We start from the raw sequence: 56,437 nt of genomic DNA on the forward strand, positions 1-56,437 counted from the left end.
GCAGGTGGTGTGAACAGGAACGCGACGCCCTGCTCCTGGAGTGAGCGCAGCTTGTCGAAGAGCTTGTCGATGCCGCGGGCGTCGAGCTTGGCGGTGGGCTCGTCGAGGATGATGAAGCGGGCGCCGAAGGAGAGCGCGCGGGCGATCTCGACGAACTGGCGCTGTTCGACCGTCAGGTCCTCGGCGCGTGCGGTCGGGTCGACGTCCACGCCGTACTCGGCGAGCAGGCCGGTGGCGCGGGCGCGCAGTTGCTTCCAGCGGATGGGGCGCAGGACGGCGGTGCTCTGGCGGTCGAGGAAGAGGTTCTCGGTGACGGTCAGCGCGGGGATGATGGTGGAGCGCTGGTAGACGCAGGCGGCCCGGGAGCGCCAGGCGTCGGTGTCGCCGGGGGCGGGGGCGGGTTCGCCGTTGAAGCGCAGGGTGCCGGTGTCGGGGTTCTGCAGGCCGGTGAGGATCGAGACGAGGGTGGACTTGCCCGCGCCGTTGCGGCCGACCAGGGCGTGTGATTCGCCCGGTGCGACCGAGATGCGGGCGTCGCGGAGGGCGACGGTGGCGCCGAAGCGCTTGCTGATCCCGTCGGCCTCGACGACGGGGCCCCGGACGGGGCTGGGGTCCGCCATGGCGGGGGTGTCCTTTCCGCAGGATCCGTGGGCGGCGGCCCCGGAAGGGGGGGAGTCCGTGCCGCCGTTGACGATCGGTCGGTGGGGTTACTTGCCGACGTTGTTGCCCCAGAGGGACTTGTCGTCGACGTTGTCCTTGGTGACCAGGGGTGCGGGGAGCTGGTCCTCCAGGCCGTTGGGCAGGGAGATGATGGTCGACTGGTGGTCGGTCGGGCCGGGCTGGAAGGTCTTGCCCTCGGCGCCGGCCTTGGCGTAGTAGAGCGCGTACTTGGCGTAGAGGTCGGCGGGCTGGGAGACGGTGGCGTCGATGTCGCCCCTGCGGATCGCGTCGAACTCCTGCGGGATGCCGTCGTTGGAGACGATGGCGATGTGGCCGCTCTGGCCGGCGGGCTTGAGCAGGCCCTTCTGCTGGAGCAGGGCGAGGGTGGGCTGCAGGAAGACGCCGCCGGCCTGCAGGTAGACGCCGCCCAGGTCCGGGTTGGCGGCGAGGGTGGACTGGAGCTTGGCGGAGGCGACGTCGCCCTTCCAGTCGGTGGCCAGCTCGATCACCTCGATGCCGGGGAACTTCTCCTTCATGCAGGCGGCGAAGGCCTCGGAGCGGTCGCGTCCGTTGACGGAGCTCAGCGCGCCCTGGAGTTCGGCGACCTTGCCCTTGCCGCCGAGCTGCCGGCCGAGGAACTCGCAGGCCTTGGTGCCGTAGGCCTTGTTGTCGGCGCGCACGACCATGTAGACGTTGCCCTTGTCGGGGCGGGTGTCGACGCTGACGACCGGGATCTTCTTGGCGGACAGCTGGTCGAGGGTGGAGGCGATCGCGCCGGTGTCCTGCGGGGCCATGACGACGGCCTTGGCGCCGGTGTTCTGGAAGACCTGGACGTTGGCGACGAGCTTGGTGACGTCGTTCTGGGAGTTGCTCACCGGCAGGGTGTTCAGGCCCTGGGCGGAGGCGTCCTGCTTGACGTACTGCGCGTAGGAGTTCCAGAAGTCGGAGTCCGCACGCGGCAGGTCGACACCGATGGCCGGCCTGCCGCCGGCGGCGGCCGTGTTCGAGTCGCTGCCGCGGTTGCAGCCCGTGGCGAGCCCCGCCAGGACGACCACGGCGGCGGCGGTGGCCGCGATGCTGGAGGAGCGAGGGTTCATGGTGCTGATCTCCTGGGCTGGGATGACCGGCTCCCCTGCGGGGGCAGGGAGCCGGTGTGGTGGGGACCGAGAGGCCTGTCCCCGGAAGTGAGGCGGGGGTGGTTGAGCCGGACTGCCCTTCCCGGCCGTCATACAGGAGGGAGGCCGTTCCTGGATGTGGGGATTCGTGGCAGGCACGCCGGATCGGGCCCTCCGCAATCATCGGATGCCTTGCGATCACGAGGACCTTATGAGCTTGGCACCCGGCTGACAATAGGGAAACTTCGGACGAATCTCAACCGCAACGCCGGGGCCTCCGCTCCGGGCCGAACGAACTGCTATCACCCCTCAGGGATGGAGATTTGAGAAACAGTTAGAGTACTGTCGGAACCCTTGCCGAGGGGCGCCGACAGGCATCGGAGGACTTCTTGCAGTGGGCGGCCAACACTCGTGCGGTCATGGCGTCACAGATACATCCGATGTGTTGGCTCGGTGAAGAGTCCCGGCCCGCGGACCTGTGACGGGGGTCAGGGTGTGAAGCCACTGCGGATCGGACCGGCGGGGAAGAGGTTCCGGCAGTCCTCGGCGATGACGGCCGGGTCTTCGACCTCTCGGACCTGACCGGTGACATCGACGGGGCGTTCCTCGCTTCGGAGAAGGGAAGCCTCGTGGAAGGGGGCGGGTGCCGGTCGGCCCCGTGCCGGGGACACCGGCAGAAATAGAGCTCGCCCCGCCCGCAGCTGGTGCTGTGGCGCCCGGGGGCACCCGAAGGGCACGTCACACCCCGTCGACGTGACGATTCGGATCGTCAGGGCCTCCGACCCACTGGAAGGCGGCTTCATCTGCGGGGGATCGCCGGCCCCGTGGTCCGGCGATCCCCCGCATGGTGCCCGCGTTCCGACGCACGCCGGGCGCCTCTGTGCGATCGCTGGTCGAATCTATGGCGACAACGGGGTCGGCGGAGTGCGGAGTTGCACAGCAACCAGGGCCGAACGGTGCCGAAGTGCACCGTGATCCCGTGATCTGCGGCCGCGCGCAGGGATCCGGCAGGGGTGATCATGCCGAGCGACGGTGTTCCGGACCTCTCATGGCCGGCCGGACGAAGCCGGGCGGACGACATCCACCCGGCTTCGTCCGGCGGCCGGTCGGGAGTCCCTGCGGGGCGGGGGCCAAGCCTGGCCGCCGTGGAAGGCGGTGGTGAGGCGGCGGCGGTGGAGGGTTCCCACGCCGGTCACGGCCAGGGCGGCCCAGGTGGTGCGGCCCGTGGGAGTGGGGGCGTCCTCCGGGAGGTGCCAGCCCGGGGGGGAGCGGCTCGCCCGCCCGCAACGCGGCGAGAAGGGGAAGCACACGGGGGGAGCGGGCCGCTCGTACGGGTCGGGGTGCGACGCACGGCGGGTCAGGGCGACCGCGACCAGGAGGGCGACGAGGCTGCTCAGCACCATTGCGGCGCCCGGGTCCGCCCCGAGGACCGTCACGGCCGTCCGGGCGGTGACGACCGAGACCACGATCAACAGCGGGACGACCACGGCGGTCGGCAGCCTGAACGAACGCCCGCCGGTGACCGCAGTGCCGCCGCCGACCAGCAGACCACGGCTCCGTAGGCGCGCCTCCAGGTCCCGGGCGGGCGCGCTGGGGCCGAACGCGGCGCGCGGGGCGCCGAGCGGGCGTCAGGCGTCCGCGTCAGGCGTCCGGGTTCGTACCCTGCTGGACCCGCCTGATCCGTTCCGCCTGGAGCGCGGTGAACTGCTGCAGCGTCTTGTGGTCGCGCTCGTCCTCGTCGAGCTCGATCAGGACCACGACGGTTCCGACCCGCAGCGCCATGGCCGAGGCGACGACGTCACCCGCGGAGTCGGACGAGTCTGCGGGCTGCTCGAAGCCCTGCGACTGCTCGGCGGCCGCCTTCAGGGTGATCCGGTGCGCCTTGCTGTTGCCCTTCTCCAGCGACGTCACCATCGCCTCGAAGGCAGGGCCGGCGTTCTCCGCGGTGTCGAAGGTCAGCATGGTGAAGCGGATGTCGTTGTCGGTGTTGGAAGCCAGCTCGTACCGGACGGTGCCGCCCAGTCGGAGACCGGAGCAGCTGCTCGACAGCTTCTTCCGGCAGGTGCTGGACGCCTCGGCCTGCTCGATGGCCTTCGGCGGCTTCGCGCCCGAGGCGAGCCGCCACCCCGGGGGGAGCGAGGTCGGGCTCGGCAGCGCGTCCCGCACCTGGTCCGGCTCCGACAGCACCACGCCGGCGCTGAACGCCGCCCCGGCGCTGCCGGAACTGCACGCCCCCGTCCCCAGGGCGAGTGCGGCGGCCGTCCCCGCCAGTGCGAGATTGCGTCCGTACTGCTTCAGCTTGTCCATCACGGTGCCCCCGTTGCGCTCTTCACCTCGAAGATCATCAGCGGACATCAAACCACACGATCACCTGGCGACTCCGTCCTCCTGTCTGCCCAGGCCAGGACCTCTGACGGGGACTCAGTGACCCTCCGGCGACATGCGTCAGGGCCCCGACCGGCATGCCCGTCGGGGCCCAGCACGATCACGGCCCGGTCGGTCGGGGCCGAACCCGCCGGCCCGGACCTCGGTGGTGCACGACCGCCCGGTCCCGGGGATCAGGACGGAGGCTGTCGGCCCGCTCGGTTGATCACGAGTGGATGACGCCCTGGGTGGCGCGGCCGTCGCCGTCCCAGTCGCCGGTGACGGGGGTGTCGCCGGCGTTGCCGTAGCTGACGGAGGTGACCGTGCCGTCGTCGTGGCGGAAGTAGAAGGTGTGGTTGCCGGGCATGTAGACGCCGACGTCGGTGCGGCCGGAGTGGTCCCAGTCGCCGGCCAGGGGGATGCTGTTGGGGTTGCCGAAGGTGACGGTCTGGTCGGCGGGGCCCTCGGTGTTGCTGTTGCGCAGGTGGAAGGTGCTGGTGGCCGGGTCGTAGAGGCCGACCGTCACGGTTCCGTCGCCGTCCCAGTCGCCGGCGACGGGCTTCCAGTCGCCGCCGTTGCCGAAGGCGAAGGAGGTCACGTCGCCGTTGGCGTGGCGGAGGTAGAACTTGGCGGTGTCGGGCATGTAGACGCCGAGCTGCGAGGTGGTGCCGTCCCAGCGGCCCAGCACGGGGCGGTTGCCCGGGTTGCCGAACACCAGCGTCGACTGCGCCGCGCTGCCCGAGTTCGCCAGGAAGAACGTCGAGGTCGTCGGGTCGTAGGCCGCCTGCGTGTCCGTGCCGTCCCCGTCGAAGTCACCCGCCAGCGGGATCATCGGTGTGTTCCCGAAGCCGAAGGCCGGGCGGGTGGACACGGCGGAGGCCGCGTTGTCCGACAGGTACCAGGTCAGCGTCCTGGCCTCCGGCTTCGGCGGGGTCACCGGCCCCGGGTTGTCCGGGTACGGGTTCGCGTGGTCGGCCCCGAGGCCGGCCCTGGGGCCGCAGACCGGCCAGGCGTTCTGGCCCTGGGAGGCGAGGACCTTCTCGGCGATCAGGATCTGCTGCTGCTTGGTGGCCTGGTTGGCGTACGGCGCGTACTGGCCGCCGCCATTGGCGATCCAGGTGGACTGGAGGAACTGGAGGCCGCCGTAGTAACGGGGGCTCGTGGAGGAGACGATCGACCAGTCGCCGCCGCTCTCGCACTGCGCAACCTTGTCCCAGGTGGCCACGGAGGCCGCGGTCGCGGAGCCGGCGGTGGCGGCCAGGGTCGCCGAGGCCAGCGGGACGGCGGCGCCGAGGGCGAGCACGCGGCTCAGACGGGAGCGGGTGCGGGTGCGGGTGCGCTGCATGGACATGGATGTTCCTTGGGGTGGTCTCGGTTGACGGTCTGCCCGACGCGGGGCGGGTACGCCGGAACGCGCGGGCGAGTACGCCGGCAGCGCGGGCGAGTACGCCGGAAGGCGTTCGCGAGGTGCCCGGTACGCGCTTCGTACCGGGCACCCGGGACGGACCGCTCAGAGGGTGAGGTCGAAGGAGACCGCGCTGGCGCTGCCCCCGGTTCCGGGGACGGCGTTGTCCTGCCAGCCCGTGGAGTCGCTGTAGACCTCGTGCAGCGCACCGTCGTTGACGATCTCCACGACGCGGTCGCCGCTGGCCTTGACCTTGACCGAGACGGAGGTGATGTTGCCGCTCACTCCCGGAACGACGTTGTCGCGCCAGACCCCGCCGTCGGAGTAGATCTCGTGCAGCACACCGCCCTCGACCGCCTCGATCACCCGCTGCCCGGTCGCCTTGTTGATCGCGAACCCGAGCGCGCTGATGTTCCCGCCCACCCCCTGCACGGCGTTGTCGTGCCAGCCGTCGGCGTCGGCGTAGATCTCGTGCAGCACACCGTTCTCGACCGCCGCGATCACCCGCCGGCCCGACGGACTGTAGGCGATGTCCAGCGCGCTCACGTTCGCCACACCCGGGATCACGCTCTCGTGCCATCCGGTCGAGTCGGTGTAGATCTCGTGGATCGTCCCGCCCTCGACCGCCTCGATCACCCGGTGCCCGGTGTTCGGGTCGAAGGCGAAGGCGAGGGAGTCGATCGTCCCGGAAACCGGAACGGCCTCGTCGTGCCAGCCGTCGGCGGCCGTGTAGATCTCGTGCAGCGCGCCGTTCTCCACGGCCTCGATCACCCGCTGACCCGACGGACTGTAGGCAAAGGCCAGCGCACTCAGGTTTCCCACACCCGGTACCGCGTTGTCCTGCCAGCCGGAACCGTTGGTGTAGACCTCGTGCAGCGCACCACCCTGGATCGTCTCCAGCGTCCGGTTGTTCGCCGCCGGCTTCGGCGGCGTCGGTGTGGCGTCGTCGACGATGCTGTTGTTGCGGACCGGCCTGTAGGGGTTGCCGCGAGTGCCAGGGAAGTAGGGGTACGGGATTTCGCGGTGATGGACGCCGCTTCCGCTGAACTCGTAGCCCATGTAGGAGTTGTGAGAGCTGTCGACCCAGCGCTCGAAGAGGACGATGTGTCCGTCGTTCCCGTAGGCGTCGTTCAGCAGCGCGTCGCCCGGCTTGAGGTCCTCCTTGCCGATCCGGGAGGTCACCCCGGTGGGGACGAATTCGGGAGTGGTGAGCGAGTAACTCAACTTCCAGGCCATCGAGACGTACCCGGAGCAGTCCGTGCGGTAGCCCTGGTAGCTGCTGCTGCCGTTGTACTTCAGACCGATGTCGACCCACGAGGCCGCCCGGTTGATGACCTGGCTACGCGTCAGGCTCGGCGCGCTCACGTTCGACGTGGCGGAAGCCCACGGGGCGGTGCCCGGTTCGCTCGGCGTGATCGGGCCCTGGCCGGCGCCGCCCACGTCCCCGTCGAGGGTCGCGTTCACGGAGGCGGCGCTCTGCGGCGTCGCTCCGGCCTGGGCCGGCACGGCGGTGAGAAGGGCGGAGGCAAGGCCTGCCGTGAGGAGCGCTGTGACAGCACGGGTGACGCGCTTGTCGGGCATGTGGGTACCCCTTTGTCCTTGGTGATGGGTTGGAACTCTTGTGAGAGGTGGTGCCGATGGGCCATGAGGGCCCCGAACCGGGACACCGGTCGGCAGGGAGCCCCGTCCGCGCGCAGTCGATCGAACCGTGGCGCTACGGGCGGGCGGGACAGCCCGAGGAGCACGTCGCTTTCCCCGGCGACGTGGCGATCGAGACCGTCACTCATGAAGGGCCGTCATTCGGGCGGAACCTGTCGCGCCCCGAATGTGAGGCCGGTCACGGCCATATGACGCAATGGGTTCCGGTTATTCCCGGCACGGGAATTCGTCCGTCGGTTGCCCGGTTCGCAGCCGTTCCCGTCAGCGGGTCACTGCGTGCGGCCGATTGACGGGATTGGAGCGGGGATCGACGTCGATCCGCCCCTGATGGTGCACCGTGGGGCGCCTACCGCGCCTGCCGGAGGTCTCCTGTGCCCACGCGCTGTCGGGGACCTTGAGGGTGCCGTGCCGCACAACTCTCCCGTCGCCCCGCACCGGGCGCCCGGGCCGGTGGGCGGCGGGCGCCGTGAATGACCTCTGGAATACCTTCATGTCTCCCTCGTGGAATGCCGATAACGGCGAACATCGCCTCCGTGCTCTACCGGTCCCCGTGCGGCGCCCTGCGTTCCGCCGCACACCGGACGCCACACGCGGACCTGTCGTCGAATTTATGGCAGCACCGGAACGGGCAAAGTGCGGAGCTGCACAGCAACCGGGTTCGAACGGTGCCGGAGTGCACAGTGATCCCATAGTCTGCGGCCGTCAGTACGGAATGCGCGGGGGGAAACTGTGCAGAGCGATCTCATGCCAGACATGTCATCACCGGTCGGGCGATCCGGCCGGGCGGCCGACATCCTGGCCATGCATCACGCCGGCCGCAAGGGCGGGACACCGCAGGTGCTGCGCTGGCTGGCCAACCGCACCGGGGCCGACGTCTTCCTGATGAACCCTTCGGGCACCGGGGCCAGGGCCGGAACGTTCCCGTCGGACGACACCGCGCGGGCCGCGTGCCTGCGCGGAGCCGGAGACATGGCCGAGCGAGGGCTGCAGTCGGCGGTCATCGACCAGGGCGAACTCACGTGCTTCATCCTCGTCCTCGACAACGACCGGACTCTCCGCGCGCCCCTCCTCACGGCGGTGGCGCGCCGGCCCGCGGCTCCCGACCTTCCGGTCCTGCTCGCGGATGCCGTCTCCATCCTCGGCCTCACCTGGCACGCCGAGGACGCACGGCGGAGCCGGCAACGGCTCCGCACCGCGGACACCAGGACGAGGGAAGCCGTCCTGCGCCTCCTGATGGACGGTCAGACGGCGATCGCCCAGGACGTCGCGGGAGCACTCCGGCCCACCCTGCCCGAGGTCATGCAGATGTACGTCGTCGAAGGGCCGCACGAGGCGCGCAGCGAACTCGCGCTCCGGATAGCCGAGACGAACAAGGACGCATGGGTCGTGCCGTGCCCCGTCTACAACGACCACATGCTCGTCCTCGCACCCCCGCCCCCCTGCCCGACCGCCGCCCTCCCGGTCTGGGCGACCCACGGTTCGACAGCCGAGCGCCTCCGGCTCGGGGTGAGCAATCCCCTGCACCTGCGGGAGACCGCCACCGGCTACGCCCAGGCGTTCCACGCCCTGGCCGCCGCACGCCACCGCACCAGCCGGCTGTCCACCTTCGCGGGGGAACCGGACCTCGCACTCACCATCGGGCCCGCCGTGGCGGCCTGGTCCGACTCCTTCCTCTCGCCGGTGCGATCTCACCTCCCCCGGCGCACGCAGGATCCGGACGGCCCACAGCTCCTGGCCACCGCCGGCGCGTGGCTCCGGTTCTCCTCCGGAGCCGCCACCGCTCTGAACATCCACCGCAACACTCTGGCCGCGCGCCTGGCCCACGTTCAGGAGCTGCTCCGCCTGGACCTGACCCGGCTCGCCGACCAGTCCGCCCTGGCCCTCGCCCTCCACGCGGCCGCCGGCCGCACCGCGTCCCACAGGAGTGACGGCGGCACGGGGGAAGGCCGACCGACACCGCCCCCGTCCCTGGACGAGCTCCTCGTTCTGCCGCGCGTCGCGTCATGGGCGCACCGGCAGTTCCGCCCCCTTCAGGACACCGGCACCCCGACCCCCGTCGCGGAGACGATCGGCACCTGGCTGCACCTGGACGCACACATCGGCCACACTGCCGGGGCGCTGTCCCTCTCGGAGTCCGCCGTCCGCAAGCGGCTGGCACGGGCGGAAGTGCTACTGCAACGCTCGCTGACACGCCCCCCGACCGTCGTCCACGACCTGTGGCTCGCTCAACGGGCCCTCGAACTGACCGGACGGTGATCAGGACCCCGAGGAGCCCAACTGCCCTGGAGGGTCGGTAGAGTGACCGCTCGCCGACCGGGGAGAGGGGTGCGCGTGACCGCGGGGGAACAGGTCGACCGGGCACGCGCCCAGCTGTTCGGCGAGGTGGCCGAGCTCTACGACACGGCCCGGCCGGGGTACTCGGACGCGCTGGTCACGGAGGTGCTGGCATACGCGGCCCTGGGTGACCGTACGGCGGTGGAGGTCGGCGCGGGTACCGGCAAGGCCACCGTGCCGTTCGCCGAACCGGGCACTCCGCTCGTGTGCATCGAGCCCGACCCGCGCATGGCCGAGGTCCTGCGCCGGAACACCGCGCGGTTTCCCGCCGTCCGGGTCCGGTCCGGCCGCTTCGAGGACTGGCAGCCGGGCGGGCGGCGCTTCGGCCTGCTCCTCGCCGCCTCGTCCTGGCACTGGCTGGACCCGCAGCGGCGCTGGGACCTCGCCCACGGCGCCCTCGCACCCGGTGGCGCGCTTGCGCTGTTCTGGAACCCGCACCGGGTCCGCGATGCGCGGTTGCAGGCCGCACTCGCCGAGGTCGACCGCCGGCACGGGATGGCCAACACGCCGCACGGCGAGCCGGCGTCCTCCTTCGGCGAGGTGCCCGGTGGCTCGCTCGGGCCGGACGGCTGGCCGGAGGCGGAGTGCCGCCGGGACGGCCGGTTCACCGACCTGCGTGCCGTCCGGTACCGGCAGGACCGGTCCTACGACACCGACGGCTACCTGGGCCTGCTGGCCTCGCTCTCGGCCTACCGCGCCCTGCCCTCCGGCCGGCGCGAGCAGGTCCTCGCGGAGACGGCCCGCGTCCTGGACGCACACGGCGGCCGGATCGACATGGACCACCTCAGCGACCTCTTCCTCGCCCGGGCGCGGTGAGCCGGCCGCCCTTGGACGCGGTGGCTCCCCTGGGCCGACGGCGCGGGCGGCCACGGTGTGGGCCGCAGACCGGCCGGGCCGGGCCGGGCCGGCAAGCGACCGCCGGCCCTCGACTCCGGACCTCGGACCCCCGACCCCCCGACAGGACGTCAGGACGGTCGCGCGTCAGGCTTCAGGCCTGCTGTGGCCGGGCGCGAACATCAGGTCGGTGGCGCGGGCGAGGACCTCGGCGCGGGTACGGCCCTCGTGGTCGGCGACGACGTTGTGGTGCGCGATCGCCACGCAGAAGGCGATCAGGCTGCGGGCCTCGACCTCGTCGGGGTCGGGGCAGAGGGTGCCGATCATCTCGCGCAGCAGGGCCATCCGCCGGTTGTCCACCCGCCGCAGGCGCTCGGCGACGGCCGCGTCGCGCCGGGCCCAGTCGCGGACCGCCAGGTCGATCGGGCGCAGGCGGTCGTCGGAGAAGGTGAGTATGCCCGCGCGCCGGGCCTTGGTCCTCGCGTCGCCCCCCTCGCGTTCGACCCGGTCGATCACCTCGTCGGTGCTCTCCCGTTCCCAGGTGTCCAGCATCGTCTCCAACAGCGTGTCACGGTCGGCGAAGTACCCGTAGAACCCGCCCTTGGTGACGCCGAGCCGCTTCGCCAGCACCTCGATCCGGACGGCGTCCGGGCCGCCCTCGGCCAGGGCGGCCAGGCCTTCCTCCACCCATCGGTCGCGCGGTGTGCGAGCAGCGCCCACGGTGTGTCCCACCTCACTCGTCGCCGGATATACGCAACCGTATATCCGGGTCTAGCCTCGTCTTGTACGCAAGCGTATAAAACGGGGGCGGCAGACGGCGCCCCGAGCGGGAAAGGCGCACCGGCCATGAAACTTCCTGTCGAAGCCCACACCGATCGGTCCTGGCGGATCCACGAGTTCGCCCGGGACTTCCGGATCGAGGACGTGTGGTCGTACCGCACCCCCGGGGCCGGGCCGGACGACTTCCCCGTGATGCTCGCCGCGATGCGGGCGGGCGGCGGGTTCGACCGGCAGAGCCCTCCGGCCCGGTTCCTCTTCGCCGTGCGCTGGAAGCTCGGCGCCCTGCTCGGGTGGGACAGGCCCGACACGGGTCTCGGAACGCGGGTCCCGTCGCTCTGCGACCGCCTGCCGCAGGACCTCCGCGAGACCGTGGACGGCTCCGACTCCGGCGGCATGCCGCTCACCCCCGTCTACCAGCTCCCCGACGAAGCCGTCCGCGAACTGGCGAACAAGACCGTCCACACGCTGATGCACCTGGGGTGGGTACCGACCGGCGACGGCGGCCACGAACTGCGGATGGCGGTCCTGGTCAAGCCGAACGGCCGGTTCGGGCGGCTGTACATGGCGCTCATCGCGCCGTTCCGTTACCTGATCGTCTACCCGGCGCTCACCCGCCAGTGGGAGCGCGCCTGGCAGGACCGGGCGCTCCTCCTCCCCGGGAGCGCCGACCCCCGCCCGTGAGCGCCGCGGCCGGACGGGCACCGCTCCCGGCGCCCTCGGCAGGGGCGCGCCCCGTCACCGCCCTCCGGCCGTCTCCTCGACCACCACACCCCCCGGGGAGTGGGGCTCCAGGTCGCGGAAGAACCGGGCCGCGTCGATGACGGCCTCCGGCGGGTGGACGCCCGGGTGGCGGGCCGTCCCGTCCAGCAGCTGCGCGAGGCCGAGGGCGAGCGGGACGCCCGTGGCCAGGGCCATGTCGGCGAGCAGGCGCGGCGGGTCCTCGGCGGGGCGGGCGAGGACGCCGAGCGGCCGGCCGTGTCGCGCAGGCCGGTGGCGGCGGCGAAGAACGGCGGCAGGCCGCCCGGGCCGCGGAGCCCGGCGGCCCGGACGCCCGCGGTCAGGGCGCGCCCGAGCGGGGGGTCGGCCAGCAGGGTCGCCGCGGACTCGTTGTCCAGCCGCCCCCGGTCGAGGTCGCGCCGCAGCCCGTCCAGGAAGGCGACGGTACCCCGGGTGACCACCATCAGGCAGGCCGCGCTCCCGGTGGGCGCGAGGCTGCGGTGCAGCGTCACCGGTTCGGGGTGGCCGACGGTGTAGGCCGTCCCGGCCCGGCCGCCCGGCAGCGCGAGCGTGACCGGCCGCAGCGGGGGCCGCTGCACCAGCCGCCCCCGCTCGACCACGGCGACGGTGCCGCTGATCTGCTCCATCCAGTGGACGGCGGCGGCGCCCGCCCTCCCGTCCGGCCCGGTCAGCTCCTCGCCGGTGTCGGGGACGTCCACCGGCCAGGCCGTGTACAGGTCGTGGACGGTGTCGAGCCGCTCCGCCGCCAGCGCGGCGAGCAGGTTGGAGGCGCCGGGGCTGGCGCCCATGCCGAGCACGGCCGTGACACCCGACCTCCGGGCCTCGCCGTCCAGTTCGAGCATCCGGACGGTCGGCTCCCAGTCGTCGCAGAGGTCCCGGTAGTGGGTGCGGGCGCGGATCGCCGCGGCGAGCACGGCCGGGCCGAACCGGTAGTAGGGCCCACCGTGTTGAGCACGACGTCGGCGGCGGCGAGAGCCCGGTCGAGCTGCCCGGCGTCCGTGACGTCGACCTGCTGCGCCGACAACGCCGTTCCACTGAAGCGGAGTTCGCCGGCGAGCCGGCCGGCCGCCGGCAGGTCACGGTCGGCCACGACGACTTCGCGGACGCCGGGCAGCTCGACGGCCGCGCGGACGGCGGCCACGCCCATGGCGCCGGCGCCGCCGAGGGCGAGGATCCTCATCGGTGCGCTCCCATCGGTGCGGTGGACTCCAGGTAGCGGCGCAGGTCGTCCAGGTAGCCGTCGACGTAGACCGACCGCGGCGCGGCCACTGCGGTGAGCAGACCGCGGACCGAGCCGTCCTCGGCGGTCACCGGGTCGGCGATGCGGCCGGGCACGCGAAGTCGATGTTGTCAGCCCAGTAACCGTCCCCGAAGATGTCCACCTTGGTGCCCGCACCGCCCGGCCCGGTGTGCGGGTTGGCGGCGTTCGCGCAGTACGCGGCCTGGGCGTCCTGGAGCGTCGGGAACGGGCCCAGCTGCGGCGTGTACTGGACCGGGACGTCCTGGCCGCCCGCGTCGGCGCAGAGCCCGCCGTCGGTGAAGTCGCAGGTCCGCTTGCCGACGACGTCCTGGAGGGTACCGACGAGGATGTTCCCGGGCGTGGCGACGTTGGTGAGGACGAAGACGTAGTAGGCCGCGACGGCGGTCGCGGACTCGGTCGGGGACTCCGTGGGCGTCGCGGTGGGGCTCTCGGCGGTCGGACTCTCCGCGGTCGGGCTCTCGGTGGCCGGGCTCTCGGTGGCCGGGGTGGACGGGGACTCGGTGGGCGTGGGGGTCTCGCTCCCCGCCGGGGGCGCCGGGCACGTCGGCGCCTGCGCCGGCAGGCCGTCGCCGCGCGGCGACGCCCAGGGGGAGGCCGGCAGTTCGGGGCGCGCCCCGCCCCGGGACGCCGGGACGGAGTTGACCCAGGCGACCACCTCGCGCGCGCGGTCACCGATCTGCTTCTCCGAGGCCGAGCCGCAGTACAGGTAGTTGTTCAGGTAGTGGATGGTGAAGGTCGAGTACGTGGAGCCGTCGTAGACCGTCTGCGGCTCCGCCGCCACGACCGTGGGGTCCACGTGCGAGACGCCCTCCTCCAGGAGCCAGTCGTGCTCGAACATGACGTAGCGCGTCGGGTCCGCCGCCAGCTCCTGCCCCGTCCCGTACGGCGGGGCGATGAGCAGCGCACCGACCGGTTGCCCGGCCCCGATCCTGGGCAGCACGTTGCGCAGGAAGAGCCCGCCCTGGCTGTGCGAGATGAGCACGACGCGCTTGCCCTGCTGGAGATCGTTCTGCACGTCGCCCAGGAGTTTGACGTTGACCGGGTCGGAGGCGAAGTTCGGGTCGGCCACCTTCTGCGTGATGCTCTGGATGAAGTCCGTCGTCACCGCCACCGGCAGCACCCCCGCACCGAACCCCGTCAGCACGCAGACGCTCTGCACCAGGCCCTCGGCCTCCTTGATCGGGTGGTCCTTGGTGACCCTCGTCGCCTCCCTGCAGGTACTGGCGACGTAGTCCGCGATCTTCAGGCTGGAGGGGTTGAATGCGAGGTTGATGTGGACGGGAAAGCCGAGACTCCGGGTCAGCGACTCCTCCAGGAGCTGCTTCAGCCGGGTCGACGAGTCGAAGTTGTTGAGGACGCCGTTGACGAAGTAGAAGGACAGTCCGGCACCGCCGTTGGGCGTGTCCCGGTACGCCGCCGCCCCCGCGCCCAGGGTCGGCGCGGCGGACGGCGAGGGCTCGGCGGCGCGCAGGACGTGGCCGGCCAGGGCGGCCCCGTTGGCCAGGTAGGTCTGCCCGCCCTCGGGGGTGCTCAGCTGGCGCAGCTCCCAGATGACCAGCTCGGCGTCGATGGTGCCCTGGTCGACCCCCTGGGCGACCGCGCCGTCCAGGGCCGCGGAGAGGCCTTCGAGAGCACGCTGGGCGTCGTCGCCGCTCAGCGGCCTCTCGAAGGCGGCGAGGCTCTGCCGGAGCGTCGCCACGGCGGCGGACGACGGCCCGCCGCTGCCGCCGGCCGACGGGGCGCCGCTCGGTGAGGCACCCCCGCTCGGCAAGCTGCCGCCGGGCGAGGAGGAGCAACCCGCGACCAGGGTCAGCGCCGCGGCGAGCACCACGCCGGCGCGGACGCGGACTCTTCTGCTGGACGTCATGGCTGCCCCTCGGGTGAGCCCTCCTGCTGAGCGCCGTGCAGCGGGACGAAGGTCGGGCACGACGATCGTGGAGCGCGGCGGACCGGAACGCTCTCACCGTCCGTCCCCTCGCCGGGAACCTCAACCGGGGTGCGCCGCCCAGGTGAGCAGGCCCCGGCGAGCAGGCCCCGGCGAGCAGGCCCCGGCGAGCAGGCCCTGGTGGCCGAGGCCGCCGAAGGCCGGTCGATCAGCCGCGGGCGGCCTCCCGCAGGGAGCCGATCCGGTCCATCAGCCACTGCGGCGGATCGATCAGCCGGACGCCCTCCTGCTCGTCCGGGTCGGTCCGGGCGACCACGGCGACCATGTCCACCGCGCCGGTGTTGACCGGGACGTGCGGGGTGTCGGGCGGAATGTAGAGGTAGTCGCCGGACTTCAGGACGGTGTGCTCGTCGAGCTTCTCGCCGTGCCACACCTCGACGGAACCCCGGACGACGAGGATCGCCGACTCGTGGCCGGCGTGGAGGTGCGGGCGGCCACGACTGCCCGGGGGCAGGGTGACCTGGTGGAGGCAGAGGCTCCGGGCCCCCGCCGACTGTGCCGAGACGCCCGCCGCGAAGCTCCCGCCCTGCTTGCCGTCGTACTGGCCGCCTCGCACCACCACGCAGCCGACCACCTCGGTGTCCGCACCGGGTGCCATGTGAAACTCCCTCCCCTTCCGCCGGCGCCGCTGGCCGCCGCGAACTCGCGGCCGGAGCTGAGCGCCTGGCGGTGATTCCGAGTGTTGCCGGATGTTCGGGATCCGAGGGCTCCGGCGCCCGGCCCCTCGGGCGGCGCCAGGGGCCCCTGCCCTCGGTTCGTCGAACGGCCGCGCACCTCCCGCGCGCGGCCGGACCCACCCTCGGTGATCACGGGAAGCCGGGCGGGGCCAACGATCGATCTTCACTCGAAAGGGTGAAACCGGCCGCCTCGACGCCGATCCGCGGGGAGGAGGGTGGCGGGGAGGCAGCAAGGTCCGCAGGCGGGGAGCGCCGCGGCGGCCGGTGGAACCGTCCGTCCGGTGCGAACCGGTCAGGCCGTGATCCAGTCCTCGACCGGGATGACCGGCGTGACCCCCGGGCGGTGGACGGTGCCCTCGATCAGGCCGTACATCCGGTCGGCGGCGTAGTAGACCTCGTTCTCGTTCTTCAGGCCGAACGGCTCCAGGTCCACCAGGAAGTGGTGCTTGTTGGGCAGGTTGAGCCGGACCTCGTTCACCTCCGGCCGGTGCGCCAGCACCCGGTTGGCCATCGCGTACAGGGTCTGCTGCAACGAGTACGAGTACGTCTCGGCGAAGGCCTCCAGCAGGTGGCGGCGCGACTCGCGGTAGGAGCGGTCCCAGTCCGCGTCCTTGCCGTCCGTGCCGGTGAGGGCGTGCGCCCAGCGGGCCGTCACCTTGGTGGCCAGGATCCGGTCGTAGGCCTCCTGAAGGGTGGTGTACCGGTCCTTGATGTAGCCGTGGAACTCCGAGGCGGTGGAGTTGAGGACGGTCAGGTCCTTCAGGCCGGAGACCACCTGGAAGCGCCCGGTGGCACCGGAGTAGGTGACCTCCGCGGTGCGCACCTCCTGGCCCTTGCGGGCGAAGGAGTGGCGCTGCTTGTCGGTGGTGACGATCCGCTCCCAGGCGTACTCCTCCAGCCGGATCCGCGCCTCGTGGACGACGCCCTGGGACTCCACGAAGTGCTTGGCCAGCAGCAGCCCGAACGCCTCCGGCGACTCGACGCCGTGCTCCTTGGCGAAGGCGTACACCGTGTTCTTGGTGGTGTCGGTGGGCAGGCAGTGGCCGTTGTCGCCGGTGAAGTGGACCGCGTCGAACTCGCCGCGCAGCGCGACGGAGACGTTGAGGTCCCTGATCTCGTGCCAGGTACCGTCGCCACCCTTGCGGGTGATCTTGACGATGCGGTTTCGGCCTTGCCGTACTGGTTCTGCGCGAGCACGTTCTCGTACATCGTGTCCAGCTCCTCGGTTCTGCGGATGCGTGCCCGGTCGCACGCCTCGTCCGCAGGCCCTGGGTGGCGGACCTCGGCGGGAACGGGCGGTGCGGCCCGGGGTGAATCCCGCACGCCCGGCGTCCGGCGCCCTCGGGGCGCCCCCCGCCGTCCGGCCCGGTCGGGGCCGCCCCGGGACTGATGTCCATCCCGGTCCGTTGGAGACCCGCACATACAAACACAGCCCCCGGCCGACCCGCCAGGGTGTGGTTTCACCTGAGTACGGGTACGCGGCGTGGCGGTGGTTCGTCTGTTCCGCCGATTCCGGCGCCGGGGACACCGCGAACTCGCCGCCGCGAACTCGCCGCACCTCGCCGCCAACGACCGCCCTCACGCCAACGGCCGGCCGAGGACGTAGACCGTGCGGACCACCACCGCGGCGGAGAACACCAGCAGGTGGTAACCGATCAGCGCGTACAGGCTCAGGTCGCCCGTCACCATGGGCCCTCCCCGCAGGCCGAGCAGTTGGACCCCGGTGACGCCGAAGAAGATCCCCAGGAAGGTGAACAGCACCCGGCTCAGCAGTTCGCCGGCCACCCGGCGGTCGCGCGGGTCGGACAGCAGGCGGACGTTCACCGCGAGCCGGCCCTCCTCCAGCGCGCTGCCGATCCGGTCCAGCCGGCGCGGCAGCCTCCGCAGCACCGGCAGCAGGGTGAGGAGTTCGTCCTGGGCGGCCTCCCGGGCGCTGCCCGGCGCCAGCCGGTCGCCGAGCCGGGCGGCCGCGTAGGAGCGGGAGGCCGCCAGCATGTCGAAGCCGGGGCTGAGCCGCAGCAGCGTGCCCTCCAGCGTGCCGAGGGCGCGGAACACCGCGGCGATCTCCGGCGGGACGGCCAGCCTGAAGTCGGTGACCAGCCGGAACAGGTCGGTGAACATCTGCACGTCCGGCGCCGAGCCGTGGCCGAGGTGGCGGGCGCTGAACTGGCCGAGCGCTCGCTGCAACCGCTGCTCGTCGACGTCCTCGGGGCGGTCGGTCACGTCCAGCAGGGCGTCCCGCAGGGCGGCCGGATCGGCGCGGTCCACGGCCAGGAAGAGCCCGGCCATGGCGTCGCGCAGCCCCGGGTCGATCCGGCCGACCGAGCCGAAGTCCAGCAGCGCCGGACGGCCGTCCGGCTGGAGCAGGATGTTGCCGGGGTGCGGGTCGGCGTGGAAGACGCCGTCGCGGACGACCTGGTTGAGCAGCGCGGTGAACAGGGTGTCGGCGAGCTCGCGGCCGTGCTCCTCGTCCGTGGGCCGCGCCTGGCCGAGCGGGGTGCCGTCGATCCTGGTCATCACCAGGACGCGTTCGGTACTCAGCGCCTCGTGCACCTCCGGCATCGTGACGCTGTCATCGCGGCGGGCCTCGGCGGCGCGCCGGACGGCCGTCATGTTCCGTGCCTCGACCCGGAAGTCGAGTTCCTCGCGCAGGGCGACCGCGAAGCCCTGCGCCAGTTCCACCAGGCCCAGGCTGCGCCCCCAGTCGGTGCGGGACTGGAGGGTGGCCGCCAGTCGGCCGACGATGTCCAGGTCGCGCTCGACGAGTTCGCGGACGCCGGGCCGCTGCACCTTGACGATGACCCGGGTGCCGTCCGCCAGCACCGCCGCGTGCACCTGGGCGATCGAGGCGGCGGCGAGCGGACGGTGGTCGAACTCGGCGAACACCTCCGTCGGGGCGGCGCCGAGCGCGGCGACGAGCTCCCGCTCCACCTCCGGCCACGGCGCGGGCGGGACCTGGTCCTGGAGCCGGCTCAGCTCCTCGACGTACGGCGCGGGCAGCAGGTCCCGGCGGGTGGACATCACCTGGCCGAGCTTCACGAACGTCGTGCCGCCCGCCTGGAGCGCCTGGCGCAGCTCCTGCGCCAGCAGTTCGTGCCGCGTCCCGCCGTCCTGGCCCCGGCCGCGCAGGTAGGGGCCGAGGCCGTGCCGCCCGGCGATGCCGACGATCTTGGAGTAACGGCGCATCCGCGCCAGCCGCCCGCGCAGCGACTGCGGCCAGGAGAGCGGGCGGACGCTGCCCGCCGGCACCACCAGGTCCAGGACGACCAGTGTCACCATGGCCACCAGCAACGCGATGGCGATGAGCAGCGGGCTCAGCACGAGCCGCTGCTCGTCCCGCTGGAGCTGGTTGCCGAGCAGGCCGCCCGCGGTCGAGATCCCGATCACACCCGCCGCCACCGCCCGGGACAGGCCGGCCTCGATGCCGAGCAGCCGGCGCCCGAGCAGGGCGGGAGGCACGACCAGCACGAAGCCGCCGACCAGCATGCCGATGATCCACATGTTCCCGGTCCCCCGTTGGTTGCACCGGCGGCCGCGCACACCGGTGCCCGGCGCCGACGGCCCACCGGCGGACTCCCCCTCCGCCTCGGCCGTGCGGCCGGGACCGCGCCATCATGCCACCCGCAGGGCGGGTGCCCGGCCCCGGGGTGCGGGCATCCGTCAGGGACATGACGCATCGTCACGGCCGGGACGCCGCAGGGCACCGGGAACCGGCCGGGCCGCCCCGGAGAAGCAGCCGACCTGGCGTCGGGTAAGTCGAACGCCGCGCTCCCCCGGTAAGGGTTCGAGCTCCACCGCCGCCCGGCTCCGGACCGGCAGGCAAATTGGATTCCTGGAGTCGTATTAGATAGCCTTCGAACGTGAGGCTGACCAAGAGCACCGACATCGCCCTCCGCATCGCCATGCGGCTGGCCGTCCTCGACGAGGGCGCCAACCCGACCACCCGCGAGGTGGCCGAGGCCGTCGGCGTGCCGTACACGCACGCGGCCAAGGTGGTCAGCCGGCTCCAGCACCTCGGCGTGGTGGAGGCCCGGCGCGGGCGCGGCGGGGGCCTGGTCCTCACCTTCGCCGGCCGGACCGGCTCGCTCGGGCTGCTGCTGCGCGAGCTGGAGGGCGTCGGTGACGTGGTCGGATGCGAGGACGAGCCGCCGTGCCCGCTGCGGTCCGCCTGCCGGCTGCGCGGGGCGCTGCGCACCGCGCAGGAGGCGTTCTTCGCGACGCTCGACCCGCTCTGCATCGGCGACCTGGTCGCCTCCCCCACCGGACCGGTCCTGCTGAGCCTCACCGGCAGGCCCGCCGACTGACACACCCGTTCCGACCGGCACACCCACCCCACCCGAACCGCCAAAGCCCGGAGCCGGGGCCTCGCACGCCCAAAAATACGACTCTCAGATACCAATTTGGAGCGAACCCGATGCTGTCCGCCAAGTCCGCCGAGGTCGTCGAAGCCACCCTGCCCGTCGTGGGCGGTGCCATCGGCGAGATCACGCCGCTGTTCTACAAGAAGCTCTTCGCCGCCCACCCGGCGCTGCTGCGTGACCAGTTCAACCGGGGCAACCAGGCCAACCAGAGCCAGCAGCAGGCACTGGCCGGCTCGATCGCCGCGTTCGCCTCGGCCCTGATCGCCCACCCCGACCAGCGGCCGGACGCCATGCTCGCCCGGATCGCCCACAAGCACGTCTCGGTCGGCATCAGCAACGAGCAGTACCGGGTCGTCCACGAGCACCTGTTCGCCGCCATCGTCGAGGTGCTGGGCGAGGCCGTGACGCCCGAGGTGGCCGCCGCCTGGGACGAGGTCTACTGGCTGATGGCCAACGCGCTGATCGCCGTCGAGGACCGCCTGCGCGCCGGGTCCGCCGCCGCACAGGGCGGTGCCCCGGCCGCGCTGTGGCGCCCGTACACCGTGGTCGCCCGCTACCAGGAGACCGACGACGTGACCACGTTCCTGGTCCGTCCGGCCGACGGCGGCCCGGTGCCGCCCTCCCGCCCCGGCCAGTACGTCTCGGTGCGCGCCACCATGGCGGACGGCGCCCGGCAGATCCGCCAGTACAGCCTCTCCGGGAACCCGGACGGCGCGCTCCAGTTCACCGTCAAGCGGGCGACCGCCGCAGCCGCCGGCGGGCCGGTCGGCGAGGTCTCCACCCACCTGCACGACCACGTGCACGCCGGGGACGTCCTCGACATCGCCCCGCCGCTCGGCGACGTCGCGCTCGCGGACGCCGACGGGCCGGTGCTGCTCGCCTCGGCCGGCATCGGCAACACCCCGATGACGGCCATGCTCTCCCACCTCGCCGCCACCGGTTCCACCCGGACGGTGATCTCCGTCCACGGCGACCGCGACCAGCTCTCGCACGCCTTCCGCTCCGACCTCGGCCAGCTCACCGCCAAGCTGGCGAACGCCACCGCCCACGTCTTCTACGAGCAGCCGCTCGGCGACTGGCCGCAGGAGCGCACCGGCCTCGTCGACCTCTCGACGGTGCCGGTCCCGGCCGGGACCACCGCGTACCTGTGCGGCCCGCTGCCCTTCCTGCGCTCGGTGCGGGAGCAGCTGCTCACCGCGGGCGTCCCGGCGGCGTCGATCCACTACGAGGTCTTCGGTCCCGACCTCTGGCTCGGCCAGGACGCCTGACCGGCCGGGTCGCTTGACCGGCCCGGGCGCCTGAACGGCCGGGAAGGTCCGAACGGCCGCGGGTGTGCGCGTGCAGGCGGGTGGCGGCCCGCCTGCACACGCACGCGCACCCGCCCGTCCGCGCGCACACCCGCGCACCCGGCGCGGCACCCTCCCGCCCGCCCGGCCCGCTCGGTAGCATCGCTGCCGCACGATCACCGGCGGGCCGGCCGACGGCTCCCCGACCACCGGCGCAGGGAGGGGCGATGCGGGTCGCGCTCTTCGCCACCTGCGTGAACGACGCGCTGTACCCGTCCACGGCGATCGCCACCGTCCGGCTGCTGGAGCGGCTCGGGGTGGACGTCGACTTCCCGGCCGCGCAGAGCTGTTGCGGGCAGCCGCAGTTCAACACCGGCTACCGGCGGGCCTGCGAGCCGCTGGTCCGGCGGACGGCGCGCGCGTTCGCCGGCTACGACCACGTGGTGACGCCGTCCGGCTCCTGCGTGGCGATGGTCCGTGACAACTACCCGCGGATCGGGGCCAGGGCCGCCGCCGAGGGCCGTGGCGCCGGCCTCGCCGACCTGGTCGGGCAACTCGTGCCACGTGTGTACGAGTTGACCGAGTTCCTGACCGATGTGCTGGGCGTCGAGGATGTCGGCGCCTCCTTCCCGCACACGGTGACCTACCACCCCTCCTGTCACGGGCTGCGGGTGCTCGGCCTCGGCGAGCGGCCCCGCCGGCTGCTCCGGGCGGTCCGCGGGCTGGAGCTGGTGGAGCTCCCGGGAGCCGAGGAGTGCTGCGGCTTCGGGGGCACCTTCGCGGTGAAGAACCCGGCCGTCTCGGCGGCGATGGGCGAGGACAAGGTGCGCAGCGCCCTCTCCACCGGCGCCCGGGTGCTCTGCGGCGCCGACAACTCCTGTCTTCTGCACCTCGGCGGGATGCTGCGCCGCCGGGGCGACGCGTTGCGCCCGTTGCACCTCGCCGAGATCCTGGCGAGCACCGAGGCCGAACCCTGGAGGCCGAGTTGAGCCGCCCCGCCTTCCTCGGCCTGCCCTCGTTCCCGGGCAGGCACGCCCGCAACGCACCCGCCCCGGGCGGCGTCGTGACGGGCGGCACCGGAACGGTCGGCGCCGCACCGGGCGGCGCCGTCACGGGCGAGCCGTTCCCGGAGGCCGCCGCCCGCGCCACCCGGGACACGACGCTGCGCGCCAACCTGCGGCACGCCACCCACACCATCCGCGACAAGCGGGCCCGCGCGGTGGCCGAGCTCCCGGACTGGGCCGGGCTGCGTGCGGCCGGCAAGGCGATCAAGGACCACACGCTGCGCCATCTCGACCGCTACCTCGTCCAGTTGGAGGAGGCCGTGACGGCGGCCGGCGGCACCGTGCACTGGGCCGCCGACGCGGACGAGGCCAACGCGATCGTCACCCGGCTGGTCCGCGCGGTCGTCGGTCCCGACGCCGGCGAGGCCGAGGTGGTCAAGGTCAAGTCGATGGCCACCCAGGAGATCGGGCTGAACGAGGCGCTCGCCGCCGCGGGCATCACCGCGTACGAGACCGACCTCGCCGAGCTGATCGTGCAGCTGGGCGACGACCGGCCCTCGCACATCCTCGTCCCGGCGATCCACCGCAACCGCGCCGAGATCCGGGAGATCTTCGCCGGGCGGATGGCCTCGTGGGGGCGGCCGGCGCCCGAGGGACTGATCGACGAGCCCGCCGAACTCGCCGAGGCGGCCCGGCTGCACCTGCGCGAGAAGTTCCTCCGCGCCCGGGTCGCCGTCTCCGGCGCCAACTTCATGGTCGCCGAGACCGGCACGCTGGTGATCGTGGAGTCCGAGGGCAACGGCCGGATGTGCCTCACCCTGCCGCGCACCCTGATCTCCGTCGTCGGCATCGAGAAGGTGGTGCCGACCTGGCGGGACCTGGAGGTCTTCCTGCAGCTCCTGCCGCGCTCCTCCACCGCCGAGCGGATGAACCCGTACACCTCGTTCTGGACCGGGGTCACCCCGGGCGACGGCCCGTCGGAGTTCCACCTCGTGCTGCTCGACAACGGGCGGACGGCCACCCTCGCCGACGAGGTCGGCCGCCAGGCGCTGCGCTGCATCCGCTGCTCGGCCTGCCTCAACGTCTGCCCGGTCTACGAGCGGGCCGGCGGGCACGCGTACGGCTCGGTGTACCCGGGGCCGATCGGCGCCATCCTGACGCCCCAACTACGCGGCGTCACCGGCCCGGTGGAGGCCTCGCTGCCGTTCGCCTCCTCGCTCTGCGGGGCCTGCTACGAGGTCTGCCCGGTGGCGATCGACATCCCCGAGGTCCTGGTCCACCTGCGCGAGCGCGTCGCGGCGCAACGCGGGCACCGGCTGGAGCGGGCGGCCGTCGCGGCGGCCGGCTACGTGCTCGACCACCCGGAACTGCTCCGCGCGGCCGAGCGCGCGGCGGCCCGGACCAGGCGCTTCCACCCGCGCCGCCTGCCCGGACCGGGCCGGGCCTGGACGGACACCCGGGACCTCCCGGAGCCGCCGCCCGAACCCTTCCGCGACTGGTGGCGGAGGAACCGCCGATGACGACGCACCGCCCTCCGGGCTCCCGCGAGCTCGTCCTCGGCCGGATCCGCGCCGCGCTCGGCACCGGCCGTCCGGCGACGGGCGACCGGTACGCCGCGCCGGCCCCGGACGAACAGCCGCTACCCCGCGACTACTTGGCGAGCCACGCGCCGGCGGACGACCCGGCGGCCCTGCTCGACCTGCTGCACCACAACCTCGCCGACTACCGCGCCGAGGTCCACCGCTGCCCGTCCGCCGGGCTGCCCGCCCTCGTCGCCGCGCTCCTCGCCGCGCGCGGCTCGCGCAGCGTCGCCGTCCCGGCCGACCTGCCGCCGGCCTGGCTCTCCGCGGCGACGGCGGTCGAGGCGCGACCGGACGACGGCACCCTCACCGCGGCCCGGCTGGACCGGACGGACAGCGTGCTGACCGGCTGCGCCCTGGCCATTGCCGAGACCGGGACCCTGGTCCTGGACGCGGGCCCGGCCCAGGGCCGCCGCCTGCTGACCCTCGTCCCCGACCACCACATCTGCGTCGTCCTGGCACCCGGGCAGGTGGTCGCCTCCGTCCCGCTCGCCCTCCCCCGGCTCGACCCCGCCCGCCCGCAGACCTGGATCTCCGGCCCGTCCGCCACCAGCGACATCGAACTCGACCGGGTCGAGGGCGTGCACGGCCCGCGCACCCTGGAGGTCGTGCTGGTCACTCCGGACTGACGCCACCGCGCCGCCCGCTCAGGCCGGGCGCAGCTCCAGCGTGCAGCACTTCGCCCCGCCGCCGCCCTTGAGCAGCTCGGAGACGTCCACCGGAACCGGCTCGTAGCCCTGCTCGGCCAGCCGGCCGGCCAGCGCCTTGGCGGTCTCCGGCAGCAGGACGTGCCTGCCGTCCGAGACGGCGTTGAGGCCGAACACCTCGGCGTCGGCGCGGTCGGCGAGGATCGCGTCCGGGTAGAGGCTGCGCAGCAGCGCCTGGCTGTCCGGCGAGAAGGCCGCGGGGTAGTACATGACGTGGTCGTCGTCGAGGACGGCGAGCGCGGTGTCCAGGTGGTAGTACCGCGGGTCGACCAGGGTCAGGCCGAGCACCTGCACGCCGAACAGCGCCCGTGCCTCGGCGTGCGCGGCCGGGTCGGTGCGGAACCCCGTCCCGGCGAGCACCCGGCGGCCGGCCACCAGGTGGTCGCCCTCGCCCTCGTTGACGTGGCCGGCCCGGCGGACCTCCCGGTACCCGCGGGCCCGGAACCACTCCTGGTAGGCGTCCGACTCGGCCGCCCGTTCGGGGTGACGGAAGGTGGCGACCAGCGCCCGGCCGTTCAGCACGGTGGCGCCGTTGGCGGTGTAGACCATGTCGGGCAGGCCGGGCAGCGGGTCGATCAGCTCGACGGTGTGGCCGAGGCGCAGGTACAGCGCGCGCAGGCGCTCCCACTGGCGGAGGGCGAGCGCGGTGTCGGTCGGGCGCGCCGGGTCCATCCACGGGTTGATGGCGTAGTCGACGGTGAAGTGCGTCGGCCGGCACATCAGGTAGCGCCGCGGCCTGGCGGTGCGCTCCGGGGTTCGGTTCGGCATGCGGCAACCTCCGCCGTCCGGGGTTCGGGGCCGGCAGCGGCACGGGTCGTGCGAGCGCTGCCCAGAGGGCGGCTGCCCGGCCCGCGCGGTTCGCACACGCGCGCGGGCGCCCCCGGCCGACGCAGGCCCCCGCGCACCCGGCGCGGCACCCGGCGCACGACGGCGCGCCGCGCGCCCCGCACACCGCCGGTCCGCCCGCCCCTACGTGGCCGATCTCACGTACCGGTAAGGGCCACCTACGGTGGCGTAGGTCACTTGAGACGGTGAACTATCTACTTCATGCCGAACCTCCAGGAGACCCTTGACCTCAGTTCGTACGCCGCCCTCGGGGACAGCTTCACCGAGGGCCTGAACGACCCGGGAGCGGACGGCGCCTTCGCCGGCTGGGCGGACCGGCTGGCCGGTCTCCTCGCCGACGGACGGCCGCCGGGCGCGTTCCGGTACGCCAACCTCGCGGTGCGCGGCCGGCTGCTCGACCAGATCGCCGCCGAACAGGTGCCGGAGGTCCGGCGCATCCAGCCCGACCTGGTCACCTTCTGCGCCGGCGGCAACGACATCCTGCGCCCGGGCAGCGACCCGGACGAGGTGGCCGAGCGCTTCGAGGCGGCCGTCGCCCAACTCACCGAGTTCGCCGGGACGGTGCTGATCTGCACCGGCTTCGACACCCGCGGCGTGCCGCTGCTGAAGCACCTGCGCGGCAAGATCGCCACGTACAACGGCCACATGCGGGCCGTCGCCGACCGCAACGGCTGCAAGGTCGCCGACCTCTGGTCGCTGCGCGCGGTGCAGGACCGCCGGGCGTGGAGCGACGACCGGCTCCACCTCTCCCCCGAGGGGCACCAGCGGGTCGCCCTGCTGGCCGCCCGTTCGCTGGGCCTGCGCACCGAGCAGGACCCGGAGGCGCCGTGGCCGGCCCTCCCCGTCCAGTCGGCCGCCGACCACCGCCGGGAGAACCTCCAGTGGGCGCGCGAGTTCCTGGTGCCGTGGGTCGGCCGGCGGCTGCGCGGCGAGTCCTCCGGCGACAACGTCGAGGCCAAGCGGCCCGAGCTGACGCCGCTCTGACGAAGCCTCAGTGCCGTGACGGCGCGGGCCCCTTGCGAGAACCGCAGGGGCCCGCGCCGGGCTGACGGACCAGTCCGACCAGCCGGACCGCACCCGCGTGCACCACGGCGGCCAGCGCGGCGCCGACGACGTACCAGAGCAGGTCCGGCGCGTTGAACGTGGAGCCGAGGACCAGCCTGGCGAGCGTGCTGCGGCGGCCCAGTTCGTCGGGCACGCCGGTCAGCTGGAACAGTTCGACCGCCCAGCTCAGCCCGGCGGCCAGCCCCGCCGCGGGCAGCGGCCGCAGCCGCGGCGCCACGAGCAGCACCAGCGCGTACACCAGCACGGTGTACAGCGCGTCCCCCGCGCACTTGGCGAACTCCCCGCCGGCCACCGCCCGTACGCCGAGCCCGGCCGCCACCGTCAGGACCGCCGCCACCGCGGCCGCGATGCGCACGGTCCGCCTCCCCCGAAGATCATTCACACCGGCCACCCTAAGCGCCCGGCGTCGAGGCGCGTGTCCCGGAACCGCCGCCGCCCGCCCGGCGTCCCTCCCTCCCGACGGGTCGGTCCGGACGCCGGACCGGTGGCCCGGTACCCTGCTGGCCGGCCCGCCGAAGGGCCGGGTCCGCGCAGGTCGCGGACGGGAACGACAGAAGGACGGGGCGGGCGCAGTGACGCAGCTGACCGAAACGGTGGAGGGGTCCGGCCTGCGGGCGGACGCAGGAGAGGACGGCCGGGGGCCGGGGCGCCGGTTCGCCGTGGACGGGTTCGCGCCGCGCCACGACGGCCGCTCCCGCGAGCGCGGCAAGGCGCTGCGCGGGCGCACCCCGCGCGAGCGGCACGCCGAGCTGGCCCTCGCCGGCGACCGGCCGACCGCCGTCGAGGCGATCGAGGCCTCCAACGCCGGCCGCCTCACCGACCTGGTGCCGATCCGGCTCGGCCGGATGGCGGCCACCCCGTTCGCGTTCCTGCGCGGCTCGGCCGGCCTGATGGCCGCCGACCTCGCGACCACCCCGGCCACCGGGATCACCGCCCAGCTCTGCGGTGACGCGCACGCCGCCAACTTCGGCCTCTACGGCGACGCCCGCGGCCGGCTGGTCATGGACATCAACGACTTCGACGAGACCGTGCCCGGCCCGTGGGAGTGGGACCTCAAGCGGCTCGCCGCCAGCCTGGTGCTGGCCGGCCGGGAGATCGGCGCCGACGAGACGACCGCCCGCCGGGCCGCCTTCGACGCGGCCGGCTCGTACCGGCGGACCATGCGCACGCTGGCCAAGCTGCCCGTGCTGGACGCCTGGAACGCCGTCGCCGACGACCAGCTGGTCTCCTTCGCCCAGGCGCACGACCTGGCCGAGGCGCTCCAGAAGGTCGGTGCCAAGGCCCTCGGCAACACCGGCGCCAGGTTCGCCGCCAAGTCGACCGTCCGCACGGAGGACGGCGGGTGGCGGTTCACGGCCGCTCCCCCGGTGCTCAGCGAGGTGCCGGACGCGACGGCCGGCGCGGTGGCCGCGTCGCTCGGCCCGTACGTGCGGACGGTACCCGCCGAACTGCACCCGCTGCTCTCCCGCTACCAGGTGCAGGACGTGGCGTTCCGCGTCGTCGGCACCGGCAGCGTCGGCACCCGTTCGTACGTCGTCCTGCTCACCGACCACCGCGAGCAGGCGCTCGTGCTCCAGGTGAAGGAGGCGCGCCCGTCGGTGCTGCTGCCCCACCTGGCCCGCGCGGGCTTCCCGGTCACGGAGCCGGCCCAGGACGCCCACGAAGGCCGCCGGGTGGTGCTCGGCCAGAAGCGCATGCAGGTGGTCAGCGACACCCTGCTCGGCTGGACCACGGTGGACAAACTGCCCTACCAGGTCCGGCAGTTCCGCAACCGCAAGGGCAGCGTGGACCCGGCGGCACTGCTCCCCGGCCAGCTCGACGACTACGCGCGGATCACCGGCGCCCTGCTGGCCCGGGCCCACGCGCACACCGCCGACCCCGGCCTCATCACCGGCTACTGCGGCAAGAACGAGGCGCTGGACGAGGCGGTCGCCGCCTTCGCGGTGGCGTACGCGGACCGCACCGAGGCGGACCACGCCGACCTGCTCGCCGCCATACGGGCGGGCCGGCTCCCGGCCGAGCACGGCGTCTGACGGCCGGTCACCGCGGGCCGGCGGGGTCCAGGAACGGCGCGACCGCCGCGACGAACTCCGCCGGCCGGGCGCGGTGCACCAGGTGCCCGGCCCCGATGGTGACCACCTGGCAGTCCGGGATCCGCTCGGCCATCTCCGCGATCCGGTCCTGCGGCACGTGGCTGGCCGGGCCGCCCGCCACCACCAGGGTGGGCGCCGTGATGGCCGCCATCCGCTCCAGCCAGACCGGCTCCGGGGTGTCGATCTGCCGCTTGACCGCCTGAACCACCGCCCAGTCGAAGTCCACCGGCCCGTCGGGCGCCGCGGCCACCGGGGCCGCCGGCCGCGGGTGGGGGGCCGGGACGTCCTCCAGCACCAGCCGGCCGATCCGCCCGGGGTGCTCCTGCGCGAGCAGGTAGGCCACCACGCCGCCCATCGAGTGGCCGGCCAGGTCGACCCGGTCCAGCCCCAGCGCGTCCAGGAAGCCCAGGACGTCGTCCCGCATGAGCTCCAGGCCGTACCGGCCGGGCCGGCCGCTGTCGCCGTGGCCGCGCAGATCGAGCGCGTGGACGTGGTGGTGCGGCGCGAGGCCGGGCAGGACCACGTCCCAGTCGGCGGCCCGCTCGCCGAGCGCGTGCAGCAGCACCAGCGGCGGGCCGCCGGGCCTGCCGCTCTCCCGGCAGGCGAGGGCGACGTCCGGCAGCTCCACGATCCGATGCGCAGTCATAGCGGTCACCGTATGCCGCAGCCGCCACCCGCGGACGATCCGTTCGCCCAGCGCTCAACGACCCGCCGCCGCGCGCTACTGCTGCGCCCGCGCCCCGGTCGGCCCGGGCCCGACCGCGGCCTCACGGTCACCCCGCGCCCCCGGACCGGCCTCGGCACCGGCATCGGCCTCGGCCTCCCGGCCCGCCCCCGCCCGGCCCGCGCACACCGACGCCAGCACCGCCAGCCCGGCCACCGCCGCACAGACCGCACTCGCGTACGTGTACGCCGCCCGGTGCCCGCCGCCGCCCCCGGTGGCGCGCAGGTAGACGCCGGAGAGCGCCGAGATGGACACCGCCGCCGCGATCCGCTGCGCCATCTGCAGGATCGCCCCGCTCACCCCGGCCGCCTCGGCGGGCGCGTGGCGCAGCACGTACGCCTGGTTGGTCGCCCCCATCACGCCCACGGCGGCGCCCCCGGCCAGTTGCAGCGCGGCCAGCAGCCACGGCAGCGCACCGGCCGGCCCCCAGTGCACGACCAGCCCGCCGGCGAGCATCACCAGGGCCGAACCGGTCATGCCCGCGGTGACGGTCCGGCGGCCGAAGCGCTGCACCACCCGCCAGGCGAGCGCGGAGGCGACCCCCATCGACACCGCCGAGGGCAGCGAGACCAGCGCCGCGCCCATCGGGGAGAGCCCGAGGCCGTCCTGCAGGAACATCGCCAGCACCAGCCCGGCCGCGAGCGAGGAGCCGAACTGCGCCATCGCCACCGCCGTCCCCAGCGCGTAGGGCGCGGACCGGGTGAGCGCCGGGTGGATCAGCGGGTGGCCGCCGGCCCGGGCGTAGCGACGCTGCCACCCGACGAGCATGCCGAGCAGCAGGCAGTCACCGGCCGCGAAGGCCAGCCAGCCGGCCCAGCCGGGCGGCTGGACGAAGGGCAGCATCAGCGTCAGGGTCAGCGCGCCGACCAGCAGCAGCCCGACCAGGTCGAGGTCGGCGTGCCGGGCGCTCGGGCGCGGCCGTGGCAGGTGGCGGGCGGCCAGGACGACGGTCGCCAGCCCGAAGGGCACGTTGAGCAGGAACGTCAGCCGCCAGCCGTGCTCCGGCCCGAACGCGGCCAGCACCGCACCGCCGACCGGCGGCCCGAGTGCGAAGGCGAGCCCGCCGGTGACGGCGTACATGCCGAGCGCCCGCGCCCGCAGCTGGCCGCTGAAGACGTCCTGGATCGTGCCGATCATCTGCGAGTTGACCAGTCCGGCCCCCGCGCCCTGGAGCAGCCGCGCCGCGACCAGGACCCACGGTTCGGTGGCGGTCGCCGAGAGCAGGCTCACGGCGGTGAACAGCGCAAGACCGGTGACGAAGAACCACTTGCGGCCCCGGACGTCCCCGAGCCGCCCGCCGGGCACCAGCGCCAGCCCGAAGGCGAGCGAGTAGCCGGCCACGATCCACTGCAGGTGGGCCGGCTGGGCGTGCAGGCTCTCGCGCAGGGCGGGGATCGAGGTGTTGAGCACGGACTGGTCGAGCAGCGTGGTGAACCCGCCCGCGACGCAGACCAGCAGGACCCGGCGCCCCGCCGCGTCGAACCGCTCCCGGGGCGCCTCGGCTATCGGGCCGGCGGAGGACCGCTTCACGGTGCCACCACCACCAGCACGTACCTGGCCTCTTCGGGGCCCGGACACCGGAAGCGGGTGCTCTCGGCGACGAAGCGCAGGCAGTCACCGGCTGCGAGGAGTTGCGGCTCCCCGTCGACGGTCAGCTCCAGGCCGCCCGCCGTCAACCACAGGTGGTGCTCCAGCCCGGGCACGGACGGCCGGTCGTACGCGATGTCGGCCCCCGCCGGCAGTCGGCCCTCGATGACCTCGGCCCGCAGCGAGCCGTGCGGCGGCGACACCGCCCGTCGGACGAACCCGGTCTCCTCGTCGCGCCAGACCGCCTGGTCCGCGGCCCGCACCAACCGCGCCGGCGCCGGCTCGACCTCGGCCAGCAGCCGCGACATCGTCCGCCCGTACACCGCGCAGAGCCGCCCCAGCAGCGCCGCCGTCGGGCTCACCTCCGCCCGCTCCACCCGCGACAGCGTCGACCGGCTCACCTCCGCCCGCCGCGCCAACTCCTCCAACGTCCACCCGCGTTCGAGCCGCAGCTCGGCGAGGCGCGAAGCCAGTCGCTCGTCGGCGACCGTGTCGATTCCCATATTCGCGATGCTATCCCGGATGTGGGACCGGACGGCCGGACCCGACAGCCGGGGCGGGGCCGAACCGGTCCTGGCCGGGGCGGGGCGGGCCAGTCGTGGCCGGGGCGGGGCGGGCCAGTCGTGGCCGGGACGGGGGCGGGGGCAGCCGGCGTCGACCCCGCCGGCCGGGCGGTCGTGGGGGCACCCTCGGCCCGGTGCACCCGCGCGTCGACGATCGCCGGAAGAATTCCCGGACGAGGATGTCGAGAACCCGTGGGCGGCTCCGTCCCAGGGGTGGAAGCGGCCAGAACGGGCCGCACGACACCGAGGAGAAACACGATGGCCAAGTACCTGCTGCTGAAGCACTACCGCGGCGCCCCGGCCCCGGTCAACGACGTGCCCATGGACCGGTGGACGCCGGAGGAGATCTCGGCACACATGCAGTACATGAACGACTTCGCGGCCCGGCTGGAGGGGACCGGCGAGTTCGTCGACGGTCAGGCGCTCGCCCCCGAGGGCACCTGGGTCAGGTACGACGGCGAGGGCCGCCCGCCGGTCACCGACGGCCCCTTCGCCGAGACCAAGGACCTCATCGCCGGCTGGATGGTGATCGACGTCGACGGCTACGAGCGCGCCGTCGAGCTGGCCGGGGAACTGTCGGCCGCGCCCGGAGCGGGCGGGAAGCCGATCCACGAGTGGCTCGAACTGCGCCCGTTCCTGACCGCGCCGCCCACCATCACGGAGTGACCCCAGCCATGAACGAGGCCCTGCTCCGGAGCCTCACACCGAGCGTGCTCGGAATCCTCGTCCGCCGCGGAGCCGACTTCGCGGCGGCCGAGGACGCCGTGCAGGACGCGCTGGTGGAGGCGGTCCGCGTCTGGCCCGCCGACCCGCCGCGGGACCCGAAGGGCTGGCTGGTCACCGTGGCGTGGCGCAGGTTCCTCGACGCGACCCGCGCGGACGCCGCCCGCCGCCGACGGGAGGACCTCGTCGACGAGGAGCCGCCGCCCGGGCCCGCCCCCGCGGTGGACGACACGCTCCAGCTCTACTTCCTGTGCGCCCACCCGTCGCTGACGCCGTCGTCCGCGGTCGCGCTCACGCTGCGCGCCGTGGGCGGGCTGACCACCCGCCAGATCGCCCGGGCCTACCTGGTGCCCGAGGCCACCATGGCGCAGCGCATCAGCCGGGCCAAACGCACCGTCTCCGGCGTGCGCTTCGAACGGCCCGGCGACGTCGCCACCGTGCTGCGCGTCCTCTACCTGGTCTTCAACGAGGGCTACGGCGGCGACGTCGACCTCGCCGTCGAGGCCATCCGGCTCACCCGGCAGCTCGCGGCCGCGATCGACCACCCCGAGGTGGCGGGGCTGCTCGCCCTCATGCTGCTCCACCACGCCCGGCGCGCGGCCCGGACCGCACCCGACGGCAGCCTGGTGCCGCTCGCCGAGCAGGACCGCACCCGGTGGGACACCGCGTCGATCGCCGAGGGCGTCGGGATCCTCCAGGCGGCCCTCGCCCGCGACCGGCTGGGCGAGTTCCAGGCCCAGGCCGCCATCGCGGCCCTCCACGCGGATGCGCCGACCGCCGGGGAGACCGACTGGGTGCAGATCGTCGAGTGGTACGACGAGCTCGCCGGCCTGACCGACAGCCCGGTCGTCCGGCTCAATCGCGCGGTCGCCGTCGGTGAGGCCGACGGCCCGCGCGCCGGCCTGGCCGAACTCGCCGCACTGGACGACTCACTGCCCCGCCACACCGCGGTGGCGGCGTACCTCCACGAGCGCGACGGCGACCTGGCGACGGCGGCGCGGCTGTACGCCGAGGCGGCCCGCAAGGCACCCGACCTCGCCGAACGCGACCACCTGACGCGCCAGGCCGCCCGACTCAACACCCGCCTGCGCCGCTGACGGACCGCCCGCAGATCCTCCGTGGTGCGACGGTCCGGCAGCGCGGGCACCACCTTGCCCGGCTCGATCCGCTCCGGTGGCTCGGTCTCCCAGCACCCGTGCTGGAGGTAGTGGTCGGTCAGGATCAGCGGCAGGTCGCTGTTGTTGGTCAGGACCACCGAGGTGCTGCGGAAATCCGCCACGACAAGGGCGGAGGCCGGCGCCGGGGCCGGTGAGGACCGTGGAGTCCTGGTGAGCCCTGGCGGCAGCCGCCACCTCGCAGGCGACCAGCGGAAGTTCGGGCCCCGTCACGGGCGTGGGTTCGGCGACGGCGAGCAGCCGGCCGAGGCCGAGACGGCCGTCGCGGGCGAGGCTGTCGCGCAACTGCCGGGCGGCGAGCAGCGCCTGGGCACTCGGTGCGTAGGCGATCGTGGTCAGGTCCAGCAGGTGCCGTCGCGCGTCGTCCGGGCCGACGGGCTCCCAGGCCGCGTGCAGCGGGAGCAGACCGAGCCGGCCGCACGGGACGAGGACAGCCTGCCGGGGCCTGATGGCGGCGTACAACGGTGCAACGACGATCTCCCACAGACGGCGGCAGACCCGGTCGAGGGTCTCCCGCCACCGGCCGGGGTCGGCCGCCCGCTCGGCCTTTGCCGACAGGTACTCGGCGACCAGGCCGTCCACCGCCGCCTCGGTCAGCAACGGCAGGTCGACACCGGCCCGGTACGGGCCGTCCGCGATCAGCGCGGTACCGCCGACCAAGGCCGGCGCCAGGTAGACGATCGGAGCGTCCGAGGCGGCCGCGGACACGGTGGCTGGCCCGGACTGCCGCAGGAAGTCCTGGTGGCCGGGCAGGTCGCGGACGGCGTCGATCGCTTCGTCGAGTTCGCGCTTGGCGGCGCGGCGGTGCGCCGCGGCTTCTTCGTCCAGGCCCAGTTCCGTGCGGAAGTCGGTCCCCGGCAAACCAAGTTGGTCGTATGTCACGCCACTCCCCACCCGGTGACGACGGTGCGGGGAAACCCGCAACCTCCCGTGCGGACGAGAGTAGCAACGAACCCAGCGGCCCGAGCGGGATCAGTACGGAAGCTTCGTGCGGTGCGGGCGAACCGCGTTGCGGTGCACGGCATCAACGCCGGGCCCGACCGATCGCGAGGGCCTGGTCGTCTCCCTTCGAGATTCGCGACCTGCTTGACGCGGTGCATTCCGAAGCTCGTTGACGGGGCGTCTGATTCCTTCACGGAGCCACGTCCCGGCGTACCTTCATCGCCGCGCGGCCGGAAGCGCGTGAGTTCGCAGATTCCTGGACGCCCCTGATGGGGACCCCCACGGGGGTGGCTGCCTTCTTCGACGTCCAGCGGCGGGTTCCATACGGTGCCAGCATCATACGGCGAATCCCTGTTCTCCTTCATGCAGGAGGACAGGGCTTCGCGTCAGTTGAATCGATCGAGCTGCTGAAGGAGTCAGGCGCAGCTCATGTCGACCGGAGCGGCATCCGGACCGATCCGGGTGCAGGTGTGCTGCGGGGCTTTCAGGTCGGAGACAGAGCCTTGCCAGACGGTGGCCTGCCAGAGGGCCTCCAGCCCACCGGAATTCTCCTTGAGGCGCGGATAGCGCAGGACTTCCCAGGAAGGGAACCTGTCCTTTTGCGCCCTGCTGTCGAAGCCGGTGAATTTCCCCCGGAGAGCGAGGCGTTGACGCCGCATGCGACAGCAGGGATGAGCGCGATCAGCGGGCCGGACGCCGGCTGTGGATCAGTCACAACGAGACCCCGGGGGAACGCCGGCCTTGGAGTGAGGCATTTGGGGGTGTTCCGTGCAGGCTGGTGGAGGGACGCCGGGATGTGTCGGCAGCCGGGGGCGCGTCGACCGCCCGGCGGGCACAGTCGGACAGGACCTACGAACGGCGGGCCAGCAGGTGGGCGTCGAGGAAGCCCCGTTCGGAGGCCGGGTCGTGGAGCAGGCGGGCGAAGGGAACGAGCCCGGCGTCGGCCAGCAGTCTGGCGAGGCGGTCCACCGGCCAGCTGTAGGCAGGCGTCACTTTGTGGTCGAATCGGACCGGCTCCGGTCCGTCGGCCCCGAAGAATGAGACCAGGAGCAGGCCGCCCGGTGCCAGGACGCGCACCTGCTCGGTGAGCAGCTCCGGCAGTTCCCCCGGCGGGGTGTGGATCATCGAGTAGTGGGCCAGCACGCCACCGAGCGCGCCGTCCTCGACCGGCAGGGACTCCATCCGCGCCTCCTGGAAGCGCAGCGCCGGATGGGCCCGCCGGGCGTGGTCGACCATGCCCGGGGAGAGGTCGAGCCCGAAGGCGTCCAGGCCCAGTTCGTGCAGCATGGCTGTCAGATGTCCGGGCCCGCACCCGACGTCCGCCGCCCGCGGGTTGCCCGTCGCGCGCACCAGTTCGGCGAAGGTGCCGATCATGGCCCGGGCGAACGGCCGCCCCTCCAGCCGGTCTGCGAACAGCGACGCGTACAGCTCGACGACCCCGTCGTAGGCCGCCCTGGTCTCGTCCTGATGATCCGCCACAGGAAGGACTCTAGGCCGGTCCGACAATTGATCTCGTGGCAGGTCGAGGTGAGGTGACGGACGCGGCGCGGGAGCGGATTGAGCCCCTGTTGCCACAGGTGGATGGGTGTGGCCGTCCGTGGCGTGACCACCGGCAGGTGGTCAACGGGGTGCTGCGGCGGCTGCGGACGGGGGCTCCGTGGCGCGACCTCCCTGAGCGGTACGGGCCGTGGCAGACCGTCGACGAGCGGTTCGCCCGCCCGCTGGGAGGCGGACGGCACCTGGGTGAGGCTGCCGGAGCCCGCCCGGGTCCGCGACGACACCGTGGGCCGGGTGGACTGGACCGTCGCCGTCGACTCCACGATCGATCGCGCCCACTGGCACGCCGCCGGCGCCCGAAAAAGGTGCCCCTACTGCCGAGGAGCCGGCGTCCCGACCACGGCGCAGCGCCCGCGCTCCGCCCCCGCCCCCTCCCCCGGCGGCGGACGTGCCCCGTGACATCGCCCGCCCCAGGCCCCCGCTGACCAGTCATATGATGTCCGCGACCAGGGCCGATCACGGCCCGTGCAGGCTGGGGGGATCATGTTCGGCATCATCAGGCCGTGTCGGCACCGGCTGTCCGAGCGGTTGCAGGCGTCGTGGATGGCGCACCTGTGCGGGCTCTGCCTCGCTCTTCGGGACGACCACGGCCAGCTGGCCCGGACCGCGACCAACTACGACGGTCTGATCATCTCGGTGCTGGTCGAGGCACAGAGCGCGAAGGACGACACCTCCGGCCGCCGCACCGCCGGGCCCTGCCCGCTGCGGGGGATGCGGACCGCCTCGGTCGCCAAGGGCGAGGGGGCGCGGCTGGCGGCGGCCGTCTCACTGACGCTCGCCTCGGTGAAGATCCGCGACCACGTCGAGGACGGGGACGGCGTGTTCGCGCGCCGGCCGGTCGCGGCCGGGGCGCGCGCCGTGACCAGGCTCTGGGACCGCAGGAGCGCGGGCAGCGCCTCGGTGGTCGGCTTCGACACCGCCGTGCTGCTCGACGCCGCCGCCCGTCAGGGCGAGTTGGAGCGCGGGCTGGAACCGGGCGGCTCCGTGCTGCTGGTCACCGAGCCCACCGAGAGCGCCACGTCGGCCGCCTTCGCGCACACCGCCGCACTGTCCGGACGGCCCGGCAACGCGGCGCCACTGGCCGAGGCGGGGCGGCTGTTCGGCCGGCTCGCCCACCTGCTGGACGCCGCCGAGGACCAGGCCGAGGACGCCGCCGCCGGCGCCTGGAACCCGCTCACCGCGACCGGCACCGACCGGGCCGAGGCAGAACGCCTCTGCCGGGACGCCGTCCACGGCATCCGGCTCGCCCTGCGCGAGGTCGAGCTGACCGACCGGGCGCTGGTCCACGTCCTGCTCGCGCACGAGACCGAGCGCGCGGTCGAGCGCGTCTTCGGCCCGGCCGCGCACACCGCCACCTGCAAGACCCGGACGGCGCCCGACGGGGACACCGCCACCGCCCCGGCCGGCTCCAACCCCTACCAGTCGCCGCCCCGGCACGACCCGAACCAGGCGCCGCCGGCCGGTCCGGGCGCACCTGTCCCGCCGTGGGTGCCGCAGGGGCCGGGCTTCTCCCCGCCCGGCACCCCGCCCCCGCACCGCCGCAACCTGCTGGCCGGCTGCGCGGTCTGGGCACTGATGGCCTGCTCGTGCCAGCTGATGTGCTGCGACCACAACGACCCGTTCTCGCGCGAGCACCGGCCCGGCTGGTGCGCCCGGCAGAACTGCGACTGCGGCTGCGGGGACTGCTTCCAGTGCTGCCAGTGCTGCGGGGACGACGGCTGCTGCGACGGCTGTGACTGCGGCTGCGACGGATGCGACTGCGGCGGCTGCAACTGCTGAACCCCGGCCTGCGGGCGCACCGGCGCGCATTCCCGGAACCACCCCCGGGAACACCCTGGGTTTCAAGGGAAACTGACACGACCACAGGTGGAGGCGGGCCCGTCCGAGTGGCGAGCCCGCCCGCGTGGCGGCTCCTGCCTGCGGTGGACGACGGTTCCACCACAGGCAGGACGCGGAGCCGGGCGCATGCGATCTAACGTGGCGTCATGTCGAGAACTCCCCGGCACCACACCGCCGTCACCCGTGTCGTCACCGGTGTCGCCAGCCGTTCCGCACCGCTGACCGTCTTGTTCGCGCTGCTCTGCCTCGTGGCGCCGCAAGCCGCCGTGGCCACCCCCGGCCCGGCCACCGCCGGCCTCTCCCCTCCCCAGGTCGCAGAGGCGCCACAGGTGCCGACGCCCACCGTCCGGCGGCCGGTCGGCACCGCCTCGCTGCACTTGGTGGACGCGGGCCGGCGTGATCCGTGGCGGGCCGACGCCGCCACCCGCGAGCTAATGGCGACGCTCTGGTACCCGGCGCTGTCCGGGCGCGGCGAGCGGGCCCCGTACATGTCGGCGGAGCTGTCCACCGTGCTGTTCGGCGGCCCGGAGCCGAGCCGGGTGCGCACGGGTTCGCTGGTCGGCGTGCCCCCGGTACCCGGGCCCCACCCGCTGATCGTGCTCTCACCCGGCTTCGGCTTGAGCCGCACCTCGCTCACCGCCCTCGCCGAGGACCTCGCCGCCCGTGGCTACGCGGTGGCGGCGCTCGACCACACCTACGAGACGGCGGTGCAGTTCCCGGACGGCCGGGTGGAGCGCTGCCTGATCTGCGACCGGGTGGACGACCGGCGGGCGGCGGAGGTCACCCTCAGCCGGGCGAAGGACATCCGGTTCCTGATCGACCGGTTGACCGCCGGGCCTGGCGCCGGGCCTGGCGCGGAACCTGGCGCCGGGCCGGTCCGCGGGTTCCGGATCGACCGGTCCCGGATCGGCGTGGCCGGGCATTCGCTCGGCGGGGCGAGCGCGATCGAGGCGATGCACGAGGACGGGCGGATCCGTGCCGCCGCCAACCTCGACGGCGACTTCTTCGTCCCGCCGCCCGACGACGGCCTCGCCCGCCCGGTGCTGCTGCTCGGCGCCCAGCGCGGTGGCGACTCCCCGTCCACGGCCGACTGGGAGCGGACGTGGAAGCACCTGACCGGCTGGAAGCGCTGGCTCGACCTCCCCGAGGGCGGCCACATGACCTTCTGCGACCTGCACTGGCTGGTGGACGCGTTCGGGGTCCGCGACCAGGTGCCGCCGGACGTCGCGCGGGAACAGTACGGCACCATCAAGGGCGCGCGCGGGCTCGTCGCCACCCGGGCCTACCTCGGGGCGTTCTTCGACCGGCACCTGCTCGGCCGCCCGGGCCAGCTGCTGGACCGCCCGTCTGCGGCCTACCCGGAGGTGAGCCTCGTCAACTTAACCCGGCCCTGAAGGACCGGGCTTGTGGGTAGGGCGCGGCTGGCTGTCGCGTGGCCTCCCACGTCTGAGCCACCTATCGGGTGGCTGGGACGCGTGACTCACGCCCCGCGGTCCACACGGCTTCGCCCTTGCGTGCGATGTTGTGGGACGCGTTGTGGTCCGCGTGCAGCATGACGCCGCAGGCGCGGCATGCGAACGTGGCCTGGTCTGCACGGTTCTTCCGGTCGATGTGGTGGCATGCGGAGCATTCCTGGCTGGTGTACGCCGGGTCGACGTACACCAGCGGGACCCCGGCCCGTTTCGCCTTGTACTCCACGAAGGCGGCGAGCTGGTGGAAGCTCCACGAGTGCAGTTGTTGCCGCTGGTCCTTGCGGAGCCGTACCCGGCCGCGGATGCCCGTGAGGTCTTCCAGGGCGATCCCCGCGCCGGTGCGTTCAGCGGTGGTGACGATGGTCTTGGAGACGATGTGGTTGACGTTGGCGGTGTGCCGGGCCTCCTTGCGGGAGCGCTTCTTCAGCAGACGCTTCGCGGACCTGGTGCCCTTGGCCTGGAGTTTGCGTCGTAGGTCGCGCTGTCGTCTGCGGTGCCGGTTCAGGCCGCGCCCGGCGGCCCGGTAGCCGGTCGAGGTGGTGGCGATGTTGGCGATGCCGAGGTCCACCCCGATGAAGGAGGCCGGGTCCTCGTCGACCGGTTTCCCGGGAACGTCGCAGGTGGCGATCAGGTAGAACACGCCGTCGCGTTCGATCAGGTCGGACTCGCCCCGGCGGTGGTCGCGCAGCATCGTGAGCGCGTCCGCCGAGCACGCGAAGCGCACGTTCTTCAGCCGGCCGCCGGTGGTCCAGATGCTGACGGTCTGCCGGTCCGGCTGCCAGGACAGGCAGCGGTCGTCGTACGGCTGCGCGGCCTGCGCCCGGAATGTGACCGGTTTGGACTCCGCCCTGCGGCGGCGCCCGGATCCGGGCCTGCCGAGGTTCCCGGCGCGGATGTTCGCCTTCAACGCGGTGTAGGCGTCGCGGACCTTCTTGATGGTCTGCTGGGCGGCCTGGGCTCCCAGTCCGCGCGCTTTCAACTCGGCGTAGGTGTGCTTGCGCAGCTCGTACTCGCGTGGGACTCCGCGTTCGAACGCCACGGCGGACACCCAGTTCGCCGCCTCGTTGACCGTGCGCAGGGTGGAGCGCAAGGCGGACGCCGCGTCGGCGTCCGGCAGCAGCTTGAGCTGCACCACGAGCTTCACGGCGGGAACCGTAACAGCCGCCTCTGACACGCGGCCCTCCAGCTTTCCGCAGTGCTGCTGCAACGCTCCGCGTCGCTGGGTTCGGGATGCGATTCCTCCCAGCCGTGAACGGCCGGGGTCCCTCGCACGACCACGCTGAAGTAGCCGACGCCGTCGTCCGGCTCGGCCCGGTACGGCCCCGGACCGGACGAAACCTCACCGCCGCCGACCCACGCCCCCGGCTCCGGCGCCGCCGGGCCGCGCTCCCACAACGGCAGCACCTCGACCCGCCGCCCCGCACCGGCGGCTCTCGCCGGTTCGTCCTCAGGCATCGGAGCCCGTCTCCGCCGCCCGCCGGTCGGCGACCAGCGAGCTCTCCAGACGGGCCAGCAACACCCGGAACCGCTCCGTGTCCTGCTCCGTCATCCGCCCCTCGGGCAGCACCCGTACGCCCCGCGTCTCGGTCGTTCCCTCGTTCATGCCCCCGACGTTAGGCCCTGCCGATCAACGCCCGATAAACAACCTCCCCGCCGCCCCGCCCCCACCCCGCCCGAGCCTTCGTCACCGAGGAGCCGCAGGTCACGCGATACCGGTAGGCCGGACGCGCGGCTGAACAATCGGTTGACCAAAGCCGTCTTCCCCATGGCAAGCCCCGGGAGTCGACGCGGTCTGGCCGTGACACCGGCCGTGGCTCCTCGTGTCCCACGGCCTGGCCGGTGGCTGGTGGGTGACCACGGTGGTCGTCGTCGCCCGCCTCCGTGGAGGGGCTGGTCGTCGCCCCTCCCCCGCCGACGCCGGGACGCCTACTTCGGGACGTCCTCCCGCCGGCTTCCGCGGAAGGCCTCAGGCCCGGCCCAGCACCCGGTCGACCGTGATCTCGATGACCACCCGGTCCGGGTTCACCCGCGGTTCGCGGTAGCGCTCGGTGTAGCGCCGGACGGCCTCGGCCACCGCCTCCGGCTCGTCCCGCACGACGGCGACGCCCTCCAGCGTCGACCAGCGGGCGCGGTCCACCTGGCAGACCGCCACCCGCATGCCGGCCGGTCCGGCCGCCAGGACGTTGCGCACCTTGCGGCTGGTCCTGCTGCTGATCACGCGTGCGGTCCCGGTCTCCGGCTGGTACGTCACCCCGACCGGCACCACGTGCGGTGAGCCGTCCGGCCGCTGCGTGGTCAGCGTGGAGATGTGCCGCTCCTGCCAGAAGGCTAGGAACGCGTCGTCGAGTTCGCGCGGATCATGGGCCATGCCCGCGATCGTACGACGCCCGGCCCGGTGCGCGGGCACCGGGCCGGGCGTCCGCCGGCGTCACGGCGTCAGTGGCCGCGCGCGATCCACTCGGGCAGTGCGGGGGCCTCGGCACCGATGGTGGTCGGGTCGCCGTGCCCGGTGCGGACCGTCGTCTCCGGCGGGAGGGAGAGCAGCCGGTCCCGGATCGAGTCGATGATCGTCGGGAAGTGCGAGAACGACCGGCCGGTGGCGCCGGGGCCGCCCTGGAACAGGGTGTCGCCGGTGAAGACCGTCCCGAGGTCGGGCGCATGGAGGCAGACCGCGCCCGGCGCGTGGCCGGGGGTGTGCAGCACGGTCAGCGCGGTGCCCGCCACCTCGATCCGCTCGCCGTCGGCGAGTTCGCCGTCCGGCAGCCGGTCGGGGTGGGTGAGCTTCCACAGCGGAAGGTCGTCCGGGTGCAGCAGGATCGGCGCACCGGTGCGGGCCGCGAGCGCCGGGGCCGCGTCGATGTGGTCGTTGTGCGCGTGGGTGCAGACGATCGCCACCAGCCGGCGCCCGCCGAGCGCCGCCTCGATGGCCGCGGCGTCGTGGGCCGCGTCGATCACCACGGCCTCGGTGTCGTCGCCGACGATCCAGACGTTGTTCTCCACCTCCCAGCTGCCGCCGTCGAGGTCGAAGGTTCCGGCGGTGACCAGCCGGTCGATCCGGGCGGTGCCTCCCGTGCTCACAGGACCACCACCGAGCGCAGCACGTCACCCTCGTGCATGCGCGTGAACGCCTGCTCCACGGCGTCGAGCTCGATGGTCTCGGTGACGAAGGCACCGAGGTCCAGGCGGCCCTGGAGGTAGAGGTCGATCAGCATCGGGAAGTCCCGCGAGGGCAGGCAGTCGCCGTACCAGGAGGACTTCAGCGCGCCGCCGCGGCCGAACACGTCGAGCAGCGGCAGCTCCAGCTTCATCTCCGGCGTCGGCACGCCGACCAGGACGACGGTACCGGCCAGGTCGCGGGCGTAGAAGGCCTGCTGGTAGGTCTCCGGGCGGCCGACCGCCTCCACGACCACGTCCGCGCCGTTGCCGTCGGTCAGCTCGCGGATCGCCTCGACCGGGTCGGTGGTGCGGGAGTTGACGGTGTGCGTGGCGCCGAGCTTCTGCGCGGTGGCGAGCTTGCGGTCGTCGATGTCCACCGCGATGATCTTCGCAGCACCGGCCAGCCTGGAGCCGAGCACCGCCGCGCCGCCGACACCGCCACAGCCGATCACCGCGACCGAGTCCCCGCGGCCGACGTTGCCGGTGTTGATCGCGGCGCCGATGCCCGCCATCACACCGCAGCCCAGCAGGCCCGCGACGGCCGGCTCGGCCGCCGGGTCGACCTTGGTGCACTGGCCGGCCGCGACCAGGGTCTTCTCCGCGAACGCACCGATCCCCAGCGCCGGGGACAGCTCGGTGCCGTCCAGCAGGGTCATCTTCTGCTTGGCGTTGTGGGTGTTGAAACAGTACTGCGGGCGCCCGCGCTTGCAGGAGCGGCACTGGCCGCAGACCGCACGCCAGTTGAGGACCACGAAGTCACCGGGCTCGACCTCGGTGACACCGGCGCCGACCGACTCCACGATGCCCGCGGCCTCGTGGCCGAGCAGGAACGGGAACTCGTCGTTGATGCCGCCCTCACGGTAGTGGAGGTCGGTGTGGCAGACGCCGCAGGCCTGGATCCGGACCACCGCCTCGCCCGGCCCGGGGTCGGGCACGACGATCGTCGTCACCTCCACGGGCGCACCCTTGGCACGCGCGATGACTGCCTTGACCTGCTGGGCCATCCGATTCCACCTCCGTCGGCCGATGCGGCTCTGCACCGGCGGGACCTGCTCAAACGACTTGCCCACGAAGCGTATCGTCCGCGCCGGTCCACGCCCGGCGAACAGCCTCGGTGATCCGGCTCACCCTCTCCGGCCCCCCTCTCCGGCTCCCCTGTCCGGCCCTTTGGCCAGCCCCTTCTCCGACCTCGCCTCAGGCCCCTTGCCCGGCCCCGTTCTCCGGCCCTGCCGCAGGCTCACCTCAGTACCGGCCCTCGGCCGCCGCCCCGGGCAGGCCGGCCCGCCCAGGCCCGCACGGCGCGTCGGCCGGCCGAGGGCGTGCAGCGAACGCCAAGTGCCCGTCACCGTCCACTCACCCACCCGGCGTTGGCTGGAATCGTTGCTGACTGTGGCACGCCGCCCACGTACGGTCGTACCGAACCCGACCCGTCCGACCCACCCGTCCCGTCGGCTCCGCCCCCGCCCGCCCGGAGCACCCACCCGAACCGTCGCGCCTCCCCGGATCCGCCCCCCGCCGGGCCGCCCCGAGCAGCCCACCGCCCTGGAGTCTGGAGTACGGATGTCCGCCGAGAACAGTGCCACCTGCGCCGGCACCGGCACCGCTGCCGCGACCGCGACCGCGACCGCGACCGCGGCACCATCAGCAGGAACGACCACGGAACCCGCGCTGCTCCCGTTGCACTGCCTGCGCAGGCTGGACCCGGGCCCGCCGCGGCTCGGCGTGCTCCCGACCGGCACCCCGGTCTGGCTGGTCAGCCGCCACGCCGACGTCCGGCAGGTGCTCACCGACCCGCGGCTGGGCCGGGCGCCGCTCCTCACCCCCGACGCGCCCCCGGTGTCGGTGGTCCCGAACCTCCTGGACGACCCGCAGAGCCTGCTCAGCCTCGACGGCCCCGAACACCAGCGGCTGCGCCGCACCGTCCAGCGGGCGTTCACCCCCCGCGCGATCGCCCGGTGGCGCCCGTGGGTGGCGTCGGTGGTCGAGGGCCTGCTCGACGAGCTGATCGACCGGGGCTCCCCCACCGACATCGTCGCCGCCTACACCCGTCCACTGCCGACGGCCGTGATCAGCAGGCTGATGGGGCTGGACGGTCTGGACGGCGAGCGCCTCGGGCACTGGAGCGACCACGCGTTCTCCACCACCGCCTACTCCGCCGAGGCGATCCGGGCGGCGCTGGAGGAGTTCGCCGGGTTCGGCGCCGGGCTGATCGCCGAACGCCGTGCCACCCCCGGCGAGGACCTGGTCAGCAGCCTGCTCGCGGCGGCCGAGGAGAGCGGCGACGTCACCGAGCCGCAGCTCGTCTCACTGGTGATCGGCCTGGTGGTGGCCGGGCACGAGACCACCATGACGGCGCTCGGAAACGCCCTGGTCTACCTTCTCGGCGACGGCCGCGAGGCCTGGAAGCAGCTCGCCTCCGACGAGCGGAGCGCGGCGGCCGCCACCGAACAACTGCTGCGCGCCATCCCGCTCGTGGACACCGATCACCTCCCCGGGCTGCTGCGGCGCAGCATCGAGGAGGTGGAGATCGGAGGGGTGGTCATCCCGGCCGGCAGCGTGGTCGCCGCCGACACCGGCACGGCCAACCAGGACCCCGAGGTGTTCACCGGTGACCTGCTGACCGAACTGTTCTCGCCGCCGGTCGCACCGATGCTCACCTTCGGGGCCGGGCCGCACCACTGCCTGGGTGCCTGGCTGGCGCGGATGGAGATGGAGCTGGCACTGCACCGGTTGGCCCGCCGGCTGCCCGCGCTGCGGCTCACCGCTCCGACGGACGCCATCGACTGGCGGCGCGGCCTGGTGACCCGCAGTCCGCGCACGCTCCAGGTCGCCTGGTGACGGCGGACTCGGCGGGGACCGCCGGACGGGCGGCCGGCGACCCGGTGGTGGTCCGGGTCGACCACGGGCGCTGCGTCGGCTCGGGCATGTGCGCCCTCGCCGTACCCGGCTCCCTGGTACTCGGCGCGGACGGGCTGGCCCACCCGGTGCGGGCGCCGCGGCCGGACGGTGCGCCACCCGTCGGGGAGCCGCTGACGGCGAAGCTGGCCGAGGCGGTCGGCTTCTGCCCGGTCGAGGCGCTCGCCCTGTACTCCGCCCGCGACGGACGCCGGATCGCCCACGCCGAGTGAGGCCCACGGCGCTCCCCGTGCCCAGCACCCCGCCCACCACCCCGCCCCCGGCACGGCCCGGTCGTCGGCGCCGCCCCAGGAGCGGGGTGGCGCCGACGACGGGGCGGCGTGCCACGTCACCACACCGGGGTCGCATCACCACGCCGGTCCACGTCACCACGCCGGGGTCACGTCGCCGCGGGGCGCGCCCGTCCGACGGCGACGGCCGCGTCAGACCTGGTCCGCGCAGGCCAGGGCCATGCGCAGTTCACTCACCGGGTCGCCTTCGTGGTACGGCCGCTCACTGGCCTCGATGTGGTCCAGGAACTCCTGGTACCGCACCGCGTACATGAGGTGGTACAGCGGCTCGACCAGCTCCAGCGCGCGTTCCGGTGCCGACCCGGGGACGTGGTCGCGCCACGCCCGCGCCCACACCTCGGCGACCTGTGCCCACCGCTCCTCCGCGACGTACTGGCGCGGGCGCAGCCCGTCCAGGGCGGGGTGGCCGAGGCAGGAGTCGGCGAAGTCGACGACCACCACCCGAGTGCCGTCCGTGCCGTCGGAGCGCCAGTTGCCGGGGTGGAAGTCGCCGTGGACCAGGGTGTCCGGGAGCCCGCAGCCGGCCAGCTCCGCCACCAGCGCGGGCAGCCGCGCGGCGAGGGCCCGGGCGGCGTCGCGTTCACCCGCCGTCAGCTCGCCGCCGGGCTCCGCCGCGAGCCGGTCGATCAGGGTGTTCACCTGCGCGACCAGCGTGGGCAGGGTGCGGTCGCGCAGGCCGGCCGAGGCGGCCCGGCCGTCGGCGGCCAGCGCCGCCTGGGCGGCGACCAGCCGGGGCACCACGTCGGCGACCTCCTCGGCGGACGGTCCCCAGCAGTCCTCCCCGGGCACGTGGTCGATCAGCAGGCGGCCGCGCTCCGGGTCGGAGCCGAGCACCGGCGGCACCAGCGTCGGGTCGGCGGAGCCGAGCAGGGCGATCACGTCGCCCTCGTCGGCGTTGAACGCGGGGTTGGTCGCCTTCAGCCAGGCGTCGCCGCCGGTGGCGGTGCGGTAGCGGAACAGGCCGGAGAGGTTCCACGTCCGGATCTGCTCGGGCCGTCCGGCCGAGGGGCGGCCGGCCCGGTCCAGCGCCTGCTCCGCCCAGTCGAGCGTGTCCCGGAGCCCGGCGGGCGTGGCCCAGCCGGCCCGTCGCTCGGCCGGGCCGAGCAGTGCGGCGGTGTCCGGGCCCGCCTGACGCGGCACCAGTCCGGCGGGTCGCTCCAGCGCCTCGACGTGGTAGACCACGTGGCCGCCGTTGCCGCCCTCACCGTCCGCCACCCCGGCCAGCCGGAGCACCACCACGGGCACGCCCAGCTCCTGCGTCAGCCGCTCGACCACCGGCGCGGCGGCCGACCACCACGCCTCGTCCACCTCGTAGGGGCCCTGCGGACCGAAGTACTCGTCACCGTAGGTGAGGTGGGCCGTGACCGACCGGCTGTTCGCTTGCTTCATCCGGGCAGGCTCGCTGATCGGACCTGATCCGCGCGACCCATTTTTCCGGCAGCCGGCCCGGACCGGGGGTGACCTGCCCGGGAACCGGCGGTGGCCGGCTGCTTGGATGGTGCCCGTGACCGCTGCACCGAACACACCTGCACCGAAGGCACCGAACACACCGGACCGACCGGACTGCCCCTGCCAGCTCTGCGCCCCCGGGGTGTCGGAGGAGTTCCGCTCCGAGCACTGGGCGCAGGAGGCGGCGGACGTCCGGGCCCACGGGGTGCACGTGGTCGGGATCGTCGGCGGCGACGTACCGGACTGGGCGTTCACGGTGGGGCTCTGGCACTCCCACCGGCTCCCGGAGGTGGCCATGTTCGGCCTGCGGGTGCACGACCTGATGCACTGGGTCGGGGCCGCCGCGACGCGCCTGCGCGAGGGGGCGCCGACCACGGAGGACAGCCTCCTCGCCGGTGTCCTGGACGGCTACCCGCTCACCGTCAAGCCGGTGGACCCGGGCTGGCACCGGCCACTGCTCGGCACCGCGGTCGGCTTCTACCGGCGGGAGCCGGTGCCGGTCGTCCAGCTGGTCTGGCCGGACGCCGAACGGCGGTGGCCCTGGGAGCGGGCGGCCAGCTCCGGCTGCCGGGCCCAGCCGCAGCTCTGGCTGCCGGTCGACGCCCACCCGCAGGGGGTCTGGACGGAGGAGGCCGCCCAGACGGCCTGAGCCCGGCCCGGACGCCCGAGCACCTGCGGGCCACGGAGGACCAGGGGCCCGGCGGGTGCAGCAGCCACCGCCCGGCCCCTTCGCCTCTTCGCCCCTTCGGACCCGGCTACGGGATCGGCACCGCCGTGCCCGAGACCCGGATCCGGGTGTCACCCTCGCGCAGCCCGACCGTCAGCACGCCCGGGCGGCCGAGGTCCTCGCCCTGGTGGAGGGTCAGGGTGGCCGGGACGGTCACCGCGCCCCGCTCGCGCAGGTAGGCCCCGAAGGCGGCCGCCGCCGCGCCGGTGGCCGGGTCCTCCACGACGCCGCCGACCGGGAACGGGTCACGGACGTGGAAGACGTGCTCGCTCTCGCGCCAGACCAGCTGGAGCGTGGTGAGGTCCCGGGCCGTCATGTAGGCGGCCAGGCCGTCGAAGTCGTACTCCAGGCGGGCCAGCCGGTCGCGGGTGGCAGCGGCCAGGACCAGGTGGCGGGCGCCCGCGTAGCCGATCCGGGGCGGCAGGGCGGCGTCCAGCTCGTCGGCCGACCAGCCGAGCAGGGCGAGCGCCTCGGCGACGTCCGCCTCACCGACCTCCTCGACGTGCGGCTCCACGCTGGTGAGGGTGGCGCGCAGCACGCCGTCCGCGCCCTTGTCGACTTCGATCGGCACCTCACCCGCCTGCGTGGCGAAGACGTACCGGCCGGGGCCGCTCCAGTCGGCGAGCGCGACGGCCGAGGCGACGGTGGCATGGCCGCAGAACGGCACCTCGGCCAGCGGGCTGAAGTACCGCACGGTGTAGGCGCCCCCGGCGTCGCCCGAGGCGTCGGGTATCAGGAACGCCGTCTCGGAGTAGCCGACCTCGGCCGCGATGGCGAGCATCCGCTCGGCGGACAGGCCCGAGGCGTCGAGCACCACGCCCGCCGGGTTCCCCCCGCCCGGGTCGGTGGCGAAGGCGGAGTAGCGCAGGATGTCGGTCTCGGGGGCGGCCAAGGGTGCGGCGTCACTGGTCATGACCGCTCGAACACCGCCCTTCGGCCCGCTGTTCCCGGCCTCCCCCACCGACCGGTGGTGCGCCGCCCGCCACGCCCCCCGGCCCGCGGCCCAACCGCGCCCCGACCCACGCCCCGACCCGCGCCCCGACCAGTGCGATGATCACATTCATGGCCGTCACCGTCTTCCAGCAGCAACTCCGCGACCGGTTCCTCGCCGCACCCGTGGTCGCGCCACCGCCTCCGTGGCGGCCGGTCGGCCGTGGCCTGATCCCGGTCGGCGGGCTGCTCGGCATCGGCTTCGCCACCGACCCGGCCACGGGCCACGACCTCGTGCTGACGGTGTCCGGCACCGGCCACGGCCTCTTCGACGCGGTGACCGGTGAGAAGATCGAGCGCGAGTACGACCCGGAGGAGGAGCCCGACGGCCCGGACCTCTCCTGCCCCGGCATCGGCCCGGTCGCGGACGTCCGCATCCCGGTGGCCGGCCTGTACGGCGGCGGACTGCACACCGGCGCCGACGGCGGCTGGCACATCGAGGTGGTGACCCCGGAGTGGCCCAACGGGCGGGTGCTGCTCTGCACCGGCCGCGGGCCGTTCGAGGGCGGGCACGGCGAGAACTGGTGGCACGTGTACCACTCCTCCTGGTCCACCTTCCGCGCCGCGGGCTTCTCCCCCTCGGGCCGGACCCTGGCCGTGGCCACCAGCAGCGACCTCACCCTCTGGACCCGCGCCGGCACCGGCGGCTGACCCCGCCGCCACGCCCACCCGCACCGCGGGCCCCGCCCCGGAACGCACACCCACCCGCACCGCGCCCCCGCCCCGGTACCGGCGGCGGAAGCCGCGGCCGCGGTCCGCTCCGCCCGCGCCTCCCGACGTGCGGCCGGTCCGCCGGTCGCCGATGCTGGGCGTCGACGCGTGTCCGGTGTACGGCGCCCGGGCCGGCCCGAGGAAGGACGACCCCGCATGAGCTCCCTCGACTTCGAGGTCATCGACAGCCCCGACAGCTCGCTCAACAAGACCTCCGTGCTGGTGACCGGCCCCGACCACGCCCTGCTGGTGGACGCCGGCTTCACCCGCTCCGACGGGCGCCGGCTGGTCGAGCGGGTCCGGGCCAGCGGCAAGCGGCTGACCACCGTGTTCGTCAGCCACGGCGACCCAGACTTCTACTTCGGGGCGCAGGAGGTGCAGGACGCCTTCCCGCAGGCACGGTTCCTCGCCACGGCCAGCACGGTGGAGCACATCCAGGAGTCCTACGAGGACAAGCTGAAGGCCTGGGCCCACCTCGGCCCGGAGCTGCCGTCCAGGCTGGTGCGTCCCGAGGTGCTGCACGGCGACGAACTCGTCTTCGAGGGACACCGGTTCGAGCTGCGCGGCGCCGACTTCCACCTGCCGGACCGGCACTACCTCTGGCAGCACCACCACCGCACGATCCTCGGCGGGGTGCTGCTCTTCGAGGGCCTGCACGTCTGGACCGCCGACACCCCGACACCCGAGCAGCGGGCCGCCTGGATCGACCTGCTGGACGGCATGGAGGCGTTGCAGCCCGCCTTCGTGGTGCCCGGCCACCGGACGGCCGGCGGGCCCGCCATCGCCACCGCGATCGACCACACCCGCGCCTACCTGCGGGCGTTCGAGACCGAGATCGGCCGGGCGACCGACGCGGCCTCCGCCAGGGAGGCCCTGGAGCAGCGCTTCCCCGATCTGGGGATGAAGCTGGCGGTCGACATCGGGACCAAGGTCGCCAAGGGCGAGATGACCTGGGGCTGAGCCGAGATGATCGAGATCCCGAGGTCCACCGCCGCCTTCGCCGAGTCCGAGGCCCCCGCCGACGTGGTCCGCCGCCAGTACCTGGCGTCGGCGCGCGGTGACCTGGCCGCCCTGCGGTCCACGCTCGCCGACGACGTCGAGTGGACGGAGATGGCCGGCTTCCCGCTGGCCGGCACCTACCGCACTCCGAAGGGCGTCACCAACGGGGTGATGGAGCGCCTGGCCGCCGAGTGGGACGGCTGGACGGCCCACGACGACCACTACGTGGTGGACGGCGAGAACGTGGTGGTGCTGGCCCGCTACACCGCCGTGCACCGGACCACCCGTCGCCCGCTGGCGGTCCGGGTGGCGCACCACTTCACCGTGCGCGGCGGCCTGATCGTGCGCTTCGAGCAGTTCGTCGACACCGCCCTGGTGCGGGACGCCATGACTCCGTAGCGGGCGGCCCGGTCCGACCACACGTCCTGCGGATCCCCGCGGGCCCGGAGAGACCCACCCTCCCGGAGGAGCCCACCCTCCCGGAGGGGCCCGCTGGAAGGACCGCCACAGGAACCCTCCGGGACGACCCACCGGACGGACCCACCGGGCGCACGCCAAACCGCTCACGCCCCGGTTCACCCGTTCGGGCGACCAACTGCGGCGCGCCTGGCGTGGTCTCGACAGGCTGCGCCGGATGGCGGCAGGCTGTCCGTGATTCCGGCCGGAGAGCGAGGAGTTCAGCATGAGCACGGGCACAGCAGGAACGGCCGACGGCGGCGGGCGCGAGCGCCCGATCGTCATCGTCGGCGCCTCCCTCGGCGGGGCGAAGGCCGCGGAGGCACTGCGCGAGGCCGGGTACCGCGGCGGCATCGTCCTGATCGGTGACGAGCACGAGCGCCCGTACGAGCGTCCGCCGCTCTCCAAGGGCTACCTGCTCGGCAAGACGCCGCGCGAGAAGATCTACGTCCACCCGCCCCAGTGGTACGCCGAGCACGACGTCACGCTCCGGCTCGGCGCCCCGGTCGTCGCGGTCGACCCGGCCGGGCACACCGTCACGCTCGCCGACGACGGCCGGATCGAGTACGCGAAGCTGCTCCTCACCACCGGCTCGGTGCCGCGCCGCCTGCCGGTGCCGGGCGCGGACCAGGACGGCGTGCTCTACCTGCGCCGGGTCGAGGAGAGCGACCGGATCCGGGCGGCGCTCAAGCCCGGGGCCCGGGTCGTGGTGATCGGCGCGGGCTGGATCGGCCTGGAGACGGCGGCGGCCGCCCGGACCGCGGGAGCCGAGGTGACCGTGCTGGAGGCGGCCGAGCTGCCGCTGCTGCGGGTGCTGGGCCGTGAGGTCGCCCAAGTCTTCGCCGACCTGCACCGCGACCAGGGCGTGGAGCTGCGGTTCAACGCCAAGGTCGAGGAGCTGACCGGCACCGGCGGCGCGGTCACCGGGGTGCGCCTCGCGGACGGCTCCACGGTGGCGGCGGACACGGTGATCATCGGCATCGGCATCGCCCCGCTCACGGCGCTCGCCGAGTCGGCCGGCCTGGAGGTCGTGAACGGCATCAGGACCGACGAGCACCTGCGCACCTCGGACCCGGACATCTACGCGGCGGGGGACGTCGCCAACGCCTTCCACCCGCTGCTCGGCCGCCACATCCGGGTCGAGCACTGGGCCAACGCGCTCAACCAACCGCAGACGGCGGCCCGCGCGATGCTCGGCCAGGACGGCCCCGAGGCGGTCTACGACCGGGTGCCGTACTTCTTCACCGACCAGTACGACCTGGGGATGGAGTACACCGGTTACGTCGAGCCGGGCGACTACGACCAGGTGGTCTTCCGGGGCGACCGCGCCGCCCGCGAGTTCATCGCCTTCTGGCTGTCCGGCGGCCGGGTCCTGGCGGGCATGAACGTCAACGTCTGGGACGTCACCGACCCGATCCGCGAACTGGTCCGGTCGAAGCGGGTGGTGGACCCGAAGGCCCTGGCCGACCCCGACGTCCCCCTGACCGACCTCTGACGCGCGCCCCGGGCCGGCCCCGCCGCCGCGGGCGGCTCACCCTAGGAAGGCGGCCGCGGGAACGGCACGGGTGAGGCCCACCCCGGGCATGGCGTCCGGGGTGGGCCTCACGGTGCGGATCAGGCCGCCGGGGACCGGTGCACGGCCGTCAGGCGACCGGCGGGAAGGCTTCGGCGTCGGGCTTCAGCAGCTGGCCCGGTGCCGGCACGGCCTTGTTCACCAGGTAGTCGGTGACCAGCTTGTTCAGCTCCTTGCTCCGGCCGACCGCGCAGTGCTCGATCACGTCGACACTGACCAGCACGGCGCTGCCGAGCTGGCGCTGCATGTTCTGGGCGAACTTGTACTGGGTGGCCGGGTCGTAGAGGTTGCCGATCACCATGACCGGGTTGGCGGTGCGGCGGTTCCAGGGGCCGGTGTACCGCTCGACGTCACGTGCCGGGGCCGGCCAGGTGGCGCAGGCGGGCGCGTCGAAGGCCTGGTAGCGGCCGAAGGTCGGCGACTCCTTCTCCCAGGCGCGGGCCACGTTGGCGAACACCCGCGGGTTCGACGGGTACGGCTTGTCCTGGCAGTTGACGCCGTAGTACGAGTCGTCGGAGCTGTACGGGGTCTCCGGAAGGGCCTCGCGCAGCGCGGTGGGGACGGTCACGGCCAGCACGTTCGCGTCGTCGGCGGCCTTCGCGGCCGCCAGCGAGGGCGCACCCTGCTGCTGGAGCACCTCGTGCAGGGCCTGCAGCGACTTGGCCAGCGGCGCCTGCCGGGTCTGCGCGTAGAGGGCGTTGGCCACCTGGCTGGTGAAGCTGGAGAGGGTGACCTTGGTGCCGTCCGGCAGGGTGACCGGGCTGGTGCGCAGGTGGTCGCGGATCGCGTCGAACTTGGCCCGGGTGTCGCCGTCGCCGAAGGCGCAGCGGGGGGCGCCGGCCGTCTTGCAGCGCTTCAGGTACTCGTCCAGGGCGAGTTCGAAACCGCCGGCGCGCTGGCGGTCGTACTCCAGGCCGTTGTGCAGCCGCAGGTTGGGGTCGACGTTGCCGTCGATGATCAGCGCGCGAACCTTGTCCGGGTACATGTTGGCGTAGGTGGCGCCGATCAGCGTGCCGTAGGAGAACCCGGCGAAGCTCAGCTGCTTGTCGCCGACGGCCCGGCGCATCCGGTCGAGGTCACGGACGACGTTCTCGGTCGACATGTGCTCGATGAGCGGGCCGGCGTTGCGTTCGCAGGCGTCGGTGTAGTCCTGGGTGGCGGCCAGGGTGCCGTCGATCTCGGCCTTGGTGACGGGTACACCGATCTGCCGGTCGGTGACGGCGCTCGCCTCCTCGTCGGTGGTGAAGCACTTCAGCGGGTTGCTCCGGGCGACACCGCGCGGGTCGAAGCCGACCAGGTCGAAGCGGGCCTGTACATCGGGGCCGAACCGGCTGGTGGTGGCCCAGAGGTAGCCGCTGCCGCCGGGGCCGCCGGGGTTGAGGAACAGCGAGCCGATCCGCTTGGACGGGTCCCCGGCCCGGCGGCGCATCATGGCGATGCCGATCTTCTCGCCGGACGGGTCCGCGTAGTCGAGCGGCACCGGGTAGACGGCGCAGTCGTAGATCCCCGGGTCCGGCTTCGTCGGGTCGGGGTTGCAGGGCGTCCAGGCGACCGGGTCGACCCGGGCCTCGGCGGCGGGCGCGGCCGAGGGTGGTTCCGGTGCGGCCGACGCCGCGACGGCGGTTCCGGCGACGAGAGCGAACGCGCTGGCAACGGCCAACGCCAGACTGGGTATGCGGGACACGCGACCTCCTCCGGTTCTGCAAACCCGGCCAGCCTGGCAGCCGGGGCCCGGGAGGGGAAGACCATGAACGACGACGAATTCTTCTGGCTGACCGTCATGTCGCAGTGATTTCAGCACTCTGACGGACATTCCGGCGCAGGATCCACGGCGTGCTGACGGTGCACCGCCAGCTCCCGGGTCCCCCACGGGTGGCGGTGATCCGCCACGGGCCGGGCCGCCACGGGCCAGGCCGCCACGGGCCAGGCCGCCACCGGTCGGGCCGCGACCCGCCGAGCCGGCCCGACGTCCGGCCCGACACCAGTCCTCTCAGGCCCGCGCCACGACCTCGCCCGAGTCCGACACCGGCTCCGGCTCCGGCAGTGGCTCCGGCTCCGACTCCGCCACCCCGGGGCGACGGCGCTCCGCCCACCGCACCACCGGCCCCATCGCACAGCCCGCCGCCAGGAAGAACCCACCCAGCAGCAGCCACCCGGGTACGCCCCAGTCCAGCAGCAGCGTGGTCAGCAGCAGCGGTCCGACGGTGCGTGCCACCGCCACGCCCGAGCCGAAGAAGCCCTGGTACTGGCCGGTCTGGTGGGCGGGCGCGAGGTCGAAGCTGATCTGCCAGGAGCCCGCGGACTGCTTCATCTCGCCGATCACCTGGAGCGTCGCGGCCACCACCAGGAGGCCGGCCATCGCCCAGACCGGGACGTCCCCGGCCGAGAGGGCGAAGACCGCGCAGGAGGCGAGCAGGATGACGCCCGCGTCGCGGACGGCGCGAGAGGCGGAGCGCAGCCCGGTCACGCCGCGGGCCGCGCGGACCTGGAAGGCCATCACCACCACGGTGTTGAGGACGAACAGGGCCGAGCCGAGCCAGGCGAGGTGCTCGGCCCTGGCGGCGATCCAGAGCGGGATGATCAGGCTGAGCAGCGGCATCCGCAGCAGCAGCACGGTGTTGACCAGCGTCACCACGGCGTAGGGACGGTCGGAGAGCACGGCCAGCTTCGGTCCGGTGCCCGGGCTCACGGGGGCGGGCGGGACCTCGGGCAGACGCAGCAGGATCAGGCCGCTGACCAGGAACCCGACGGCGGTGACCGCGAAGGCGACGAGGAAGCCGGTCCGGCTCCCGGTGCTCAGCACGACGCCGCCGACCGCGGCGCCGAGGGCCAGTCCGGCATTGAGGACCGCCTGCAACTGGGCGAGCAGCGTCGTCCGTTCCGCCCGGCCGACCAGGCCGCCGACCAGCGCCTGCCGGGCCGCCGAGAGTCCGGACTGCGTCGTGGCGTAGAGGCAGACGGCGACCAGGAACGGCGCGAAGGAGCGGACCACCAGGAACGACGCGACCACCGCACCGGTGGCGAGCGCCAGCAGCACCGCCGTGCCGCGCGGTCCGCGCCGGTCGGCGAGGTGGCCGAGCGGGACACCGGCCAGCGAGCCCACCGCCCAGGCCACGGCCAGGCCGAGGCCGAGCCGGGTGGGGGACATCCCGATGACCCGGGTGAAGTAGAGCGCGGAGCAGGTGTAGTACGCGCCGTCGCCGATCGATCCGACCAACTGAGCGGTGGCGAGCGTCCGTTGGACGCCTGCGGGCGGGACAAGGCGGATCGGCAAGGAGACTCCCCCGGTGCGGCGGCCCCGCCGGGAGGCCGCCCGTTCCTCTACTGACTGACAAGATCAATCCTAGGAGTCGGGTGGCCCAGCGGAAAGGTCCATTCACCAACCGGGCAGGTGGGCCACTTCGGTGCCCCGGACGGCCCTGCCGCCGGCCCTCTCCACCGGGCCCCTCCACCGGGCCCCTCCACGGGTCCACCCCGGGGCGCCCACACGGACCCTCGGCGGCCGAACTGCCGTGCGGGAACGGACGATCCGTCACCCGGGCTTCACCCGGACGGCGGTACCGAGGCCGCGACCCGCCCGCCCCGTGCCGTCCGTATCCACCCCATCCGACATCCGGAGCCACCCCGTCCGACATCCGGCGGGATGTCCGGTCCGGCCCGAAGCCCGTGTTGACCGGCCAGTAGCCCCCTCCTATGCTCGTCCGCGTTCGCGATCCGGCAGCGGGGCCGGGGCCGCCCGGGCCCGCCCGGCCGGAGTCGTCGCCGGCTCGAAGGGCTCCCCCCATCAGCACCTCCATCGCACCCTCGGGCAACGCCCGGAACGCCACCGATCCCACCGCCAATCCCACCGCCGCCCCCGCCGCCCCCGTCGCCG

The 56,437-nt window shown here is 73.8% G+C and carries 50 protein-coding genes and 5 pseudogenes (1 of these 55 running past the window's edge); 25 read left to right on the forward strand and 30 right to left on the reverse strand.

Annotated features, from left to right (window positions below):
- Both C2142_RS39205 and C2142_RS03095 read right to left on the reverse strand, forming a co-directional pair.
- Nucleotides 1–620, reverse strand: a 620-nt coding sequence (locus tag C2142_RS39205) for an ATP-binding cassette domain-containing protein (RefSeq protein ID WP_241002343.1), incomplete at its 3' end; no start/stop codon positions are given.
- Nucleotides 621–707: 87 nt separating this feature from the next.
- Nucleotides 708–1,757: a sugar ABC transporter substrate-binding protein gene (locus C2142_RS03095; protein WP_148640960.1), complete on the reverse strand. Its 1,050-nt coding sequence runs from the start codon at nt 1,755–1,757 to the stop codon at nt 708–710.
- Nucleotides 1,758–2,296: 539 nt separating this feature from the next.
- Between C2142_RS03095 and C2142_RS39210 the strand changes: the two are divergent.
- Nucleotides 2,297–2,389: pseudogene (locus C2142_RS39210) on the forward strand (2-hydroxyhepta-2,4-diene-1,7-dioate isomerase); the annotation flags it as partial.
- Between the two features lie 432 nt (nt 2,390–2,821).
- Here C2142_RS39210 and C2142_RS03100 read toward each other — a convergent pair.
- The 4 genes from C2142_RS03100 to C2142_RS03115 form a co-directional block, all read right to left on the reverse strand.
- On the reverse strand, nt 2,822–3,262 hold the full coding sequence (locus C2142_RS03100) for a hypothetical protein (protein WP_148640961.1): 441 nt from the start codon (nt 3,260–3,262) through the stop codon (nt 2,822–2,824).
- Between the two features lie 154 nt (nt 3,263–3,416).
- Nucleotides 3,417–4,130, reverse strand: a complete 714-nt coding sequence (locus C2142_RS03105; protein ID WP_148640962.1) for a hypothetical protein — start codon at nt 4,128–4,130, stop codon at nt 3,417–3,419.
- Between the two features lie 235 nt (nt 4,131–4,365).
- A complete protein-coding gene (locus C2142_RS41405) occupies nt 4,366–5,490 on the reverse strand; it encodes a transglycosylase family protein (protein ID WP_277347218.1) in 1,125 nt (374 codons plus the stop codon).
- Between the two features lie 159 nt (nt 5,491–5,649).
- Nucleotides 5,650–7,125, reverse strand: a complete 1,476-nt coding sequence (locus C2142_RS03115) for a hypothetical protein (protein ID WP_148640963.1) — start codon at nt 7,123–7,125, stop codon at nt 5,650–5,652.
- Between the two features lie 831 nt (nt 7,126–7,956).
- Between C2142_RS03115 and C2142_RS03120 the strand changes: the two genes are divergently transcribed.
- Nucleotides 7,957–9,459, forward strand: a complete 1,503-nt coding sequence (locus C2142_RS03120) for a helix-turn-helix domain-containing protein (RefSeq protein WP_162002395.1) — start codon at nt 7,957–7,959, stop codon at nt 9,457–9,459.
- A gap of 75 nt (nt 9,460–9,534) precedes the next feature.
- A complete protein-coding gene (locus C2142_RS03125; protein WP_148640965.1) occupies nt 9,535–10,353 on the forward strand; it encodes a class I SAM-dependent methyltransferase in 819 nt (272 codons plus the stop codon).
- A 165-nt stretch (nt 10,354–10,518) separates the two neighbouring features.
- Here the strand turns inward: C2142_RS03125 and C2142_RS03130 are convergent, their stop codons facing one another.
- Nucleotides 10,519–11,091, reverse strand: coding sequence for a TetR/AcrR family transcriptional regulator (locus tag C2142_RS03130; protein WP_174315575.1), 573 nt, complete (start codon nt 11,089–11,091; stop codon nt 10,519–10,521).
- Between the two features lie 126 nt (nt 11,092–11,217).
- Between C2142_RS03130 and C2142_RS03135 the strand changes: the two genes are divergently transcribed.
- Nucleotides 11,218–11,832, forward strand: coding sequence for a DUF2867 domain-containing protein (locus C2142_RS03135; RefSeq protein WP_148640967.1), 615 nt, complete (start codon nt 11,218–11,220; stop codon nt 11,830–11,832).
- Here C2142_RS03135 and C2142_RS03140 read toward each other — a convergent pair.
- The 7 genes and pseudogenes from C2142_RS03140 to C2142_RS03165 all read right to left on the reverse strand — a co-directional run bounded on the left by C2142_RS03140 (nt 11,748) and on the right by C2142_RS03165 (nt 19,273).
- On the reverse strand, nt 11,748–12,803 hold the full coding sequence (locus C2142_RS03140) for a hypothetical protein (RefSeq protein ID WP_241003352.1): 1,056 nt from the start codon (nt 12,801–12,803) through the stop codon (nt 11,748–11,750). The two genes, C2142_RS03135 and C2142_RS03140, sit on opposite strands and share 85 nt — an antisense overlap.
- Nucleotides 12,804–12,877: 74 nt before the next feature.
- Nucleotides 12,878–13,069: pseudogene (locus C2142_RS39220) on the reverse strand (saccharopine dehydrogenase); the annotation flags it as partial.
- Nucleotides 13,066–13,224: a hypothetical protein gene (locus C2142_RS03145; RefSeq protein ID WP_153882749.1), complete on the reverse strand. Its 159-nt coding sequence runs from the start codon at nt 13,222–13,224 to the stop codon at nt 13,066–13,068. The gene C2142_RS03145 and the pseudogene C2142_RS39220, both read right to left, overlap by 4 nt.
- Nucleotides 13,197–15,017, reverse strand: a complete 1,821-nt coding sequence (locus C2142_RS03150) for a hypothetical protein (protein ID WP_194235750.1) — start codon at nt 15,015–15,017, stop codon at nt 13,197–13,199. Before C2142_RS03150 ends, C2142_RS03145 begins: the two co-directional genes overlap by 28 nt.
- Before the next feature lie 226 nt (nt 15,018–15,243).
- Nucleotides 15,244–15,693, reverse strand: a complete 450-nt coding sequence (locus C2142_RS03155; protein ID WP_174315576.1) for a cupin domain-containing protein — start codon at nt 15,691–15,693, stop codon at nt 15,244–15,246.
- A gap of 371 nt (nt 15,694–16,064) precedes the next feature.
- Nucleotides 16,065–16,981: pseudogene (gene pucL, locus C2142_RS03160) on the reverse strand (factor-independent urate hydroxylase).
- A 369-nt stretch (nt 16,982–17,350) separates the two neighbouring features.
- Entirely contained in the window at nt 17,351–19,273 is a 1,923-nt protein-coding gene (locus C2142_RS03165) for an AarF/UbiB family protein (protein WP_148640968.1), read from the reverse strand.
- Nucleotides 19,274–19,632: 359 nt separating this feature from the next.
- Between C2142_RS03165 and C2142_RS03170 the strand changes: the two genes are divergently transcribed.
- From C2142_RS03170 to C2142_RS03190, 5 genes are all read left to right on the forward strand, one after another.
- Entirely contained in the window at nt 19,633–20,076 is a 444-nt protein-coding gene (locus C2142_RS03170) for an Rrf2 family transcriptional regulator (RefSeq protein ID WP_148640969.1), read from the forward strand.
- 110 nt (nt 20,077–20,186) lie between these two features.
- Nucleotides 20,187–21,401, forward strand: a complete 1,215-nt coding sequence (locus tag C2142_RS03175) for a globin domain-containing protein (protein ID WP_148640970.1) — start codon at nt 20,187–20,189, stop codon at nt 21,399–21,401.
- A gap of 245 nt (nt 21,402–21,646) precedes the next feature.
- Nucleotides 21,647–22,408 (forward strand): (Fe-S)-binding protein, encoded by a 762-nt coding sequence (locus tag C2142_RS03180; protein WP_148640971.1) that lies wholly within the window; start codon nt 21,647–21,649, stop codon nt 22,406–22,408.
- Nucleotides 22,409–22,482: 74 nt separating this feature from the next.
- Nucleotides 22,483–23,943 (forward strand): lactate utilization protein B, encoded by a 1,461-nt coding sequence (locus C2142_RS03185; RefSeq protein ID WP_148642149.1) that lies wholly within the window; start codon nt 22,483–22,485, stop codon nt 23,941–23,943.
- On the forward strand, nt 23,940–24,632 hold the full coding sequence (locus tag C2142_RS03190; protein WP_148640972.1) for an LUD domain-containing protein: 693 nt from the start codon (nt 23,940–23,942) through the stop codon (nt 24,630–24,632). The genes C2142_RS03185 and C2142_RS03190 overlap by 4 nt, the downstream gene beginning before the upstream one ends.
- A gap of 18 nt (nt 24,633–24,650) precedes the next feature.
- On the opposite strand, the gene ddaH is transcribed toward C2142_RS03190, so the two are convergent.
- The gene (gene ddaH / locus C2142_RS03195; RefSeq protein WP_194235751.1) at nt 24,651–25,478 is read right to left on the reverse strand and encodes a dimethylargininase; all 828 of its coding nucleotides are present in this window, start codon (nt 25,476–25,478) and stop codon (nt 24,651–24,653) included.
- 279 nt (nt 25,479–25,757) lie between these two features.
- On the opposite strand from ddaH, the gene C2142_RS03200 reads away from it, so the two are divergent.
- A complete protein-coding gene (locus C2142_RS03200; protein WP_148640973.1) occupies nt 25,758–26,540 on the forward strand; it encodes an SGNH/GDSL hydrolase family protein in 783 nt (260 codons plus the stop codon).
- Between the two features lie 7 nt (nt 26,541–26,547).
- Here C2142_RS03200 and C2142_RS03205 read toward each other — a convergent pair whose 3' ends face one another.
- Nucleotides 26,548–26,976 (reverse strand): DUF2809 domain-containing protein, encoded by a 429-nt coding sequence (locus C2142_RS03205; protein ID WP_148640974.1) that lies wholly within the window; start codon nt 26,974–26,976, stop codon nt 26,548–26,550.
- 226 nt (nt 26,977–27,202) lie between these two features.
- Between C2142_RS03205 and C2142_RS03210 the strand changes: the two genes are divergently transcribed.
- Nucleotides 27,203–28,654: a DUF2252 domain-containing protein gene (locus C2142_RS03210; RefSeq protein WP_241003106.1), complete on the forward strand. Its 1,452-nt coding sequence runs from the start codon at nt 27,203–27,205 to the stop codon at nt 28,652–28,654.
- A gap of 7 nt (nt 28,655–28,661) precedes the next feature.
- On the opposite strand, the gene C2142_RS03215 is transcribed toward C2142_RS03210, so the two are convergent.
- From C2142_RS03215 to C2142_RS03225, 3 genes are all read right to left on the reverse strand, one after another.
- A complete protein-coding gene (locus tag C2142_RS03215; RefSeq protein ID WP_148640976.1) occupies nt 28,662–29,360 on the reverse strand; it encodes an alpha/beta fold hydrolase in 699 nt (232 codons plus the stop codon).
- Nucleotides 29,361–29,435: 75 nt separating this feature from the next.
- Nucleotides 29,436–30,968 carry an MFS transporter gene (locus C2142_RS03220; RefSeq protein ID WP_241002345.1) on the reverse strand — a complete coding sequence of 511 codons (1,533 nt, stop codon included), beginning with the start codon at nt 30,966–30,968 and terminating at the stop codon, nt 29,436–29,438.
- Complete coding sequence (locus C2142_RS03225) at nt 30,965–31,528, reverse strand: XRE family transcriptional regulator (protein ID WP_148640977.1); 564 nt, start codon at nt 31,526–31,528, stop codon at nt 30,965–30,967. The genes C2142_RS03220 and C2142_RS03225 overlap by 4 nt, the downstream gene beginning before the upstream one ends.
- Nucleotides 31,529–31,846: 318 nt before the next feature.
- Here C2142_RS03225 and C2142_RS03230 point away from each other — a divergent pair, with 318 nt between their 5' ends.
- Both C2142_RS03230 and C2142_RS03235 read left to right on the forward strand, forming a co-directional pair.
- On the forward strand, nt 31,847–32,254 hold the full coding sequence (locus C2142_RS03230; protein ID WP_148640978.1) for a YciI family protein: 408 nt from the start codon (nt 31,847–31,849) through the stop codon (nt 32,252–32,254).
- An 8-nt stretch (nt 32,255–32,262) separates the two neighbouring features.
- The gene (locus C2142_RS03235; RefSeq protein ID WP_148642152.1) at nt 32,263–33,408 is read left to right on the forward strand and encodes a DUF6596 domain-containing protein; all 1,146 of its coding nucleotides are present in this window, start codon (nt 32,263–32,265) and stop codon (nt 33,406–33,408) included.
- Between the two features lie 216 nt (nt 33,409–33,624).
- On the opposite strand, the pseudogene C2142_RS41905 reads toward C2142_RS03235, so the two are convergent.
- Together C2142_RS41905 and C2142_RS03240 are read right to left on the reverse strand one after the other, a co-directional pair.
- Nucleotides 33,625–34,380: pseudogene (locus C2142_RS41905) on the reverse strand (CHAT domain-containing protein); the annotation flags it as partial.
- 897 nt (nt 34,381–35,277) lie between these two features.
- Nucleotides 35,278–35,907 carry a class I SAM-dependent methyltransferase gene (locus C2142_RS03240; RefSeq protein ID WP_148640980.1) on the reverse strand — a complete coding sequence of 210 codons (630 nt, stop codon included), beginning with the start codon at nt 35,905–35,907 and terminating at the stop codon, nt 35,278–35,280.
- Between the two features lie 35 nt (nt 35,908–35,942).
- Between C2142_RS03240 and C2142_RS39230 the strand changes: the two are divergent.
- The 4 genes and pseudogenes from C2142_RS39230 to C2142_RS03255 all read left to right on the forward strand — a co-directional run.
- A pseudogene (locus C2142_RS39230) lies at nt 35,943–36,140 on the forward strand (transposase); the annotation flags it as partial.
- A 31-nt stretch (nt 36,141–36,171) separates the two neighbouring features.
- Entirely contained in the window at nt 36,172–36,384 is a 213-nt protein-coding gene (locus C2142_RS39235) for a hypothetical protein (protein ID WP_241003353.1), read from the forward strand.
- Between the two features lie 84 nt (nt 36,385–36,468).
- A complete protein-coding gene (locus C2142_RS03250) occupies nt 36,469–37,764 on the forward strand; it encodes a DUF5685 family protein (RefSeq protein ID WP_148640981.1) in 1,296 nt (431 codons plus the stop codon).
- Between the two features lie 206 nt (nt 37,765–37,970).
- Nucleotides 37,971–39,218, forward strand: a complete 1,248-nt coding sequence (locus C2142_RS03255) for an alpha/beta hydrolase (protein WP_148640982.1) — start codon at nt 37,971–37,973, stop codon at nt 39,216–39,218.
- 61 nt (nt 39,219–39,279) lie between these two features.
- On the opposite strand, the gene C2142_RS03260 is transcribed toward C2142_RS03255, so the two are convergent.
- The 5 genes from C2142_RS03260 to C2142_RS03280 form a co-directional block, all read right to left on the reverse strand.
- Nucleotides 39,280–40,440 carry an RNA-guided endonuclease TnpB family protein gene (locus C2142_RS03260; protein ID WP_148640983.1) on the reverse strand — a complete coding sequence of 387 codons (1,161 nt, stop codon included), beginning with the start codon at nt 40,438–40,440 and terminating at the stop codon, nt 39,280–39,282.
- 303 nt (nt 40,441–40,743) lie between these two features.
- The gene (locus tag C2142_RS03265; RefSeq protein ID WP_153882750.1) at nt 40,744–40,899 is read right to left on the reverse strand and encodes a hypothetical protein; all 156 of its coding nucleotides are present in this window, start codon (nt 40,897–40,899) and stop codon (nt 40,744–40,746) included.
- 363 nt (nt 40,900–41,262) lie between these two features.
- Nucleotides 41,263–41,664, reverse strand: a complete 402-nt coding sequence (locus tag C2142_RS03270; RefSeq protein WP_148640984.1) for a TIGR03618 family F420-dependent PPOX class oxidoreductase — start codon at nt 41,662–41,664, stop codon at nt 41,263–41,265.
- Nucleotides 41,665–41,732: 68 nt separating this feature from the next.
- The gene (locus tag C2142_RS03275) at nt 41,733–42,374 is read right to left on the reverse strand and encodes an MBL fold metallo-hydrolase (protein WP_148640985.1); all 642 of its coding nucleotides are present in this window, start codon (nt 42,372–42,374) and stop codon (nt 41,733–41,735) included.
- Nucleotides 42,371–43,456, reverse strand: a complete 1,086-nt coding sequence (locus C2142_RS03280) for an S-(hydroxymethyl)mycothiol dehydrogenase (RefSeq protein ID WP_148640986.1) — start codon at nt 43,454–43,456, stop codon at nt 42,371–42,373. The genes C2142_RS03275 and C2142_RS03280 overlap by 4 nt, the downstream gene beginning before the upstream one ends.
- Nucleotides 43,457–44,012: 556 nt before the next feature.
- Here C2142_RS03280 and C2142_RS03285 point away from each other — a divergent pair.
- Nucleotides 44,013–45,290: a cytochrome P450 gene (locus C2142_RS03285; RefSeq protein ID WP_148640987.1), complete on the forward strand. Its 1,278-nt coding sequence runs from the start codon at nt 44,013–44,015 to the stop codon at nt 45,288–45,290.
- Nucleotides 45,287–45,580 carry a ferredoxin gene (locus C2142_RS03290; protein ID WP_241002346.1) on the forward strand — a complete coding sequence of 98 codons (294 nt, stop codon included), beginning with the start codon at nt 45,287–45,289 and terminating at the stop codon, nt 45,578–45,580. The genes C2142_RS03285 and C2142_RS03290 overlap by 4 nt, the downstream gene beginning before the upstream one ends.
- Before the next feature lie 210 nt (nt 45,581–45,790).
- On the opposite strand, the gene C2142_RS03295 is transcribed toward C2142_RS03290, so the two are convergent.
- Nucleotides 45,791–47,047 carry a phosphotransferase gene (locus C2142_RS03295; protein ID WP_148640988.1) on the reverse strand — a complete coding sequence of 419 codons (1,257 nt, stop codon included), beginning with the start codon at nt 47,045–47,047 and terminating at the stop codon, nt 45,791–45,793.
- Between the two features lie 115 nt (nt 47,048–47,162).
- Between C2142_RS03295 and C2142_RS03300 the strand changes: the two genes are divergently transcribed.
- Nucleotides 47,163–47,756 (forward strand): DUF4262 domain-containing protein, encoded by a 594-nt coding sequence (locus tag C2142_RS03300; RefSeq protein ID WP_162002397.1) that lies wholly within the window; start codon nt 47,163–47,165, stop codon nt 47,754–47,756.
- Nucleotides 47,757–47,862: 106 nt separating this feature from the next.
- Here C2142_RS03300 and C2142_RS03305 read toward each other — a convergent pair whose 3' ends face one another.
- Nucleotides 47,863–48,747, reverse strand: a complete 885-nt coding sequence (locus C2142_RS03305; RefSeq protein ID WP_148640990.1) for a PhzF family phenazine biosynthesis isomerase — start codon at nt 48,745–48,747, stop codon at nt 47,863–47,865.
- Between the two features lie 149 nt (nt 48,748–48,896).
- On the opposite strand from C2142_RS03305, the gene C2142_RS03310 reads away from it, so the two are divergent.
- The 4 genes from C2142_RS03310 (at nt 48,897) to C2142_RS03325 (ending at nt 52,485) form a co-directional block, all read left to right on the forward strand.
- A complete protein-coding gene (locus C2142_RS03310) occupies nt 48,897–49,475 on the forward strand; it encodes a hypothetical protein (protein ID WP_148640991.1) in 579 nt (192 codons plus the stop codon).
- 216 nt (nt 49,476–49,691) lie between these two features.
- Nucleotides 49,692–50,495, forward strand: a complete 804-nt coding sequence (locus tag C2142_RS03315; RefSeq protein ID WP_148640992.1) for an MBL fold metallo-hydrolase — start codon at nt 49,692–49,694, stop codon at nt 50,493–50,495.
- Between the two features lie 6 nt (nt 50,496–50,501).
- Nucleotides 50,502–50,933: a nuclear transport factor 2 family protein gene (locus C2142_RS03320; RefSeq protein WP_148640993.1), complete on the forward strand. Its 432-nt coding sequence runs from the start codon at nt 50,502–50,504 to the stop codon at nt 50,931–50,933.
- A gap of 283 nt (nt 50,934–51,216) precedes the next feature.
- Nucleotides 51,217–52,485, forward strand: coding sequence for an FAD-dependent oxidoreductase (locus C2142_RS03325; protein ID WP_148640994.1), 1,269 nt, complete (start codon nt 51,217–51,219; stop codon nt 52,483–52,485).
- A 148-nt stretch (nt 52,486–52,633) separates the two neighbouring features.
- On the opposite strand, the gene C2142_RS03330 is transcribed toward C2142_RS03325, so the two are convergent.
- Nucleotides 52,634–54,247 carry an alpha/beta hydrolase gene (locus tag C2142_RS03330; protein ID WP_241002347.1) on the reverse strand — a complete coding sequence of 538 codons (1,614 nt, stop codon included), beginning with the start codon at nt 54,245–54,247 and terminating at the stop codon, nt 52,634–52,636.
- Between the two features lie 306 nt (nt 54,248–54,553).
- Nucleotides 54,554–55,837 carry an MFS transporter gene (locus C2142_RS03335; protein WP_148640996.1) on the reverse strand — a complete coding sequence of 428 codons (1,284 nt, stop codon included), beginning with the start codon at nt 55,835–55,837 and terminating at the stop codon, nt 54,554–54,556.
- A gap of 419 nt (nt 55,838–56,256) precedes the next feature.
- Between C2142_RS03335 and C2142_RS03340 the strand changes: the two genes are divergently transcribed.
- Nucleotides 56,257–56,437, forward strand: partial view of a molybdopterin cofactor-binding domain-containing protein gene (locus tag C2142_RS03340; protein ID WP_148640997.1) — the beginning only. It continues 2,282 nt past the right edge of the window; only the first 181 of its 2,463 coding nucleotides appear in the window; the start codon lies at nt 56,257–56,259; its stop codon lies beyond the right edge, outside the window.

Source organism: Streptomyces sp. CB01881 (assembly GCF_002953255.1).
Taxonomy (GTDB): Bacteria; Actinomycetota; Actinomycetes; order Streptomycetales; family Streptomycetaceae; genus Kitasatospora.

Excerpts from the sequence above, each read along its gene's own strand:
- C2142_RS03135 (WP_148640967.1), top strand. The coding sequence starts at position 11,218 with ATGAAACTTCCTGTCGAAGCCCACACCGATCGGTCCTGGCGGATCCAC.
- C2142_RS03235 (WP_148642152.1), top strand. The coding sequence starts at position 32,263 with ATGAACGAGGCCCTGCTCCGGAGCCTCACACCGAGCGTGCTCGGAATC.
- C2142_RS03280 (WP_148640986.1), bottom strand. The coding sequence starts at position 43,456 with ATGGCCCAGCAGGTCAAGGCAGTCATCGCGCGTGCCAAGGGTGCGCCC.
- C2142_RS03270 (WP_148640984.1), bottom strand. The coding sequence starts at position 41,664 with ATGGCCCATGATCCGCGCGAACTCGACGACGCGTTCCTAGCCTTCTGG.
- C2142_RS03120 (WP_162002395.1), top strand. The coding sequence starts at position 7,957 with ATGTCATCACCGGTCGGGCGATCCGGCCGGGCGGCCGACATCCTGGCC.
- C2142_RS03155 (WP_174315576.1), bottom strand. The coding sequence starts at position 15,693 with ATGGCACCCGGTGCGGACACCGAGGTGGTCGGCTGCGTGGTGGTGCGA.
- C2142_RS03095 (WP_148640960.1), bottom strand. The coding sequence starts at position 1,757 with ATGAACCCTCGCTCCTCCAGCATCGCGGCCACCGCCGCCGCCGTGGTC.
- C2142_RS03165 (WP_148640968.1), bottom strand. The coding sequence starts at position 19,273 with ATGTGGATCATCGGCATGCTGGTCGGCGGCTTCGTGCTGGTCGTGCCT.
- ddaH (WP_194235751.1), bottom strand. The coding sequence starts at position 25,478 with ATGCCGAACCGAACCCCGGAGCGCACCGCCAGGCCGCGGCGCTACCTG.
- C2142_RS03255 (WP_148640982.1), top strand. The coding sequence starts at position 37,971 with ATGTCGAGAACTCCCCGGCACCACACCGCCGTCACCCGTGTCGTCACC.
- C2142_RS03295 (WP_148640988.1), bottom strand. The coding sequence starts at position 47,047 with ATGAAGCAAGCGAACAGCCGGTCGGTCACGGCCCACCTCACCTACGGT.
- C2142_RS03250 (WP_148640981.1), top strand. The coding sequence starts at position 36,469 with ATGTTCGGCATCATCAGGCCGTGTCGGCACCGGCTGTCCGAGCGGTTG.
- C2142_RS41405 (WP_277347218.1), bottom strand. The coding sequence starts at position 5,490 with ATGTCCATGCAGCGCACCCGCACCCGCACCCGCTCCCGTCTGAGCCGC.
- C2142_RS03180 (WP_148640971.1), top strand. The coding sequence starts at position 21,647 with ATGCGGGTCGCGCTCTTCGCCACCTGCGTGAACGACGCGCTGTACCCG.
- C2142_RS03320 (WP_148640993.1), top strand. The coding sequence starts at position 50,502 with ATGATCGAGATCCCGAGGTCCACCGCCGCCTTCGCCGAGTCCGAGGCC.
- C2142_RS03215 (WP_148640976.1), bottom strand. The coding sequence starts at position 29,360 with ATGACTGCGCATCGGATCGTGGAGCTGCCGGACGTCGCCCTCGCCTGC.
- C2142_RS03115 (WP_148640963.1), bottom strand. The coding sequence starts at position 7,125 with ATGCCCGACAAGCGCGTCACCCGTGCTGTCACAGCGCTCCTCACGGCA.
- C2142_RS03310 (WP_148640991.1), top strand. The coding sequence starts at position 48,897 with ATGGCCGTCACCGTCTTCCAGCAGCAACTCCGCGACCGGTTCCTCGCC.
- C2142_RS03150 (WP_194235750.1), bottom strand. The coding sequence starts at position 15,017 with ATGACGTCCAGCAGAAGAGTCCGCGTCCGCGCCGGCGTGGTGCTCGCC.
- C2142_RS03175 (WP_148640970.1), top strand. The coding sequence starts at position 20,187 with ATGCTGTCCGCCAAGTCCGCCGAGGTCGTCGAAGCCACCCTGCCCGTC.
- C2142_RS03230 (WP_148640978.1), top strand. The coding sequence starts at position 31,847 with ATGGCCAAGTACCTGCTGCTGAAGCACTACCGCGGCGCCCCGGCCCCG.
- C2142_RS03315 (WP_148640992.1), top strand. The coding sequence starts at position 49,692 with ATGAGCTCCCTCGACTTCGAGGTCATCGACAGCCCCGACAGCTCGCTC.
- C2142_RS03285 (WP_148640987.1), top strand. The coding sequence starts at position 44,013 with ATGTCCGCCGAGAACAGTGCCACCTGCGCCGGCACCGGCACCGCTGCC.
- C2142_RS03190 (WP_148640972.1), top strand. The coding sequence starts at position 23,940 with ATGACGACGCACCGCCCTCCGGGCTCCCGCGAGCTCGTCCTCGGCCGG.
- C2142_RS03265 (WP_153882750.1), bottom strand. The coding sequence starts at position 40,899 with ATGAACGAGGGAACGACCGAGACGCGGGGCGTACGGGTGCTGCCCGAG.
- C2142_RS03105 (WP_148640962.1), bottom strand. The coding sequence starts at position 4,130 with ATGTCCGCTGATGATCTTCGAGGTGAAGAGCGCAACGGGGGCACCGTG.
- C2142_RS03305 (WP_148640990.1), bottom strand. The coding sequence starts at position 48,747 with ATGACCAGTGACGCCGCACCCTTGGCCGCCCCCGAGACCGACATCCTG.
- C2142_RS03325 (WP_148640994.1), top strand. The coding sequence starts at position 51,217 with ATGAGCACGGGCACAGCAGGAACGGCCGACGGCGGCGGGCGCGAGCGC.
- C2142_RS03225 (WP_148640977.1), bottom strand. The coding sequence starts at position 31,528 with ATGGGAATCGACACGGTCGCCGACGAGCGACTGGCTTCGCGCCTCGCC.
- C2142_RS03200 (WP_148640973.1), top strand. The coding sequence starts at position 25,758 with ATGCCGAACCTCCAGGAGACCCTTGACCTCAGTTCGTACGCCGCCCTC.